37 protein-coding genes and 19 pseudogenes (2 of these 56 only partly in view) are annotated in these 57,671 nt (G+C 58.3%); 26 read left to right on the top strand and 30 right to left on the bottom strand.

Features of this window, described 5'->3' with window-relative positions:
- The 11 genes and pseudogenes from BPNPMPFG_RS39270 to BPNPMPFG_RS39220 form a co-directional block, all read right to left on the bottom strand.
- A protein-coding gene (locus BPNPMPFG_RS39270; protein ID WP_258598344.1) for an ABC transporter ATP-binding protein crosses the window boundary here: on the bottom strand, positions 1-216 show its start. 870 nt of this gene lie to the left of the window's left edge; only the first 216 of its 1,086 coding nucleotides appear in the window; it begins with the start codon at positions 214-216; the stop codon falls past the left edge of the window.
- 95 nt (positions 217-311) lie between these two features.
- Positions 312-1,124: an ABC transporter permease gene (locus BPNPMPFG_RS39265; RefSeq protein ID WP_258598342.1), complete on the bottom strand. Its 813-nt coding sequence runs from the start codon at positions 1,122-1,124 to the stop codon at positions 312-314.
- 2 nt (positions 1,125-1,126) lie between these two features.
- Positions 1,127-2,026, bottom strand: coding sequence for an ABC transporter permease (locus BPNPMPFG_RS39260; protein WP_258598341.1), 900 nt, complete (start codon positions 2,024-2,026; stop codon positions 1,127-1,129).
- Positions 2,027-2,059: 33 nt separating this feature from the next.
- Positions 2,060-3,148 (bottom strand): ABC transporter substrate-binding protein, encoded by a 1,089-nt coding sequence (locus BPNPMPFG_RS39255; protein WP_258598340.1) that lies wholly within the window; start codon positions 3,146-3,148, stop codon positions 2,060-2,062.
- A 1,350-nt stretch (positions 3,149-4,498) separates the two neighbouring features.
- Positions 4,499-5,666: pseudogene (locus tag BPNPMPFG_RS39250) on the bottom strand (IS3 family transposase).
- A gap of 87 nt (positions 5,667-5,753) precedes the next feature.
- Positions 5,754-6,551 (bottom strand): IclR family transcriptional regulator, encoded by a 798-nt coding sequence (locus tag BPNPMPFG_RS39245; protein WP_258598339.1) that lies wholly within the window; start codon positions 6,549-6,551, stop codon positions 5,754-5,756.
- Between the two features lie 243 nt (positions 6,552-6,794).
- Entirely contained in the window at positions 6,795-8,141 is a 1,347-nt protein-coding gene (locus tag BPNPMPFG_RS39240; protein ID WP_258598338.1) for an aspartate aminotransferase family protein, read from the bottom strand.
- A 54-nt stretch (positions 8,142-8,195) separates the two neighbouring features.
- Complete coding sequence (locus tag BPNPMPFG_RS39235; RefSeq protein WP_258598336.1) at positions 8,196-9,203, bottom strand: Gfo/Idh/MocA family protein; 1,008 nt, start codon at positions 9,201-9,203, stop codon at positions 8,196-8,198.
- A gap of 410 nt (positions 9,204-9,613) precedes the next feature.
- A complete protein-coding gene (locus tag BPNPMPFG_RS39230; protein WP_258598335.1) occupies positions 9,614-10,189 on the bottom strand; it encodes a hypothetical protein in 576 nt (191 codons plus the stop codon).
- Between the two features lie 79 nt (positions 10,190-10,268).
- On the bottom strand, positions 10,269-11,153 hold the full coding sequence (locus BPNPMPFG_RS39225; RefSeq protein WP_258598333.1) for a ribokinase: 885 nt from the start codon (positions 11,151-11,153) through the stop codon (positions 10,269-10,271).
- 120 nt (positions 11,154-11,273) lie between these two features.
- Positions 11,274-12,206: a dihydrodipicolinate synthase family protein gene (locus tag BPNPMPFG_RS39220; protein WP_258598331.1), complete on the bottom strand. Its 933-nt coding sequence runs from the start codon at positions 12,204-12,206 to the stop codon at positions 11,274-11,276.
- Between the two features lie 82 nt (positions 12,207-12,288).
- Between BPNPMPFG_RS39220 and BPNPMPFG_RS39215 the strand changes: the two genes are divergently transcribed.
- Together BPNPMPFG_RS39215 and BPNPMPFG_RS39210 are read left to right on the top strand one after the other, a co-directional pair.
- Complete coding sequence (locus BPNPMPFG_RS39215; RefSeq protein ID WP_258598330.1) at positions 12,289-14,262, top strand: FG-GAP repeat domain-containing protein; 1,974 nt, start codon at positions 12,289-12,291, stop codon at positions 14,260-14,262.
- On the top strand, positions 14,256-15,065 hold the full coding sequence (locus BPNPMPFG_RS39210; RefSeq protein ID WP_258598328.1) for a shikimate dehydrogenase family protein: 810 nt from the start codon (positions 14,256-14,258) through the stop codon (positions 15,063-15,065). Before BPNPMPFG_RS39215 ends, BPNPMPFG_RS39210 begins: the two co-directional genes overlap by 7 nt.
- A gap of 261 nt (positions 15,066-15,326) precedes the next feature.
- On the opposite strand, the gene BPNPMPFG_RS39205 is transcribed toward BPNPMPFG_RS39210, so the two are convergent.
- The 3 genes from BPNPMPFG_RS39205 to BPNPMPFG_RS39195 all read right to left on the bottom strand — a co-directional run bounded on the left by BPNPMPFG_RS39205 (position 15,327) and on the right by BPNPMPFG_RS39195 (position 18,142).
- The gene (locus BPNPMPFG_RS39205) at positions 15,327-16,178 is read right to left on the bottom strand and encodes a sugar phosphate isomerase/epimerase family protein (RefSeq protein WP_258598326.1); all 852 of its coding nucleotides are present in this window, start codon (positions 16,176-16,178) and stop codon (positions 15,327-15,329) included.
- A gap of 67 nt (positions 16,179-16,245) precedes the next feature.
- Positions 16,246-17,091, bottom strand: coding sequence for an IclR family transcriptional regulator (locus tag BPNPMPFG_RS39200; RefSeq protein ID WP_258598325.1), 846 nt, complete (start codon positions 17,089-17,091; stop codon positions 16,246-16,248).
- Positions 17,092-17,374: 283 nt separating this feature from the next.
- Entirely contained in the window at positions 17,375-18,142 is a 768-nt protein-coding gene (locus tag BPNPMPFG_RS39195; RefSeq protein ID WP_258598324.1) for a 2-keto-4-pentenoate hydratase, read from the bottom strand.
- Positions 18,143-18,811: 669 nt separating this feature from the next.
- On the opposite strand from BPNPMPFG_RS39195, the gene BPNPMPFG_RS39190 reads away from it, so the two are divergent.
- The 6 genes and pseudogenes from BPNPMPFG_RS39190 to BPNPMPFG_RS39170 all read left to right on the top strand — a co-directional run.
- Positions 18,812-19,237 carry a hypothetical protein gene (locus tag BPNPMPFG_RS39190; RefSeq protein WP_258598322.1) on the top strand — a complete coding sequence of 142 codons (426 nt, stop codon included), beginning with the start codon at positions 18,812-18,814 and terminating at the stop codon, positions 19,235-19,237.
- A 53-nt stretch (positions 19,238-19,290) separates the two neighbouring features.
- A pseudogene (locus BPNPMPFG_RS43460) lies at positions 19,291-20,057 on the top strand (ABC transporter substrate-binding protein).
- Between the two features lie 241 nt (positions 20,058-20,298).
- A complete protein-coding gene (locus BPNPMPFG_RS39185; protein ID WP_258598320.1) occupies positions 20,299-20,472 on the top strand; it encodes a hypothetical protein in 174 nt (57 codons plus the stop codon).
- A 60-nt stretch (positions 20,473-20,532) separates the two neighbouring features.
- Positions 20,533-20,884: pseudogene (locus tag BPNPMPFG_RS39180) on the top strand (transposase); the annotation flags it as partial.
- Between the two features lie 112 nt (positions 20,885-20,996).
- Positions 20,997-22,004, top strand: a pseudogene (locus BPNPMPFG_RS39175) (IS110 family RNA-guided transposase); the annotation flags it as partial.
- A gap of 320 nt (positions 22,005-22,324) precedes the next feature.
- Positions 22,325-22,801 (top strand): annotated as a pseudogene (locus tag BPNPMPFG_RS39170) (IS5 family transposase); the annotation flags it as partial.
- A gap of 255 nt (positions 22,802-23,056) precedes the next feature.
- Here BPNPMPFG_RS39170 and BPNPMPFG_RS39165 read toward each other — a convergent pair.
- Positions 23,057-23,623 (bottom strand): annotated as a pseudogene (locus BPNPMPFG_RS39165) (IS630 family transposase); the annotation flags it as partial.
- On the opposite strand from BPNPMPFG_RS39165, the pseudogene istB reads away from it, so the two are divergent.
- A pseudogene (gene istB, locus BPNPMPFG_RS39160) lies at positions 23,563-24,260 on the top strand (IS21-like element helper ATPase IstB); the annotation flags it as partial. The pseudogenes BPNPMPFG_RS39165 and istB overlap by 61 nt on opposite strands.
- A 720-nt stretch (positions 24,261-24,980) precedes the next feature.
- Here the strand turns inward: istB and BPNPMPFG_RS39155 are convergent.
- The 3 genes from BPNPMPFG_RS39155 to BPNPMPFG_RS39145 form a co-directional block, all read right to left on the bottom strand.
- Positions 24,981-25,811 carry a sugar phosphate isomerase/epimerase family protein gene (locus BPNPMPFG_RS39155; protein WP_258598319.1) on the bottom strand — a complete coding sequence of 277 codons (831 nt, stop codon included), beginning with the start codon at positions 25,809-25,811 and terminating at the stop codon, positions 24,981-24,983.
- 17 nt (positions 25,812-25,828) lie between these two features.
- Positions 25,829-27,172, bottom strand: coding sequence for an aspartate aminotransferase family protein (locus BPNPMPFG_RS39150; RefSeq protein WP_258598318.1), 1,344 nt, complete (start codon positions 27,170-27,172; stop codon positions 25,829-25,831).
- Positions 27,173-27,333: 161 nt separating this feature from the next.
- Positions 27,334-28,026, bottom strand: a complete 693-nt coding sequence (locus BPNPMPFG_RS39145; RefSeq protein ID WP_258598316.1) for a methyltransferase — start codon at positions 28,024-28,026, stop codon at positions 27,334-27,336.
- Positions 28,027-28,151: 125 nt separating this feature from the next.
- On the opposite strand from BPNPMPFG_RS39145, the pseudogene BPNPMPFG_RS39140 reads away from it, so the two are divergent.
- Positions 28,152-28,482 (top strand): annotated as a pseudogene (locus tag BPNPMPFG_RS39140) (IS5/IS1182 family transposase); the annotation flags it as partial.
- A gap of 343 nt (positions 28,483-28,825) precedes the next feature.
- Positions 28,826-30,184: an IS1182 family transposase gene (locus BPNPMPFG_RS39135; RefSeq protein WP_258598283.1), complete on the top strand. Its 1,359-nt coding sequence runs from the start codon at positions 28,826-28,828 to the stop codon at positions 30,182-30,184.
- A gap of 169 nt (positions 30,185-30,353) precedes the next feature.
- Here the strand turns inward: BPNPMPFG_RS39135 and BPNPMPFG_RS39130 are convergent.
- Positions 30,354-30,779: pseudogene (locus tag BPNPMPFG_RS39130) on the bottom strand (IS630 family transposase); the annotation flags it as partial.
- A 59-nt stretch (positions 30,780-30,838) separates the two neighbouring features.
- On the opposite strand from BPNPMPFG_RS39130, the pseudogene BPNPMPFG_RS39125 reads away from it, so the two are divergent.
- The 5 genes and pseudogenes from BPNPMPFG_RS39125 to BPNPMPFG_RS39105 form a co-directional block, all read left to right on the top strand.
- Positions 30,839-31,501: pseudogene (locus BPNPMPFG_RS39125) on the top strand (IS110 family RNA-guided transposase); the annotation flags it as partial.
- Entirely contained in the window at positions 31,500-31,970 is a 471-nt protein-coding gene (locus BPNPMPFG_RS39120) for a DUF5372 family protein (protein WP_495885016.1), read from the top strand. The pseudogene BPNPMPFG_RS39125 and the gene BPNPMPFG_RS39120, both read left to right, overlap by 2 nt.
- A complete protein-coding gene (locus BPNPMPFG_RS39115) occupies positions 31,970-32,203 on the top strand; it encodes a hypothetical protein (RefSeq protein WP_258598312.1) in 234 nt (77 codons plus the stop codon). Before BPNPMPFG_RS39120 ends, BPNPMPFG_RS39115 begins: the two co-directional genes overlap by 1 nt.
- The gene (locus BPNPMPFG_RS39110; protein ID WP_258598310.1) at positions 32,200-33,474 is read left to right on the top strand and encodes an IS256 family transposase; all 1,275 of its coding nucleotides are present in this window, start codon (positions 32,200-32,202) and stop codon (positions 33,472-33,474) included. Before BPNPMPFG_RS39115 ends, BPNPMPFG_RS39110 begins: the two co-directional genes overlap by 4 nt.
- 46 nt (positions 33,475-33,520) lie before the next feature.
- Positions 33,521-33,766: pseudogene (locus BPNPMPFG_RS39105) on the top strand (recombinase family protein); the annotation flags it as partial.
- A 17-nt stretch (positions 33,767-33,783) separates the two neighbouring features.
- Here the strand turns inward: BPNPMPFG_RS39105 and BPNPMPFG_RS39100 are convergent.
- Positions 33,784-35,847 (bottom strand): recombinase family protein, encoded by a 2,064-nt coding sequence (locus BPNPMPFG_RS39100; protein WP_258593427.1) that lies wholly within the window; start codon positions 35,845-35,847, stop codon positions 33,784-33,786.
- A 433-nt stretch (positions 35,848-36,280) separates the two neighbouring features.
- Here BPNPMPFG_RS39100 and BPNPMPFG_RS39095 point away from each other — a divergent pair, with 433 nt between their 5' ends.
- Positions 36,281-37,945, top strand: a complete 1,665-nt coding sequence (locus BPNPMPFG_RS39095; RefSeq protein ID WP_258598309.1) for a recombinase family protein — start codon at positions 36,281-36,283, stop codon at positions 37,943-37,945.
- 26 nt (positions 37,946-37,971) lie between these two features.
- Positions 37,972-38,343: pseudogene (locus BPNPMPFG_RS39090) on the top strand (transposase); the annotation flags it as partial.
- Between the two features lie 273 nt (positions 38,344-38,616).
- On the opposite strand, the pseudogene BPNPMPFG_RS43455 reads toward BPNPMPFG_RS39090, so the two are convergent.
- Positions 38,617-39,014: pseudogene (locus BPNPMPFG_RS43455) on the bottom strand (transposase); the annotation flags it as partial.
- 8 nt (positions 39,015-39,022) lie between these two features.
- Between BPNPMPFG_RS43455 and BPNPMPFG_RS39080 the strand changes: the two are divergent.
- Both BPNPMPFG_RS39080 and BPNPMPFG_RS39075 read left to right on the top strand, forming a co-directional pair.
- Positions 39,023-39,535: pseudogene (locus BPNPMPFG_RS39080) on the top strand (tyrosine-type recombinase/integrase); the annotation flags it as partial.
- A complete protein-coding gene (locus BPNPMPFG_RS39075) occupies positions 39,532-40,536 on the top strand; it encodes a site-specific integrase (RefSeq protein ID WP_258598308.1) in 1,005 nt (334 codons plus the stop codon). The pseudogene BPNPMPFG_RS39080 and the gene BPNPMPFG_RS39075, both read left to right, overlap by 4 nt.
- 111 nt (positions 40,537-40,647) lie before the next feature.
- Here BPNPMPFG_RS39075 and BPNPMPFG_RS39070 read toward each other — a convergent pair.
- Both BPNPMPFG_RS39070 and BPNPMPFG_RS39065 read right to left on the bottom strand, forming a co-directional pair.
- Positions 40,648-40,899 (bottom strand): annotated as a pseudogene (locus BPNPMPFG_RS39070) (IS110 family transposase); the annotation flags it as partial.
- Between the two features lie 372 nt (positions 40,900-41,271).
- Positions 41,272-42,300 (bottom strand): IS110 family RNA-guided transposase, encoded by a 1,029-nt coding sequence (locus tag BPNPMPFG_RS39065; RefSeq protein WP_258598306.1) that lies wholly within the window; start codon positions 42,298-42,300, stop codon positions 41,272-41,274.
- 217 nt (positions 42,301-42,517) lie between these two features.
- Between BPNPMPFG_RS39065 and BPNPMPFG_RS39060 the strand changes: the two are divergent.
- Positions 42,518-42,772: pseudogene (locus tag BPNPMPFG_RS39060) on the top strand (IS110 family RNA-guided transposase); the annotation flags it as partial.
- Positions 42,773-43,143: 371 nt separating this feature from the next.
- On the opposite strand, the gene BPNPMPFG_RS39055 reads toward BPNPMPFG_RS39060, so the two are convergent.
- Positions 43,144-43,875, bottom strand: coding sequence for an SDR family NAD(P)-dependent oxidoreductase (locus BPNPMPFG_RS39055; RefSeq protein ID WP_258598304.1), 732 nt, complete (start codon positions 43,873-43,875; stop codon positions 43,144-43,146).
- 552 nt (positions 43,876-44,427) lie between these two features.
- Positions 44,428-45,238 (bottom strand): annotated as a pseudogene (kdsA, locus tag BPNPMPFG_RS39050) (3-deoxy-8-phosphooctulonate synthase).
- A gap of 436 nt (positions 45,239-45,674) precedes the next feature.
- Between kdsA and BPNPMPFG_RS39045 the strand changes: the two are divergent.
- Entirely contained in the window at positions 45,675-46,328 is a 654-nt protein-coding gene (locus tag BPNPMPFG_RS39045; protein ID WP_258598302.1) for a histidine phosphatase family protein, read from the top strand.
- Between the two features lie 494 nt (positions 46,329-46,822).
- Here BPNPMPFG_RS39045 and BPNPMPFG_RS39040 read toward each other — a convergent pair whose 3' ends face one another.
- Positions 46,823-47,812, bottom strand: coding sequence for a KpsF/GutQ family sugar-phosphate isomerase (locus tag BPNPMPFG_RS39040; protein WP_258598300.1), 990 nt, complete (start codon positions 47,810-47,812; stop codon positions 46,823-46,825).
- 310 nt (positions 47,813-48,122) lie between these two features.
- Between BPNPMPFG_RS39040 and BPNPMPFG_RS39035 the strand changes: the two genes are divergently transcribed.
- Both BPNPMPFG_RS39035 and BPNPMPFG_RS39030 read left to right on the top strand, forming a co-directional pair.
- Positions 48,123-48,932: an IS5 family transposase gene (locus tag BPNPMPFG_RS39035; protein ID WP_258599109.1), complete on the top strand. Its 810-nt coding sequence runs from the start codon at positions 48,123-48,125 to the stop codon at positions 48,930-48,932.
- Between the two features lie 908 nt (positions 48,933-49,840).
- Entirely contained in the window at positions 49,841-50,641 is an 801-nt protein-coding gene (locus tag BPNPMPFG_RS39030; RefSeq protein ID WP_258599107.1) for an IclR family transcriptional regulator, read from the top strand.
- A gap of 251 nt (positions 50,642-50,892) precedes the next feature.
- On the opposite strand, the pseudogene BPNPMPFG_RS39025 reads toward BPNPMPFG_RS39030, so the two are convergent.
- A pseudogene (locus BPNPMPFG_RS39025) lies at positions 50,893-51,372 on the bottom strand (nitrilase-related carbon-nitrogen hydrolase); the annotation flags it as partial.
- 208 nt (positions 51,373-51,580) lie between these two features.
- Positions 51,581-52,087 (bottom strand): annotated as a pseudogene (locus BPNPMPFG_RS39020) (transposase family protein); the annotation flags it as partial.
- Positions 52,088-52,440: 353 nt separating this feature from the next.
- Here BPNPMPFG_RS39020 and BPNPMPFG_RS39015 point away from each other — a divergent pair.
- Positions 52,441-54,261 carry a CocE/NonD family hydrolase gene (locus BPNPMPFG_RS39015; RefSeq protein ID WP_258598299.1) on the top strand — a complete coding sequence of 607 codons (1,821 nt, stop codon included), beginning with the start codon at positions 52,441-52,443 and terminating at the stop codon, positions 54,259-54,261.
- Here BPNPMPFG_RS39015 and BPNPMPFG_RS39010 read toward each other — a convergent pair.
- Both BPNPMPFG_RS39010 and BPNPMPFG_RS39005 read right to left on the bottom strand, forming a co-directional pair.
- Positions 54,248-54,652: a hypothetical protein gene (locus tag BPNPMPFG_RS39010; protein WP_258598298.1), complete on the bottom strand. Its 405-nt coding sequence runs from the start codon at positions 54,650-54,652 to the stop codon at positions 54,248-54,250. The genes BPNPMPFG_RS39015 and BPNPMPFG_RS39010 overlap by 14 nt on opposite strands.
- 440 nt (positions 54,653-55,092) lie before the next feature.
- The gene (locus tag BPNPMPFG_RS39005) at positions 55,093-56,529 is read right to left on the bottom strand and encodes a transposase family protein (protein WP_258598297.1); all 1,437 of its coding nucleotides are present in this window, start codon (positions 56,527-56,529) and stop codon (positions 55,093-55,095) included.
- A 99-nt stretch (positions 56,530-56,628) separates the two neighbouring features.
- Between BPNPMPFG_RS39005 and istA the strand changes: the two genes are divergently transcribed.
- On the top strand, positions 56,629-57,671 hold the 5' portion of the coding sequence (gene istA / locus BPNPMPFG_RS39000; RefSeq protein WP_258598295.1) for an IS21 family transposase. 244 nt of this gene lie beyond the right edge of the window; 1,043 of the gene's 1,287 nt are visible here — the first part of the coding sequence; the start codon lies at positions 56,629-56,631; its stop codon lies beyond the right edge, outside the window.

Raw genomic sequence — 57,671 nt, 5'->3', positions numbered from 1 at the left:
GCCGATATGAATTGTACCTGATGTCGCCCTCTCGAAACCGGCTAGCATCATCAGTGCCGTTGTTTTGCCTGACCCAGACGGACCTAGCAGCGAAAGAAATTCGCCTGGCTCGATATCGATACTAACGTTATCGACGGCTCTAACCGTTCCATACTCCTTGGTGAGATTTTTCATCTGCACCCGAGACCCGGTTACCGAACCAATATTTGCTGACACCGGAACTCCTCCTAAGCGATCGTGCGACTGCGAAAGTGTTGAATGTATGCCCACGAAACCTTCCTTCTGAGGTGGATCCAACGGACCGCGATTTACTAGAGAGCCGGGGTGACCTCTGACCATCGTCGTTGCCAACGCTGCAGTTGACCAAGTAGCGACATCAGTATCAGCGCAATGATGATTTGCGCCGTAGAGACCGCCGCAACGACCGGTGAAACAGCAAGTGAAAGGCTGGAGAACACCCGAACAGGCAGCGTTGGTGTCATCGAGCCAGACAAGAAGACCGTTACCACCACTTCGTCAAAGGAAATCAAAAATGCGAACAACGCCCCTGTTATGATCGCCGGTAGATTGGCTGGAACGGTGACGTCTCGGATGGTGCGCCAACGGTTTGCGCCCAAGCTTAGCGCCGCGAGCTCGATACTCGGATCGTTGCGTGTTAGAGCCGACGACACAATGAGATAGACATACGGCACGCCCAACACAGTGTGCATGATGGCGAGCCCAATGTTCGATCCAATCATGTTTAAATTCGAGTACAAAGAATAGCCGCCGGTCGCTAGAATGATCGGTGGAACAACTAATGGGGCGATGGCAAAGATCTCAACGATCTGTTTTCCAGGCAATCTGGTGCGCGCTATTCCAAATGCAGCCACACTGCCAATGAGCGTTGCGAACAGAGTAGCGAGTGAGCCCACCAAGAGCGAGCGCAAGACAGCGTCGTTCCAACGCTCATCAAACAGGAACTCCTCGTACCAGCGCCAGGAGAACAGGTGAGGCGGAAATCTAAGAACCTCATCCTTGCTAAAAGATAACCAGATCACAACGAGTGTCGGCCCTATGAGGTAGAGAGCCACGAGCGCAATAAGCGCAAACCGAATTCGTTTGACGATTACGGTTTCACCCATACTCATGACTTCCTGTAGTGTGCAGCAACGCTGCCGATCATGCTGGCAATGAAAAGCAAGCACAGCGTGACAACTAGAAGAAGAACGGACATCACCGCGCCTCCTTTCAGATCATAAAACGTGGTGACTTCGGTGCTTATCATGTTCGCAATCATGGCGCTCCTAGGCCCACCAAGAATTGCAGGAGTGATGAAGAAGCCGAGCGAGATAACGAAAACCAGAACACTTGCCACACCTGCTCCCTGTTTGGTCAGAGGCAGAACGACCTTCAGAAATGTTTGCCGGCCTCGGGCTCCGCAGATTGCCGAGGCGCGCAACAAATCTAAATCAAGACCAAGTAGTATCGTGTATATTGGCAATATCGCAAATGGCAGCATGGCTTGAACCATGCCGACTAGAACGACTGGTTCGGTATAGAGCATGGTCAAGGGTTTATCGATTAGCCCCGCCTCAAGCAGGGCCGTGTTAATCATTCCGTTGCGGCTAAACAACGCTGTCCAGGCATAAGTCCTCACAACAATGCTCGTGAACAGTGGGAACATAATGAGCGCCAGAGCAATAGACCGCATGCTCGACGAGCTCCTCCACATCGCGTAGGCCATCGCATACCCAACCACCACGCTGATAACCGTGACGATCAGTGAAATGCGAATTGTTCTGAGCGCGACCGTTTGGAAAACCTCATCAGTGAGGACTTGCGTGAAAAGCCTGCCGGCTTCCTTAAGGCCGCCATCAAGTATGGCCAGCGTAAGGGCAACGATTGGCCCGAAGAAGAATATGCCGAGCAAGATCAAGAGCGGGGAAACGCTGGCAAAGCCAACCGGTTGAGAGAGGACGACCCCCCTGTCAACTTCCGCGACGGCGCTTCCCCGCCCTGCTTTCGTATTATTATTCAATTGCATGTCACTCGATCATTTGGTGGATGGTTTGGCTGCTTACTTGCTGACGTAGGCCTGCCAAGCCTTTCCCAGCTCCACCTGCTGCCTCGACATTGTCTCAAGAAGCGCGTTAGGCAAGCTGGTCAATACGGCTTGCGCCTCTGGCGTAACGCTGACAAACGGCTTCAAGTTGTCTGGGAGATAGGCCACAGAGTCAGGGTTAGGTGCACTGTAGCCGACCAGCTTGGTGAATTCCGCTTGCCGCTTCGGATCCAGCATATACTCGGCGAATGCATTGAGTACGTCAGAGTTTTTCGTGCCCTTCGTGTAGGCGAGGTATGACGGAAATTGGATGCCACCGTTATACTGGATTTTCCATTGTGGATTCGCCTGCGCCGCCTGAATGATACGGCCATCCCAACACAGGCAGTAGTCAACATTGTTGTCAATCATCAGCTGTGCCATCTGGCTGCCGTTTGACCAGTACGCTGTCACTTGATCCTTGATCCGGTCAACGATCTTTAGGCATCGCGCAGTATCGAGGCCCTTGCTCAACTGATCGACACTGACGCCATCGCTCAAGAGCGCCAAAGTGCAGACCATCTGCGCCTCTCCAGCATTGGAACTCATGGCGCGAGGCCCTTTGATGCTCGGATCGAAGAAATCCTTAACGCTTTTGAGGGGCACAACCTTATCGGCATCACGATAAGAAACGGTGACGACCGAGTTGAGGATAGGCACACCGTAGTCATTTGCCATAGCCTTCGGGAGCTTTTCGAGGCCTGGAATGTTGGAAGCATCGATCCTTTCGAGGACGCCGTCCATAGCTAGCTTCGGCATATAGGGAGCATCGATGGACGATAGCCCATCCCACTGGATATTCCCAGCCTTTACCTGCGCCGAAGCGGCGGCGACCGCTTGGTCGATGTCGGCCTCAACCAAAGTAATCTTCGACCCAGTTTCTGCCTCGAATGATTTGACGTACGCCTGTTCAAGTGCAGTTGTGTATTTGCCGCCTGGACTCCAGATAACTGCTTCCTTCCCTTTTAGATCGGCAGCGTGAGCTGTCGAGAAAAGCATAACTACTGTCGTGGTCATGCCGAAAAGGCGCGTGTAGTGTGACAATGTTTTAGGTGACGGTTTCATTGGTCTCTCCTTCGTCGTTTGCGCTGGGTGATGGGCGTGCAGCCACCGTCTCTCGGCCTTCAGGTCCTCAGGAACAGCTCGCTGGAGTTGACGGAACAAGTTGGATTGGCCGCGAAACCGCAAAGCTAATGCGTTCGCTCCGGTATTTCATAAACACCAAGCGCGCACTTGATGTTTCGAATACCGAATGAGAGCAGATTACCAGGGCCGCCTTTCGTGCGCGGTTGACTATCCAGCCGATAGACTCCTGGAAATCGAAGACTCGTGTTCCGTTAGCCGATTTTGCCTTCCGCATTGCGGTATGTTCCCCGTTGGCTTTTTGCCAACCTTTTCGTTATGGAATTCATTTCCAATTTAGAACCCAAGCTCAAATAATGTCAAGTACGAAATCTGTTGATAGTCGAGTAGCTGAGCCGCCCGGCATTCGCCCTCACAGCAGGCCGCACAACTGTCCAGCGTGCGATTCTGATACGGCCGGGCTTTTTTCCGTTACGCAACGTTGCAGCTGGGGAGGCCTCTGCCAACTCGCCCGAGCGGCTGCGACGTAGGCCGGCTCAAGTGCTGGGCTCCGCGATGACCTCGTCTGCCCAAGCTCCCTCGGCGGTTTTCAATTGAGTAGTCGAAGGTCGCCGCTTTCTCAATCTCGCCGGGCTGAGCCATCGGGCACGTTCCAGGTATTCCTACCGCGAATATCGTCGCGCGAAATCATAGCACCGCAGCTCTGGCCGGATCGGCCGAGCAACAATGAATGGGCAGTGCAGCGGGCGACTTGAAAACGATGTACCCGTCCGCCGAGGACCGCCGAGGTTCGCCGAGGGCCGTCTTCCGGCCGAGGCCGTGATCTGACGTGCCGCCGGTGCAAACGCGGGGTGTTTGCACCGGTGCAAAGACGGCGCGATGCCGGAAAGCGAGGCTCTAACGGGTCCCGAGCGGTTTCGGCGCTGGAGCACTGAGGAGAAGCGCGCGGTTGTTGCCGCGGCCTTCTCCGTGTCGGCGGCTCTCGCGCGACGGCTGCGGCGAGCATCCGCGCCGCCGCCTCAAGGCCTGGGATCATGCAGGCCGACGCCTATGCCGGATCCAGCCGCCTGACAGCCCCGGTTGCCAGCGGCGCCTGTTTCAAACCGGCCAGAAAAAGAGCATCCGCCGGCCATGGGCGCATCAGGCAGCTTCCATTATCGGCGCGGGTTTCGGCGACCCCGGTAGAGCTCGCATCGATACGATCTTCTGCACGAACACGACATCAAGTTGGCCGAACTCCTGCCTTGGAACAGAAAGCCAAGGCCACCCAAATGTCTCGTGGCGCGCTGATCAGCCCGGCCCAGCGGGAGAGCGCGGTGGCCTGCTGCCGGTTCAGTGGACAGGCACATAAGCTAACATCGCTATTTCCTCGAACTCAACTGGGCTGAGATAACCCAGCGTCGAGTGGCACCGCTTGGGATTGTAGAAGCGCTCGATGTAGTCGAACACGTCCGCCCTAGCTGCGTCCCTCGTCCTGTAGACCTTGCGGGCCGTCCTCTCGGTTTTGAGCGACGAGAAGAAGCTCTCCATCGCTGCATTGTCCCAGACGTTGCCGGACCTGCTCATCGAGCAGGTGATGCCCATGGTCGACCATCAGCCGCTGGAACTGCTCGCTCGTATATTGACTGCTCTGATCGGAATGATGCAGCAGACTGTCGGGCTTGCCTCTCCTCCAGATCGCCATGATGAGGGCGTCGGTGACGAGTTGGGCCGTCATCTCGACCTTCATCGACCAGCCGACGACGCGGCGCGAGAACAGGTCGACTACTGCGGCGACGTAGAGCCAACCTTCCGCGGTCCAGATATAGGTGAAGTCGGCCACCCACTTCTGGTTCGGCGCCGATGCCTCGAAGGCACGGTCGAGGATGCGGCGATACTGACGCGACCAGCCGGTCCCCGGCATCCTTCGGCAGGCCACGCCGACGTGGCCGGGCTCTCAGGCCGTTCTCCCGCATCAGCCGTTCGATGCGATGCAGGCCGCAAGAGAGCCCCTCCGCCAGGACATCGTGCCAGACCCCGCGTGTGCCGTAAGTGCGGTCGCTGCTCTTGAAGCTTCGGTCTATCTCGACAAGATGAGCCCCATCATACTGGGACCGGGCGCTGGGGCTTCGGTTGCGCCAGGCATGGAAGCCGGAACGGGACACATCCAGTGCACTGCACAGCCATGCCACCGGCCAGATGCTCCGGTGTTTCGCGATGAAAGCGAACCGCATGTCACTTCCCTCGCCAAGTAGGCTGCGGCCTTTTTTAGGATGTCGCGCTCCGCCTTCAGCTTGGCCACTTCGCGACGCAGCTTGTCGATCTTGAGCTGCTCCGGCTTCATTTGGCCGTGGCCGGGAAACGCATGCTGCGGATCGGCCGATAGATCACGTATCCATTTGCGAAGCACATTCTCGTGCAGGTCCAGATCCCGAGCCGCCTGCGCGACCGCAACACCTCGTTCCTTCACCAGTCTCACAGCCTCAAGCTTGAACTCGCGGCTGAACTTTCTTCTGTCCATGGGAAAACTCCGGTTCCATCTTCAACACCTTAACTCGGTGTCCATGGAACCGGCAGCAGGCCACGGCGACGAATGCCATCAGCTATATCAGGCTCCAGACGGTCGCCAGCTTCTATGCGGTATAGGCCAGGTCTCACTCAGTTCCCTTGCCGCAGCGAGTAGATCCGGTGCGACTGCCTCCAAGCGAGATGAAGGCATCCGCACTGACGGCCCGGCGACACTAACACAGCCCAGCGCGGGTCCATCCTCCCGATCAGGAATAGGTGCTGCAAGCGCCGCAATGCCGATCACACTCTCATCCGCAGAGATCGCGTAGCCACATTCTCGAACCCGCTTCAGCTCGTCCGAAAGTTCTTTCTCATTGGCAACCAGGGAACGCGCATAGTGGCGCGGGAGGATAAATCCCCGCCGACGTACGTGCGCCAAGGCATCTACATCATCCAAAGTAGACAACCAGGCGCGACCATTAGCTGTTGCATGGAGCGCCGGTCCCGCTTCCATCGTGGGGTCGTAACGGAGGCCCTCTGAGCTTCCCTGAGCACTGGCGATCCATACAAGCTCACCGTTTTCCGCCGCGCAAACACGAACGAACTCGCCTGTGCGCTGCGCCAATCTGTTGAGGATCGGCTGGCAAATCTCGTTGAGGCCGATGTTGCCGAAAAAACGAAGTCCCAAAGCAGCTGTCCGGATTGCCAAGCGATAATGTTGCGTGACGGCCTCTTGAATGGCGAAGTTCCGGCCTACAAGAATTGAGAGGAGCCTGTGGGCGATGCTTTTTGGAAGTTTGAGCCGTCGCGCTATATCGCTAATCGCAAGACCTTCTGGATGGTCTGCGAGCAGTTCGATGATATCAAGAGTACGCTCTGTCGGTGAAACGTTTGCCACGATTACCTCTCAGAGATGGCCAATCTCGATGCCTGTTGCAACTTTAATAGCAGAAGGATGGGCCGGGCAACCTGCGTCCGGAATTCGTAGATGCTAAGCGCAACATTGGGAAGTCGGCCTCAGCTGTCCGATTGTTGTAAGTGACACCAAGCGAGCCAGCACCTCTGCCCCGATCTCGATGTTGTGCGCGTCGCGTGTCATCACGCGACGCTTAGTGGTGGAGGCGGTTGTACCTAATTGATCCTACGCCGCGTTTGCGTGCACCTCCACAAGGGCCGCGTCGATGGCCTCGCCCAGCAATCCCACGATTGTTTCGATATGCTCACCACTAGCGATCAAGGGGGGGCAAATGACAACGTGGTCCCCGACATAGCCGTCAATCGTGCCACTCAGCGCGTGTGTAATCAGACCTCTAGCTTGGGCATTTTGGTAGATCCTTGAACTTAAGCCGTGCGAGGCTGCGAAAGGAGCTTTTGTGCTCCTATCTTCGACAAGTTCTACAGTCATCAACATACCTCGACCGCGTATGTCGCCAACATGCGGATGTTGAGCGAACCTGTCTTGCAGCCGCTGCGCGAGCACACTCCCCATTGCCTTTACTTGGTCGAGAAAGCCAGGGGCCCGCAGGAACTTCTGCACTGCAATTGCTGCCGCACATGCGGTCGCGTGACCCGAGTACGTGTATCCGCCTTTGAAGGTTCCTGAACCGGAGACGATGGCATCGTAGACTCTCTGGTTAACCATCGTCGCGCCAATCGGTTGGTATCCAGCCGCAATGCCTTTCGCAAATGTCAGGAAGTCAGGAGCCACGCCATCTTGCTCGCAGGCATGCAGAGTGCCGGTTCGGCCTAAGCCACAGAAAACCTCGTCCAAAACGAGCAGAACACCGTACTTGTCACAGATCTCGCGTATCCGCTTGAAATAGCCCGGAACTGGTGGAGTAGCACCGTTGGTTGTGCCGGTAACCGTTTCCGCGACAAAGGCCATTACCGTGTCGGGACCAAGTCCCAGGATTGCCTGTTCCAATTCATTGGCTGCACGCAATCCGTATTGCTCCGGCGTTTCGCTTTCCAATCGCCCCCTGTATTCGTAGCAGGGCGAAATATGAAATACGCTCGGAAGGATCTCTTCGAAGGGTATGCGGCGGGCTACCTGGTAGCCAATGCCAAGTCCCGTAAGGCCGGCACCGTGATAGCTAGCCCGGCGGCCGATAACTTTCTTTCGCCGCGGCTGACCAATCTCCACGAAATATTGTCGAGCCATCATGACGGCTGTTTCAACCGCCTCGGACCCGCTGTTGGTAAAAAATGCGCGGGTTAGGCCTTCCGGAGCATCGGTCGTCAGAATGGACGCAAGTTCCTCCATTGGCTCCGACGTGAACATAGCGGAATGGAAGAAGGCCATTTTCCGGATTTGATCCCGAACGGCCTCAATAACCGACTCCTGGCTGTGACCAAGGCACGAGACGCAGGCGCCCCCGGCGTAGCCGTCGATGTATCGCTTGCCGTCTTTGTCAAATATGAACATGCCGTCGCCTTTGACAGCGACAGGAAGATGGCGTTTCGGAATTCGATGGAACACGCTACTCATAAAGCTCTCCTTGACTTGTTGTGATTGGGAAAACGCACTCCGCATTTCGCGATCTTAGTGCGACAGGTGGATTGTCCGGCCCGCTTCAGATGCCGACCTGTAAGCCGCTTCGACCAGCTCCAGTACGGCTGCTGCGTCCCGGAAATCTGCAACGGCTACGCTGTCGTCCTGCTGTGCCTTGAGCACGTGTTGGACAAAATCGGAGTAGTACAAGTCGGCTTCGAACTCAGCAGGCACAAATTCGTGCTCAATTCCATTCGCTCCGTCCCTGATAACTTCGATCCCCTTGTCAACGGAGCGCAAGAAGCGATTGCCGGCACGAACAGAGAACGTAAACTCACGTTGCTGGCCAGGAGTGCTGGGGAACGTGTACCCACACTCGATTGTCCCGATCGCCCCGGATGCACATTGAAGCGTGACGGTAATGAAATCTTCGATCGATAATTTGTTGATGTGCGATGTGGCAAAAGCCGACACGGCCACGATTTTGCTGCCACTTAAAGTTCGGAACATGTCGACCATGTGTACACCAACGTTGATCAATGGTCCGCCGCCTGCGATGTCGCGCTCCAGCATCCAAGGATTGCCTGCCCGCTGATAGCGGCTTGGCGGTCCGGCAACGAACCTGAAGCTGGCGTGGTCGAGCCTGACTGGAGCCTCGCCACCTTGGATGACCTTCATCGTGTCACTCAGGCGGAAGATAAAAGGTATCGCTACGAATGCTTGCTTATGGGCTGCCTTCTCAGCCAACTGTTGAACATCTGCAGCCCTAATTCCGCAGGGCTTTTCCATTGCGAATGGGATGCCGCGGTCGAGCAGCAGATTGGCTGTTCTCGGCATGTCGATGTGCCTGCCGAAGACGAACGCCAATTCAGGACGCTCGTGCGCAAGAAGCTCTTCGCAGCTTGCAAAGCATGTCGTTTTAAATTTTCGAGCGAGAGCGGGCCCGGTGGTTTCCGTCGGATCGGAGACGCCTACTATTTCGACGCCAGATTTCTCCAACGCATCGAGGTAGAGCGGGACATGCCAATGGGCTGTGTCGACCAATGCAACTTTTTTCACGGGTACTCCTCCTGTCCGAATAGTCGCTTGGCTTGAGGTCTTCACCTCCAAACAGCACGATAATCGAGCGGTCCCTCAAGGGGGCCTGAGCCTGCCTACGTTTTAATAAACGAACATTGTTCTATTTATGCGGTGTCGGCCGTGTTGTCAACGAAGCAGTTCAAGATGGCAGCCGACAAGCCCATTTTGAGGCCCGAGACAAACCGGGCGTGCCGCGAACATTCCCCTTCAGCGAGCTTTTGGTGCCGGTTCTTCCAAGGGCTGGAGAGTCGTCCTCTGGACATTAACCGAACATTGTTCGGGTAAGTACACACGTAGTGTCGATACCGGTGCCAAAAGTGGAGAGCGGGCATTTTGACGGTGTCCCTGCACAGGAAGCCGAAGTTCAGGGTCAAACCGGCCACTGTCGCTCAGGTCCTAAGCAAAGAGGCAAGAAGCGTAAACGAGACCACAGCCAGCCATATGGAAGCAATGCGTTGCGCAATACGCAGGCGAGTTCCTCCCGCTTCGCCTATCTGCGTCAGCGCTCCGGCCAAACCCCATGTGAGGGCTATGGCGGTTGCGGAAAGACCTAATAGTCCTAGTTTCGGGAGGAACTGCGAGTCCACTGGAACGGGCAAGAGGACAAGACCGAAGATCAAGGCCTTGGGATTAAGGACGGTGGTCATATAGACCCGCAGTGCCGTCACCTCGGTCTTTCCCCTTCCCCTAAGTCGCACCTCCCAGAGTTTCACAGCGAGATACATCACCCAGATTGCAGCCGCTACTTTTAACGTGACCCCGGCAGCAGGCCAGCGATCAAACAGCCAACCGCCTAGCGACGCGAGCGGCAAGATCGTCGTAAGGTATCCAAGCAACTCTGAAGGCAGGAGACGCAGCACAGGGCGGAGCCCTTTCTGGGCAGCCGCAAGCGCCATCAATGTGTTCGTCGGACCAGGCGCCAGCAGAAGCGCCAGTACTGCCGAAAGGAACGAAGCATAACTCATGCCGGTCTCCACGTTGCACGCGAGACGTGATTTCCGGGATAACAAATACGGCGCAGGATACCTTTTTGCGACCTTCGCACTAGGCTTGCAGAAGCCATTGATCTGTCTCCGCCGCAAAAGGGATACTCGACTGGCTGCCCCTGCGCGAACATGAGATGCCCGCTGCGGTTACAGCTCGACCGACGGCAGCCTTAAGTGAGAAGCCGCGATCTAATGCTGAGGCAAGGACACCTACGAAGCAGTCGCCGGCCGCTGTGGTGTCGTTGACTTCGACCGGTACTGCAGCAACAGAAATTTTTTCCCCGTCGGCAAAAGCTTCCGCTCCATCGCCACCAAGTGTCCGAAGCACGCCAGTATTCAAGCACCTGGACAAATCTTGAGCCGATGGCTCGCACGCCATCCAACCTGCCAGCGCTTCTGCCTCGTCCTCATTGACGACTATCAAATCGCAGCTCGACAGAGACTTACGATCCAACGGAAATGCGGGTGCGAGGTTGAGAATTGACCTGCCTCCCAGATGTTTAACGCGTCGGATGAGCCGCTCAATCTGCGCCGTGTCATTCTCCATCTGCATGAGGACGGCGGTTGCTTTACAAATGAGGCCATCATCCACCATGTCGGAGCACGCAACAAGATTGGCGCCAGCAGCAACTGCGATCATGTTACGGCCTTGGCCGTCGATTAGGATCGATGCACAACCCGTCGGCTCGGTCACATGAGCTATTCGGCTCACGTCAACTGAGTGGGTCAAGTTCTGCATTGCGATGTCGGCCAACGCATCCTTGGCGACCGCCCCTACCATGACTACCGTGGCGCCGTCGCGCGAAGCAGCGATGGCCTGATTGGCTCCCTTGCCACCTGCTTCGGTCCGAAACTGCTTTGCGAGAAGCGTCTGGCCCGGTTGCGGCATATCCTCTACTGCGAATATGAGATCGGCATTGATAGAACCGAACGTGACGATCATAAGTCCTCTCCTTCAAGGTCTCAAAGGATCGGCGAAGACCGCGGGTTTGCAGAGCATGCCCTCCGGTCCGGCATCGGCTTGCCCAGAACGTCGCCAAAGCACAGCCTGATGCGCCTCCCACTACGAGCGTTCAGCTATCTTTTGTCGGAAGCGTTCTGTCCCTGCATGGATGTGATCAAGCAGACTCATTACTGCCCAGTGGCGCTCAGCTATGTTGTAATCGGTGACCCGCGAATGGGCGCTCGAGAAAGTCCCGAGGCGGGTATGATAAATCTTTGCAAGGCCCGGATAGCCCATTGGCTCGGCCATTGCCGACAGCGCCAGAAATATTTCCAACTCGCGGCGCAAATCGGTCCCGTCACCAGCGTGGCGATACAGCCAGGCATAGAGATCGGGATGGATGTTCGTAAAGACGCCAGCGAAACCCTTGGAGCCCTCGCGCATCGCGGCCGCTGCAATCGCCGCATTGGCATTGACTACGGCAAATCCCGAGTCACCTGACAGCGCAACACGGCGCCGGATCGTTTCAAGGTCGCAAGAGACATCCTTAAGAGTGACGAAACGCCCCGTATCGCGGCATTCTTTGAATTCCTCGTCAGTCAGCAGCCTGCGATAGGGTGCAGGGCATTCGTAAAGTCCTAATGCCAGATCACTTGGCACCCAACTCAAAACCGCATCGAGACCGTGGCGGAAGGCCTCTGTTCCATTATTGCCGGTGTCTAGTCGATTGGTGACAAGCACCAACGCGTCGATACCGGTGTCCGCCATTGCCATCAGTTCGGTGCGCTGGTCGTCGGGGCGATCGCTGATGTGTCCGGACGCTATCACCGGCACGCGTCCGTCGGCCAGCGAGACCACTCTCTTCGATAGCGCAATTCGCTCATCAAGCGTCAGTTTTTGCATTTCGCTTGACTGGCAGACGGCGAAGAGAGCGTCGGCACCATTCTGAATGTACCATTCCACCAGTCGCTCCAGCCCTTCCCAGTCAACGCAATTGTCGGCGGCAAAGGGCGTGAGCATGACCGGTACGATTCCATGGGCTTTTTTTGTCATTGAGGCTCTTTTTCACTAGAGTTGAAATCATATTTCGTTTTAGAATAGCATTCCATTCCTGATCCGGACAAGGAGAAAAAGCGTGAGCGTCAAAAGATGGGAGGACGATGCGATCGTGTGGCACGGCCCAGACTATGGTTCTGAGGCGCTGAGGTATCATCCCCAAGTGACGTCAGCGCCAGTTGCCGGGCGCATCATCAGCTGTGTCGAAGTTGTAGACTGGAGTGGGACAGGCACGCGCGACCTGCTTCTTTCCGTTTGGGACGCTTGTTACGATGGACGCGTATTTCTTCGGCGCCAAATCGGAACGAACCCGGATGGCACGCCAATTCTCGGCGAGGAAGAGCTTATTGAACGCGTCCGAGGATACGTAACTGCCGTGAAGGATGGCGACATTTTTCATCTTGTATCTGCCTCGCGTATGCGTAAGCAGATCTTTGTTTTCCCGAATATCGGCGAGAAAGGGGCGCCGGCATTCGGTGAGCCTCTGCGCCTCGATCTTGAGGCGGAGTGGGTCAAGGGCAACGAATATTTCCACATGGCCCGCTTCCACGATATCGACGGGGACGGCGTCCCTGAGCTGATCGTCGGCAGCGACAATTGGGATGACTACTGGCCAAACGGGCTGGAATGGAATGACGAAGGTTACCGCGGCTATGACGACGCCGAACGTTGGCTCGGCGGACCGCTGCGCGGCTTCCTCTACGTCTTCAAGAACAAGGGCACGTTGAACGACCCGATGCTGGAACGTGGCCGTCCCCTCATCGCGGGTGAAACTCCGTTGGAAGTCTATGGCCAGCTTGCGCCGGCCTTTGGCCGCTTTGGCGGATCGCGCCCCAGCCTGATCGCCGGCGAGTTCTGGAACATCCTGCATATTGCGCGCCAGCGCGAAGACGGAGAATTTGAGCCGACCAGCCTGCTTCGCACTCCCGACGATACGGTCCTTGAGCTCGATCAATGCATCCATCTGCCTTGTGTGATCGACTGGGACGGCGATGGCCGCGAAGACATTCTCGTCGGCGCCGAGGATGGTTACGTCACCTATCTCAAGAACTGTGGCGATGGGGAAGATGGCGTTCCGCGGTTCGAGAAGCGTGGACGCGTGGAAACAACCAAGCCGCTGATCCACGCTGGCGTATTGCCGAGCCCGGCAGCGTATGACTTCAGTGGCGACGGCCATTTCGACCTCGTCGTCGGCAACAGCACCGGCGAGCTTCTGTTCTACCAGAGCCGGGAGGAGAACGGGACGATTTACCTGGATAAGGAGATTATGCTGACGGCTGATGGAAGGCCAATCCGGCTTGCCGCCGGACTTACCGGCTCCATTCAGGGGCCATCGGAAAAGATGTTCGGCTATTCCTGCCCGACGATCGCGGATTGGACGGGCTCCGGACACATGGACCTTCTTGTCAGTGACGTGACCGGCCGTCATCGGCTTTTCCGCAATACGGGCGAGAAGGCGTTGCCGCCGCGCTTTGCCGGGGAAGAATTTCTGACCTACAAGGGCAAGCCTCTGAAGACCGTCTGGCGCGTGCGTCCGGCAGTCGTGGATTGGCTCAAGGACGGCGAGCTTCATTATCTTGCTTTGGATGACGAAGGCGTTTTAAGCGACTGGAAGCGCGTTTCCGATACCGAACTCGTGGACAAGCGCGATGTTCGTTGGGCAAACGGCGACCCGATGCGATTCACCGTCGATGTCGGCGGTGGCCGCGGCCGCGTGAAGCTCTGCTTCTGCGACTGGGAAGGCACCGGACGCACGGACCTGATTTTCGGCACTCATGCTCGTGCCTGTGTTCCCCCGGATCCGAAGACCGGCGCGCCGCGCAACACCACGAAGCAGGCCGGTCTGTTCTATTCACGCAATGTCGGGACGCCTGAAGAGCCGCGCTTTGCCCTGCCGAACCCGTTCAAGTTCCGAGATGAAACCATAGCCATGGCCATGCACGTCGCATCCCCAGAAGCAGTGGACTGGGCCGGTCGTGGTGCCCTCGATCTCATCGTCGGCATCGAAGACGGCAGCATCGTTTGGCTCAAGCGTGAGGAACTCTCATGGTGAACTGCTGCCAGATCAAAGGCACCACGCGATTGATGGGCATAATCGGAGATCCGATCGCGCAGGCGAAAACCCCTGCCACGATCAATGCGATCTTCAGCTCACGTGGCGCCGATATTGCGTGTGTACCACTCCAGGTCCCAGTACCGGAGCTTGGCACGATTTGGGCCGGGTTAAAAGGCATGCCGAACCTCGTAGGATTCGGCATAACTTTGCCCCATAAGCAGACCGCCCTCGAGCTCTGCGATAGCCTCGATCCCCTGGTAAAACGCGTGGGGGCGGTCAATGTCGTGCGGCGTGAGCGGGACGGCAGCTTTCGTGGCTACCAGTTTGACGGGAAAGGTTTCGTTCGCGGACTTCAGGCCAATAGCATCGCGATGGAGAATCGTGATGTTCTGATCCTAGGGGCGGGAGGAGCCGCCGTGGCGATTGCGTTCGCACTGGTGGAAGCGGGGGCGAACAGCATCACAGTCTCCAACCGCACTCTCGAGAAAGCAGAGGCATTGGCGGAGACAGTGAATGCTGAATTCGGGCACACTGTTGCCAGAGCGGGTCCCGCGAAACCCATAGCTGGGCAGCTCGTCATCAACGCTACTTCACTTGGCCTCAAGGAAACCGATGCGTTGCCGCTGGACCCCGACCTCCTGCAACCAGGTATGACGATGGCGGAGGTCATTGCACAGCCAGAGACGACGCGGCTGTTGGCGGAAGCCGAGGCCCGGGGTGTTGCGATCCATTCGGGCATCCACATGATCAGAGGGCAGGTAGGGCTGATCGCCGAACACATCTGCGAGATCTGGGGTTAAATCGGGTCCTGCGTTCAACCGCCGCGCATCTCCTTCGACGCGCGGCAGATACCCATTATTGCAAAGCGCCCAACGCTTCGAGGGTAGCACCACATCCGCATTCACCTGGTTCGAAGCGATGGACCTGCCCGTTCGGCTGTCGGCGGCAAGGTTGATGTACACCCAAGCGCCTATCAGGCGTGGCTTGACTTCTCCGCAAACTTGATTCGACTCTTCAAAGAGCGCATCGGATGAGAGGACCGTTAGGAGTGACCATCAGTCCTAAGGCGACTGGAGCACGACTTGGCGCTGATTAGAGCTTGCTTCCACCACTTTTTCGCCAAAAATACGCCGGCAACGCGCGATGGCGATGTCCATTACTTCTGCCGGATCACGGGCCCACCAATCCGTTGAAAAAATCTCAATCTCTATCGCACCGCGGAACCCTGCTCGCCGCATCATGCCTTCTATCGCTGGCAGGTCAACGATGCCATCTCCCATCATTCCGCGATCGGTCAAGAGATGGCGGGTTGGCAGCAGCCAGTCATTGACGTGAAAGCCAAGAAGCCGCCCAGCTTGGCCAGCGCGCATAATCTCTGCTTCCAGTCGCTCGTCCCACCAAAGATGGTAGACATCCACGACCACGCCGATTCCAGGCCCAAAAGCCTCGCACAGGTCGTTGGCAGACGTTAGACTTGTGATTACGGTGCGGTCGCCGGCAAGCATTGGATGCAAGGCCTCTATAGCGAGCTTGACCCCTATGCGCCTGGCCATTTCCAGTAGCCGGCCGATCTGGTCTTCCGCCCGCCGCCGTGCTGCCGCTAGCCCGCGCTCCCCTTCTGCGAGCCCCCCGGTGAACAGGAATGCATGGTCGGCGCCAAACCGCGCGGCCCTTTCCAGTTCCGCTTCGGCGCGGCCCAAGTACTCCGGCACAAAGGGGCCAATACGATTGTAACCCGAAACTTTCATACCATGATCGCGCAATGCTGCCAGAGCATTTGCTTCCCCAACCTTCGTTATCTCCTCTCCCCAGATGGAAACGGTATCGATGCCTCGCTCAGCGCTCAGCCGCAGAAAGCTCAGCATGTCGGCGCGTTCGCGGACCGTGGCATGATTGAACATGATAGCCGTCATCTGGCAATCTTCAGTTTCTGTGGTCGCCGAACGGTGGAAATGGGCTCGAGCGATGCTGGTTATGCTGTCACGCAGACTGCGTTCTCTTGGCTACTCCCGCTCCTGCTGTGATAGTTAGCGGTGTCATCGCCCGCTGACGGCTTCGAAGCGGCCAGATTTGGCTGAGTTCTGTCGCCGCTCGATTTAGCGCGTCCGCTAATTCTGGCCAGCGATCGGGTGTAATGCGGATAAGAGGGCCCGCGACCGATATCGTGCCAGCAACTGGCGCATGCGGATCAGAACTGGCGCGGAATGGTACGGCGACCGCGGCCGTCCCGGTTTCAGCTTCTTCCAAGGAGGTGGCAAAGCCCCGTTGTCGCGTTTCCTCGAGCCGAACCCGTAACTCGTCGACCGAACGAGCCGAGTTCGGCCCGAGTTTGCGCCTTACTCCAAATCCGCGGGAGTAGACGAGTTCCAGGGCCTCTTCCTCCGGTAATGTGGAAAGCCAAGCCTTTCCGTTAGCAGTTGCATGCAGCACTATTTCCTGCCCCATATCGGGATCGTACCGTAAACCGGTGACGGCACCCTGTGCCCTGGCGACCCAGACCAAGTCACGACCTTCCAAAATAGCAAGACGGCAATATTCCCGTGTTTCCGCAGCCAACCTGGTCAAGACCGATTGGACCACGTCCGGTACGTTGCGGGCATCCAGATTCCGGAAGGCCAGGGTGCTCATTCGCAGCGACAGCGCATATTTCTGGCTGGCGTCGTCTTGGATAACCCACCCGTGGTTCACCAGCGTCGCAATGAGCCTGTGGATCGCGCTGGCAGGCATGTCGAGCCGATCCGCAATATCCGATAATTCCACAGGCTCACGTTCGCCCGCGAGCAGCTCCAACAGCGTCAGACATCTGGATACAGCAGCGACAGTCACTTGGCCTCTCCGTTTTAATCAACATAAATGAGTTGTTTCCAAAATGGAATACGTTTCCATCACAACCCCCCCCGGTCCCGCCGGACGAGTTCGCCTAACAACATCGGCCGGCGGCACAAACTAAACGTGCAGCGACAAGAGACATGCCATTGGCTTAGTGTAATTTAGACTCTGACGTGTCAATCTTAGAGAGGGGGACTATCAAGTAACTAAGCTGCCCCAGATACTGACAACATCTGACACAGCTGCAATTTGACCCAGACATCGTCACGCCCCGCTCTTTTCAGTAATCGTTTTGCGCAGGGGCAACATGGAGAACAGAACTTCCGAAGCCAGCGAAAGTCGCCGCTAAGTTTTGCCCGGCTTCGACTTTGTGTACCCCGGTATAGGAACCGGTCATGATAAATTGACCTGGTTCCAAGATTTTTCCGCGATGAGCGAGATGATTGGCGAGTGCCACAACGACATCAATCGGATCCCCTGCTGGATGTCCAGCGCGCCTTGAGAGGACGGTTACATTATCCACGGTCAACTCGACAGCGATTTCGAGAAGATCATGCTCCTGCCACGAAGGGTTTGCCATCCCTAACACGACACCGCCATTGCCAAGGTTGTCTGCCAACAGGTGCGGCATCGGCGACTGAAACAATTCCACTAACCGGCTGTCTAGCAATTCGAATGCAGCCATGACGCCACCAATGCAGGGTATAACATCTGGTCTCGTATAGCCACTTACCGGTAGCGGCCCGAGCGCAGTGTCGATCACGAAAGCCAGCTCGCACTCCACGCCGTCTTTCATTCGTTGGATTGGCAGTGTCTCGCCCGAGAAAAAAAGATCGCAATCAAAAATAGGGGCGGATAGTACGGAGGAATCGGCTGACAGACTCGCCTTCCAGCCCACCACATTTGCACACAGCAAAGACAGAGTACATGCCTGGATATCATACGCTTCTTTGGTTGAATTCAGGCCGCATAGATTTACCGGATCCGCACTGGAATCGCGCTTTTTGACGATTAGGCGGTTGGCGGCATCGGATAGTCGCTCATTCATGATGGTCTCCTGTATTAAGCTAAGTGGCAAGACTATTCAGCCTCGAAACGAGGGATATTAGTAATCGTCCACTCGTTACGCGAAGAATCTTCGGAGTGTGTGTGCAAGATTAAAACATTGGTTTAGTGTTCGCCCATCCGAGCTTGACAATGATGGTTCGACATTCGCAGCGCCCATCTTTATCACTTCATAAGCGCGCAACGTTGCCGATCGGACGGATGAGCAGGCAACAGCCGCCGCATTTGCCCTGGCGGCCTCAGGCAGGTAACCACGCCCGGTCGAGCGCTGGGATGGTACCGCTACCACCTTCAAATCGCCTGAGATTCTGCCGAACCCCGGGTAGTGCGTGGGACAACCAATCAGCGGCTTGCCCACGCATCCCGAATGGCGTGGATCGCCGCCAGCGCCTCGGACTCGATGCCATCGATATCTGTGAGACGCTCCGGAAGCGGCATGACAGGTCCTCCGCCACGCCAGATTGAGGCGGTTGGTGTCCACTCGCGGACATGCCGAAACGTCCAGCGGTTGAACGGCGATATATCCCACCCCGTCCGCGGAATCATTGGCGCGCCGGGCTTCATCGGATCCGGCTGCCTCATTTACACAAATATGATGTGTAGTCTGGGACGAGACTAAAGAGCGCGGGCTCATCGCAGGCGCCGCACCCCGTTGAATTTGCTGCGCCTGCTGAACCTCAAAGCTATGCTTGTCTCCTTGGTCGCAGTGCATTTGTCCTCGCATTCTTGGAATGATATTCCATTTGTTAACGACCTTCCAAAATTTCGTCAACTGGACGAGGAGGCTGCAGGCCCTTCTTCTCCGCCGCGGGGAGCGCAACAAAGGGACAACTGGGAGGTGAAGTATGTCGATGAAACAGAAAGCTGGTGTATTGCTCATGGCGGTCGGCGCGCTGTTGACAGCGGCGGCGCACCGTCAGGCAATAAAGATGGTACGCTGAAGATCGGGATCGATCATTTCCCGACAAATCTGGACCCGGGCCAGAACCCTTGGCGACAGCAGCAGGCCATCATGCATCTCGTCGCGGGAACGCTGACTAACCAACAGCCAGATGGCAAAAACATTACCATGGGTTAGCCGCTTCGGCCGAAGCTGGTGAGAAGCGATTTGTTGTCAAGCTCAAGCCGAACCTGAAGTTCTCCGACGGGAGCGCGCTTAGCGCGACTGACGTTGTCGCGTCCTTCAAGCACTACATGAGCGATAACAGAAACGGCTATGGCTACACCTTCGCTCCGATCGAGAAGGTGACAGCCACCGACGACCTCACGGTGAAGTTCGAGCTCAAGCGGCCCTACCCCTCGCTACCATTCATCCTCGCACTGCCGTCTTCGGAGATCATTCCTTCGGAGCGCATCGAAGCTAGGGGTTCGAAGGATCTCTACGCGGGTGATCCAACACCGACGGCAGGTCCCTTCCAGGTGCAGTCGTTTGGCCAGGAGCAGATTACGCTGCAGAGGAACCCCAATATGCAGGGGCACAGCCGTCGACGAAGACGGTCATCTTCGAGAAGATCATCGACCCCACCGCACGCCTCGCCCAGGTGCAGGGCGGTGAGATCGACTGGGCTGATGACATTTCGCCAAAACTGATCGGGCAACTCGCCGCGCCAGTCGAGGCCCGTTCGGCCCTGGCTGTCAACGGCCTGGACTTTTTATCGTTGAATAACCGCAATAACAGCCTCCTGAGTGACGTGCGCATCCGGAAGGCAATCGCCGTGGCCACCGCAAGCAGCTCAACGAAGTCGTGTATGCAGGCCTTGAGTCAACCCGCGCTTAGCTTGTGGGCATCCGCCTCCCGATATAGCAAGCCGTTCCTGTCTCCAGATCCGACGTCGCGCGCGCGAAAGAACTGCTCGCTGGAACCAAGTGCGAGAACGGTTGCAGCAAGCTCAAGCTAATTACTAATAGCGCTGGCGTGGGTGACGTCGCGATCGTCGTGCAGCAGAGCCTGAAGGCGATCGGCATCGACGTCGAACGTAACCGCCGAGGGAGCAACGATCAACGACTGGTTGACCCAAAGGCAATTTCGACCTCTGGGCTGGTGGCTCCTTTGACGTCGCCGATTTTCCCGATGGGTATCTCGCATGGACAATCGGACAGGCCAATGAAGCTCTGTACTCAGATTATTCGAGTTCCGAGATGAACCGGCTGATCGAGCAGATCGACGTGACGACGGGATCGGAGCGGGATGCCGCGGTCGCCGCTCTTAACGCCTTGTTCGAGAAGGACCTTCCTTTGGTACCGACCACCAACTCAGTTGTCGTGTCCGCTAGTCGAGTCCCCTCAGTGTCTGTTCCAAAAAGAGGTGAGTGATTTCAGTTGATTCAGTCGGATTTCTGAGATTCGACGGAGATCACGATGGCCTAGACTGAAATCACCCGTCCGCACTATGAGCGGCGCTGCGCCCGTTACAAGCGATCTGACGGATGCGGAATGGGCGCTGATTGTGCCGCACATGCCTCGGCCGAACCGCGTCGGCCGGCCGCGCAAGACGGACCTGCGCGAAGTCGTGAACGCTCTTTTGTACCTGGCCTCCTCGGGCGGCGCGTGGCGGCTTTTGCCGAAGGACTTTCCACCGTTCTCGACGGTGCAGAAGTACTTCTGGCGCTGGCGTGACGAGGGCCTGCTGCGCACCATCAGCAACGAGCTTGTGATGGCGGCACGCGAACGGGAAGGCAGGCAAGCCAGCCCGACGGCCGGTGTCATCGACAGATGGGGTATTCGGCTTGAGCCTCATCGTTTGGCGGTGATGCCATCAAGGTGCGCTTCGAGCTGATGATAAAAACGTGGTCGGTTCCCTGGAACAGCCACAAGCCATCAGGAAGGAGAAGCGCAGCATGAAACATTATGCAGGATTGGACGTCTCGGTGAAAGAGACCGCAATTTGCATCGTCGACGAAACGGGCACGGTGTGCCGCGAGGTGAAGGTGCCGACCCATCCCGAGGATATTGCGCGGGTGCTCAAGGATCCCGCCTGGCGGTTGGAACGCGTCGGGCTTGAAGCCGGACCTTTGTCGCAATGGCTGTTCGAGGGGCTTGCCAAAGCCGGCTTGCCAGTGGTTTGCATTGAGACGCGTCACGTCAACGCATTCCTGAAGGCACAGCCGAACAAGATCGACCGCAATGATGCGCGCGGGATCGCGCAGATGATGCGGGTCAATCTGTTCCGCCCGGTGCATGTCAAGACCCTGACGAGCCAGAAGCGCCGGGCGCTGCTGACGGCGCGCAAGGCTCTTAAAGGACAAGGCGATTGCCATCGAGAACGACATCCGCGGGCTGTTGCGCAACTTCGGTCTCAAGGTTGGCAAGGTCGGTGCGGTCAAGTTTGAGGGGCGGATCCGCGAGCTCACCGAAGGCATGCCCGATCTGGCCGAGATCGTCGAACCGTTGCTCGACGCGCGCCGCAAGCTGCGCCAGAATTATGCCGCCCTGCACCGCAAGCTTCTGGCGATCGTCCGGGATGATGAGGTTTCCCGCCGGCTGATGTCGATCCCCGGTGTCGGCCCCGTCGTGTCGCTGGCCTACACCGCGACGATCGATATCCCCGCCCGCTTCCGCAACTCCAAGGCGGTCGGTCCGATTTTGGGCCTGGCGCCGGCGCTCCATGAATCGGGCGAAAGCCGCCGGGTGGGCGGGATCTCGTTATGCGGCGACGGCATGATGCGAACGTTGCTCTACGAGCCGCGCAGACCCTGCTGACGCGGGTGACGAAATGGTCCTGGCTGAAGGCCTGGGCGATGGACGTCGCCAAGCGGCGCGGCCAGCAGAAAGCCATCGTTGCGCTCGTCCGCCGGCTGGCGGTGATCAATCGCATCTGGAGCGACGGCACACAGTTCCGCTGGACCAGGACGGAAATCATGCCGGTCGCCGGCCGAACAATTGATAAACATCGCCCCCCGATAGACGGGGACGACACGAGCTCCGCCCACCGGTGGAAAAGCTGTCCTTCGCGGGACGAGGATGAGGTGAGTTCGTCGACTGGCTTGGCTCGATTGCCCATCATCGGCAATCAAGGCGCTCGACAGATTGTTCCACCCATTCTTCTGAATCCCCATAGAGGGCAGGGCCAGAGCGCCGATCCCGGAGAGAAGCAAGGCCCCGCGAAAGACGTCCAATGCCGGCAAAGCGAAAAAGAACTAGGAGGCGCTTGACTTCAAACCGCCGAATAGAGAAGCAGTCGGTGAAGACCACCGAAAGCGGCGGAATCCGGGGCTTTGATGCCGGCAAGAAGGTCATGGGCCGCAAGCGCCATATCGTCGTCGAGACGCTCGGCCTGCTGGTCGGGCTCGTCGTCCATGCCGCCGACATTCAGGACCGCGACGGCGCGCCGGCGGTCCTGAAGGCCATCCTCAAACGCTGGCCATGGCTGCATCATGTCTTCGCCGATGGCGGCTATGCCGGGCCGAAGCTGAGCGGCGCGCTGCAAAAGGTAGGAAAGTTCACGCTGGAAATCGTCAAGCGCGCGGACAAGGCCAAAGGCTTCGAGGTCCTACCGCGCCGGTGGGTGGTGGAGCGTACATTCGCCTGGCTCGGCAGGTGCCGAAGGCTGGCAAAGGACTTCGAGCGCACCATCGCCTCCGCCGAAGCTTGGGTCTTCATCGCAAACATCCGAATGCTCACCCGCAGGCTCGCAAGACATTGAAATATCCACGGTCATTTCGATTCAGACACTTAGAGGTCTTCAATATCAGCCCCACCATGTACTTCGATGTTCACTAGTCGTTTAGTTCCTCTTCCGGCTGTGGATTGATGGTCTCTGAGCAAAGGGAGTGGGATGATGTTGGTCGTCCGGGCCACGTTCGTGCGGGCTCTGCAGATCGTGATTGTTGGGCTCTTCGTGACCGTCGGCACCAATCTCCTGGTGCGTCTCGTCCCGGGCGATCCGGCGAGGGCGATGCTAGTGCATTGATTCCAACACTTGGTGCCCACGTCTGACGGCTGCGATGATGTTGTCAGGGTCTGCTTTCCAAATGAACGGCTTTGGCTCTTCGTTGTGCTCTTTGATAGAGCGGTTGATGGCTGCCTGAAGATCAACGACGGAATGAAAGACACCATTTTTCAGTCGTCGCCGTGTGAGCTTTGCGAAGAAGCCCTCGACGGCGTTCAACCAGGAACACGATGTCGGAACGAAGTGGAATGTCCAGCGTGGGTGCCGCGCCAACCAGGCCCGGACCTTCGGCTGTTTGTGCGTCGCATAGTTATCCAGGATGACGTGAACCGCCTTATCCTTCGGCAACTGAGCCTCGATTGCGTTGAGGAAGCGGATGAACTCCTGATGCCGGTGACGCTGCATGTTGCGGCCAATGACGGAGCCGTCGAGAACATTCAGGGCAGCGAAGAGTGTCGTGGTGCCATGGCGCTTGTAATCATGGGTCATCGTGCCGCCGCGGCCCTTCTTCAAAGGAAGTCCTGGCTGCGTCCGATCGAGCGCCTGGATCTGGCTCTTTAAGGACAAGAGAATGGCTTGCCATGCTGCTCGAACGCGAGGCCACCATGCGTCGCCAGAAGCGTTTCGAGGCCCGAGCCAGAGCTGCAAAGCTGCGTCACGATGCACAGATCGAGAATGCCGACTTCCGTGCCGCACGCGGTCTCGACCGCAATCTGTTCATGGCGCTCGCCGGCTGCGACTGGATCAGAAAGCATCACAGTCTTCTCATCACCGGGCCGGCGGGCGTGGGCAAGAGCTGGCTGGCCTGTGCGCTTGGCCACAAAGCTTGCCGAGAGGATTTCTCCGTCGCCTATCACCGCGTTCTCCGGCTGTTTGCAACACTTGCCCTCGCGAGAGGCGACGGACGTTATGGCCGTATCCTCAACAACTCGCCAAAACCGACCTTCTCATTCTTGATGACTGGGGACCGGAAAAACTCAATGATGACCAGCGGCGTGATGTGCTTGAGATCATTGAAGACCGCTACGAACGCCGATCGACAATCGTCACCAGTCAGCTGCCCCTGGATCACTGGTACGAGATCATTGCAAACCCAACTCTGGCCGATGCCATCCTGGACCGCCTCGTTCACAACGCCTATCGCATCGATCTCACCGTTGAAAGCATGCGAAAACAGCGCTCGCCAAGAGCGTCTGAAACAGCCCAAGCTTGACCTGAAACGAAACCCAATCCAAACATCAACGAGACCCAGGATCAGTCCGAAAAATGGCCGGCTTCAAATCGGAACACCGGCCGGAATGAAATCGGAATGACTGGCCGGCTTCGTCGGAATACGCATCCTGGGCATTTTCGGGTTCGCCGGCAGACACAGCCTCGGCGGATTGAGCTGCACAGGAGCGACCCGCCGCCCGGCAACATCGTCATGTGGCGCGGACTGACTCGACTGGCGGACATAGCCCTGGGAATAAGCATGGCCGCCGAACTTGTGGGTAATTGAAAGCCGGTGACGGCCGCCTTGCTGAGGTAGGCTGAAGGCTGCAAGTCCTAGTGCAAGCACTAGGCGGTTGATTTGGCCTCAACCGGGCTCGTGCTCCAGGGCTGCAAGTGGAAGGTTCGCTCCTCACCTCTCCCGCGCGAGTCGATGAGGACGGCGATCTATGACGGGCTGTGCTTCACGGCGATGTCATAGGAAATCAAGACAGCGATCACGCGCGGAACCCTCTTTGGCGGCTTTCACTGTGACCACACTCAGCTACCTGGTCCCTCTTGGCACCATATGGCGCCACGGATCATCGCCGCAAAGCGGCGGGCCAAGTCAGCCGCGATCGAAAGTTCCGGAGTATGGGTGAAAAGATCAATAACGTCGATTTTTATGCCCTCTGAGTGCCACTTCAACCGCTCGGCGCCGACCTTCCGCAACACTGATCTTGTTCTAAGCACCATCCGAAGACAAGTGCTCAACGAACGTTTCGAATGATCTGCGCGCGCGCAACGCTCTCTCTTGAGCCGATATTCCTTGAAGTCGTAACCGCTCGGCCGGGATCTCAAGGGCAAGCGGAACTGCGGGCGGACGCCTGCTCATGATCTCAGCTAACGGGAATTCTCCTTCTCCGATAAACATGCGGTCGAAGCGTGCTTCCTTTACAAGACATTCGGGGCTAGCATGCCTGGGGCCATCGCTGAGTTGGATTTGCGAAATCATTGCAGCTGGTACACGCTGCAGATCTCCAGGGCCACCACCTGATCGCAACAAGTGGAGGACGTCGACGACGATCTTGTCGTTAGGAGAACCTGCCTCGGTAAGGACTTGCACGGCATCTTGCAAGTCCTTGATTCCCGAAAAGACCATGAACTCAATTTCGAGACCGAGGCCAAGCCGACTTGCGCTGGCGCTCAGAGCACCAAAGTTATCTAGCATTCGTGAATGAACATTATCAAAGGCAACGACAAGAACGCACCGGGCACCAAGCTTAGCTGCAGCCCCTAGTATAGGCATGTAGGTGACAATATCCGTGTCGGGCGCAAGGACCAGGGCTTCGATACTTAACACGAGAACGCCGCTTTCCCTCGATACGAGCAGCGCTTTCTGGACTGCCTCATCAAGTTCCCGGGTCGATAAATTTTCTGCCCCGGGTCGCGGCGAATGCAACCGTATACTGGCGTATTGGAACCCTGTTTCAGCAGCTATAGCGATCGCGTCTTCCGGTGGCACCTCTTGCACCGTCAAATGCGCAAGAGTGAGGGGAACCTTGTCAGCGATCATCCGGCGACCAGCCCCCATCACCTGCCAACCGCCAATTCTGAGAGCGAAGCGTCAACTGATTCACCCAACAGTCCGACTATTGTGTCGAGGTCCTTGTCACCGGCAATGAGCGGGGGACAAACGACGATGTGATCGCCGTTAACCCCGTCGACAGTTCCTCCGAGCGCATGCGTGATCAGCCCCCTTGCCAGGGCCTCTCGATAGATCAGCGGACTTAGGCTACGCTCGGCCGGAAAGGGAGCTTTTGTCTCACGGTCCTGCACTAGTTCGAGCGTCATCAACAGCCCTCGGCCTCTAATATCGCCAACATTCGGATGTTGCTCGAAACGGTCTTTCAGGGCAGATGCAAGCAGCTTGCCCTTCACTTCCACATTCTCTAGGAATCCGTCCGCGCGCAGGACCTTTTGAACAGCAATTGCAGCGGCGCAGGCGGTGGCATGGCCAGAATAGGTGTACCCGCCTTTGAAGGTACCGGAACCCGACACAATGGCGTCATAGATTTTCTGATGCACTAAAGTCGCGCCAATCGGCTGATAGCCGGCAGCGATACCCTTGGCGACGGCCAGAAGGTCAGGTGCTATACCGTCCTGCTCGCAAGCATGCAGCGTGCCTGTCCGCCCCAATCCACAAAACACTTCGTCCAATACAAGAAGAACGCCATATTTGTCGCATATCTCTCGGATTCGCCGAAAGTATCCTGTTACCGGCGGAACCGCGCCAGCTGTCGTTCCCGTGACAGTCTCGGCGACGAAGGCCATGACGGTCTCCGGGCCAAGCCCGAGAATAGTCTGCTCCAGCTCGTCAGCTACGCGTAAACCATATTGTTCGGCTGTCTCCGACAACAACCGGCCGCGATACTCGTAGCAAGGCGCGATGTGGAATACGTTTGGAAGAATGTCTTGGAACGGCGCGCGACGCGCGATCTGATAGCCGACCCCCAGCGTTGTTATGCTTGCGCCGTGATAGCTGCTGCGCCGAGCGATTACCTTTCGCCGTTCGGGTTGATCGTTTTCAACGAAGTATTGACGGGCCATCAACAGTGCTGTTTCGACCGCCTCTGAGCCGCCGTTGACAAAAAAAACCTTGGTTAGGCCCTCAGGCGCGTTGGTCGCGAGGATAGCACCAAGCTCTTCAAGGGGTTCGGATGTGAACATGGCCGCATGAAAATACGCCAAACTGCTAATCTGGCTCTGCACGGCCTTGATCACCGCCGGATGACTATGGCCAAGGCACGAGACGCAGGCGCCGCCAGCATAGCCGTCGAGATACCGATTCCCATCCTTGTCAATTATGTACATCCCATCACCCGCCACTGCCACTGGCATAGTGCGCGCCGGGAGCCTATGGAATACGCTGGTCATAAGTTTTCCTCCGAGTTTGCGAGCGAAGCAAAACTGGAAACCCATTCCATTTTGCGGCGTCTACCGATCTCTCACATTCGCTTGGCGACGCTTCACCAGAACGACGTTTTATAATCTGCCTGAGGCCTCGAGGTAGAGAACCGGACATGATAGACTATCCGTTATCGTTCGCCGGGAAGCGGCCAAACCTCATATAAGTGGAGATTGATCATGCCATCAGATGTAATTTTTTTCTTAGCTATTAATTTATGCGGAAGATCTAAGCTTTCTAACTTATCCGTGATCGTGGATTCGCTTCGAGATACGTTGTACCCAAGTATCATCGTTCCATTGGGTGTCAGATAATTTTGCGACTCGCGGAGGAACCTGTTAAGTACAGAGCCACCCGGATCGAAGCTGCTGTGCTCGATCATACTGGAGAATGCAAAGTCGTCTGGGACGTGTGTTGCTGGCAAATGGAATATAACCTGGTCAAATTGTGACGTTGGATCAACGTTCTTATAGAGGTCGCTTTGGACGCCGGTTATATTCGTAATACCGTTCCGGTTTGCGTTAGCCAGTGTGTTGGCGATAGCGTGTGGATTAATATCAGTAGCAAGTACGTGCGAAGCGCCATTCTTCGCCAAGAACAAAGCAGTGAGGCCGCATCCGCACCCGATCTCAAGGACACTTTTTCCAACCGCCGGCGGTACATTTTCTGTTACCCAACGACCAGTAACGTTGTCGTTGTCGTCCCAAAATACGTCCTTGTGGACCTCCAAATCAAGTCCAAGGCAATGGGCATACTTAGGAAAAGTGGACAACTGACTTTCTTTCAGACGCTTCCTTACATATGATATCCTATCCGTATTCATACGAGATCCTCCTGTCCTCTATTTAGGAAGACTATAGTCGACGCGTGCGATGTGCAGTGTGAATTGTTCATGTAATTTTTTTGCAGCGATATGAAAAACACCGCCCGGCCTTGTCCAGTCTAGAAAGTGCAGTCCTGGCGCAGCCCAAGGTGAAGAAGCTCCTTTCCACGGATTATATCTCGATCGACGGAACACTGGTCGGGGCCTGGGCGTCGATGAAGAGCGTCAAGCCGAAGGACGGTTCGGGCGAAGATGGCTAATGCGAGTCGCCCGCTCAGGACGGCGGGCGTAACGCGGTAGCGGACTTCCACGGCCGATGCCAGGCTCATGGCCTGCTGGTAGATGCCTGCCTGACGCTGGCCGACGGGTATGCCGAGCGAGTGGCCGCACTGCATATGATCGAACCCTGCGCCGACCTGCCGCAGGCGATCACGCTCGGCGCCGACAAGGCCATAGCCGCTATGCCGGTCGTGCGCCCGTCGACCGCCGCACGGCGTCCGCTGGTGTTCTACGCCACATATGGCGTCACCCTCATCGAACGCAGCTCATTGATGATTTCCTCCGGATCATAGGCCGTCAGCCAACGCATCCGCAAGCGCATCGAGGAAGGCGTTCGGCTGACCGAAACGTGTTCCTGAAGCCAGGGCAGATAGCGCATCGTCCAGTTTTTCTCCCGTGGATAGGTGCGGCCGTGCTTCAGCATGACGGCAGTCCCTAGCAGCCTGTCGGACTTAGCGCACCGGAGGGATATCGACTAGAATCAAGCGATTGATTCTCCAGCCAGATGTCCGGTTGTGCGATGAGCAACTTTCGAATGGTCGATCGTACGAGCGGGTTTCTTCTGCCGCCCTCGGTGGATGAATGGCTTCCCGAGCGGCACCTTGCGCGTTTTGTCGTGGAGGTTGTCGAAGGGCTGGACCTGCGGGCGATGAGCGGCAGCTATCGCGGGTCGGGTTCGGCGTCGTATCACCCGAAGGTTCTGCTTGCTGTTGTGGTTTATGGCTATGCGACGGGAGTTTTTTCGAGCCGCAAGCTTGAACGGGCGACGTATGACTCGGTGGCCTTCCGGTTTATCGCGGCGAACGATCATCCTGACCACGATACGATAGCGGCGTTCCGGCGGCGTTTTCTCAAGGAGATCGAAGGTCTGTTTGTGCAGGTGCTGCTGCTGGCGCGCGAGATGGGCGTTCTGAAGATGGGCACGGTTGGGCTTGACGGGACGAAGCTGCACGCCAATGCCAGCCGGCACAGCGCGCTTTCGTATGAGCATGCGGGCAAGATCGAAGCACAGCTGAAGGCCGAGGTGGCCGAACTGATGGCGAAGGCCGAAGCTGCCGATCAGGCCGACCTTCCCGATGGCTTTTCGATCCCCGAAGAACTTGCGTTGCGGGAAGAGCGGTTAGGCAAGCTTGCCGAGGCGCGCGCCAAGATCGAGGCGCGGGCCAAAGAGCGCCACGCCCGTGAGCAGGCCGAGTATGAGGCAAAACTTGCGGCGCGGCAGGAAAAGGAAAAGCGCACGGGCAAGAAGCCCGGCGGCAAGCCGCCGTCCCCACCTGCATCGGGCCCTTCGCCCACCGACCAGATCAATCTGACTGACGAGGATTCGCGCATCATGCCGGTGGCCGGCGGCGGGTTCGAGCAATGCTACAATGCGCAGGCCGTCGTCGCTGAAGGCAGCCTGCTGGTGGTCGCGGCGGAGGTGGTGCAGGCGGCCAACGACAAACAGCAGCTTGCGCCGATGGTCTACAAGATCACGGCCTTGCCGGACGAGGTGGGACGGCCCGATACGCTGTTGGCCGACAGCGGCTACTTCAGCGCTGCCAATGTCGATGCCTGCGCGAACGCCGGCATCGAGCCGCTGATCGCCACGGGCCGGCAGGCGCATTACCCGCCGCTCAGCGAGCGGCTTGCCGAGCCACCGCCGCCGCCGGAAAATCCGACGCCTGTCGAGGCCATGGCCCACCGCCTGAAGACACCCGAAGGCAAAAGGCTCTATGCGTTGCGCAAGCAGACACCGGAGCCGGTGTTCGGCATCATCAAATCCGTTCTGGGCTTCCGGCAGTTCTCGATGCGCGGCCACAAAAAGGCTTGCGGCGAATGGAACCTCGTGACCATGACCTGGAACATCAAGCGCATGTTCGCCCTGATGCCAGCCTGATGGGGGCGTCATCAAAGCCTGAAGACCGCCAAAGCGTCCACCGGTCAAAAATCGCCGACCAAAGCCTCTCTCGGACCGGCTCCTGGCCATTCACAGGTCTCGACCAGCCAGAGCCACTCTGCCTTCGATTGAAGACATCAGTCCGACAGGCTGCTAGAGCAGATTCGACTTACTCCGGGTCATACCCGGCTGCCTCGAAGTAGTTTCGGCATTCGGCCGGTTTGAAGGCGTCGAGGCAGTCGGCGATGACGGACCAGAGTTGATCGATGGAGCGGGCGGCTGCTTTTCTGAGTAGGGCTTTGAGCTTCGAGACCGCCATCTCGATGGGATTGAAGTCGGGCGAATATGGCGGCAGCAACAGAAGCCGTGCGCCGGTCCTTTGGATGGCCTCGCGAACGCCGGTGATCTTGTGAGCCGGCAGGTTGTCCATGACGACGATGTCGCCGGGAGAAAGTTCAGGCGCGAGCACCTGTTCGGCATAGGCCAGGAAGGCGGCGCCGTTCATCGGCCCGTCGAGCAGCATCGGTGCGGTCAGGCCGTTCAGCCGCAGTCCAGCGGTGAAGGTCGTGGTCTTCCAATGATGGGATGGACGCCCCCCTGACGGCATCGATGTGCCAGAGTGGTGGCGTTGAGAACCACCGAAGGGAGACGTCCATGACACAAGTTAGCACCATTGGCCTGGATCTGGCCAAGAACATCTTCCAAGCCCATGGCGCAGATGCCGCCGGCACCGTTGTGTTCCGCAGGAAGCTGCGGCGCGAACAGGTGCTGGCCTTCTTCGCTGCGCAGCCGCCATGCCTTGTGGCGATGGAGGCATGCCCAGGCGCTCATTATTGGGGTCGTGAGATCGGCACGCTCGGCCATACCGTCAGGCTGATCGCACCGGCTTACGTGAAGCCTTTCGTCAAGCGTCAGAAGAACGATGCCGCCGATGCCGAAGCGATCTGCGAGGCCGCGCAACGGCCTACGATGCGCTTCGTGGCGGTGAAGAGCCAGGAGAAGCAGGCCTCGGCTGTGATCTTCCGAACCCGCGACGTGCTCGTCGGCCAGCGCACTCAGCTCATCAACGCGATCCGCGGGCATATGTCCGAGTTCGGCCTGATTGCGCCGCAAGGCCCCTCGCATGTCGAGCGGCTCATCACGCAGGTTGAGGATCCTACCTCGAGCGTGCCGGAGGCCGCTCGCTGTTGCCTTGCCATGCTCGTCGAAGCGCTACGCCGCTTGCAGGATCAGGTTAGGTCGCTGGACGCGGAGATTGCGAAGCGGGCCAAAGCTGACGAAACGGCCCATCGGCTAATGAGCGTGCCTGGCATTGGTGCAACAACTTCATAATGCCCGCTATCAGTCGGGTGAGGCGATTATCCGATATCGATTTCATCCCCGTTACGGGGAAGCGGTTATTGTTGCCGGGCGCAATCGCAATGGTGACGAGGTCGTTCTGATCATCCGCCAGCTTGACGGCACCCTGGTGCAGTTGCCGATCTGGATGACGGAGGATCGTGCGGAGGTGATGATGGTGACGGAGAGTCCCCGTCTGTCGCTGACGTATCTGCGCGAACTTCGTCTTGAGCTCGATGCCTGTCTAACCTTGCTTCGCGACGATTCCCGTTGCGAAGGAGGAGACAAGCATGAAGCATCGTCAATCCTGTCACCGCCAACTCGATCTCTTTGTGCCCAAGACCCCGCCGGCACCGATAGCACCGGCCGAGCGGACGAAGCTATTGCCACTGGTGAGCGCGCTGCTGTCGGAAGCACGCGGCGCAGCCGCAGCGACGGAGGCCGGTGATGAAGATCACGTCTGACCACCTGGCGCGCGGCGCCTACATCTACATCCGCCAATCGACCGTCGACCAGCTTGCCAACAATCATGAGAGCCGGCGACGTCAATATGGCCTTGCTGACCGTGCCCGTGCTCTTGGGGATGTCCCGGTCATTGTTGAAATTCTGAAGGGGCGGCGTTGCTCGCCTCGAGCCTGTAGGCTCGGGGTGTCGATTCCACTGAGGAGAGCAACGCCATGAAAAGGAATATCACATTGCCGACGGCTGCGGCGAGCGGAGCTTTGGAAGAAGCGTTCGCCGACGTTCAGGAGAGCTTCGAGAGGCTCTGCCTTGCGGCCGGAATGGAGGCGCTGGGCGCGATGATGGAGGCGGACGTCGAAGCAGCCTGCGGCCCGCGCCACGGCCGGGTTGAAGAGCGCGAGGCGCACCGCTGGGGCTCGACGCGCGGCCGGATCGGGTTTCACGGCGGCAAGGTCGCGGTCGAGCGTCCGCGGATCCGGACCGTCGATGGGCGGGAGATGGCACTGCCGAGCTGGGATCGCGCGATGTCGGAGGACTGGCTCGGCCGCTGGGCGATGAACCTGATGCTGATCAACGTCTCGACGCGGCGGTTCGGACGGGCGGTGCGACTTCCGGAAGGCGATGTGCCGGCGGGTCATGGCAGCGGCGTGTCGAAATCGGCTGCGTCGCGACGCTTCGTGGCCTTGTCGACGGAGAAGCTCGACGTCTTCATGAGCGCGGATCTGTCTGATCTCGACCTCCTGGTCATCCAGATCGACGGGCTGCATGTGAGCGACGATCTCGTGCTCGTCGCCGCGATCGGCATTGACGGCAAAGGCGGCAAGCATCCTCTCGCGCTGGTCGAGGGCGCGACCGAGAACGCCGCCACCGTTCAGGCGCTTCTGGACAATCTCGTAGAACGTGGGCTCGATCCGGCGGTAGCGCGGTTGTTCATCGTCGACGGCGCCAAGGCGCTGTCCAAGGCGATCCGCGCGACTTTCGGCAAGGACAGCCTGATCCAGCGCTGCCAGATTCACAAGGCGCGCAACATCATGGATAGGCTGCCCAAGCAGCTTCACGCCTCGACGCGCCGGGTGCTGCGCCAAGCCTGGGAGCTCGACGACGCCGGCAAGGCCGAGAAGCTCATCCGAAACCTCGCGCGTCGGCTCGACCAGGATCGGCCAGGCGTCGCGGCCAGCATCCTGGAAGGACTGGACGAGATCCTCACCGTCGTCCGGCTGAAGCTGCCCGTGCAGCTTCGCCGCTCGCTCGCCTGCACCAACATTGCCGAGAACATGATGGGCACGATCCGCCGCGTCACGCGCAACGTGAAGCGCTGGCGCAATAGCAAGATGGCCCTCAGATGGGTCGCAGCCGGCATGATCGAGGCCACCAAGGGCTTCCGCAAGCTCAAGGCTCACAAGCAGTTGCCGGTCCTGGGCGCTGCGCTGATCGCCCATCAGCAGCGCCTCGCCGCAAAGCCCGTTGCTCCGGCATCGAGGGCTGCCTAACATGATATCGCGCAACGTCGCTCAGTCGAAGTTCAACAAGCTTCGGGACATCCCCGGTGCTCTTGGCTGGACAGATGTGACAGTCATCGATGACGACCTTGGCCGCTCGGGTTCGGGTGTCAGTCGTCCGGGCTTCGAGAAGCTGCTGGCAGCGATCTGTGAAGGCCGCGTCGGCGCCGTGTTTGCAATCGAGGTGTCGCGTCTGGCGCGCAACGGGCGCGACTGGCACACGCTGATCGAATTTTGCGGCCTGGTTGGCACTGTGATCGTCGATGAGGATGGAACCTACGATCTATCATGTTGATACCCTTATTCGGTAGCAGGTGGGTTAAAGTCGAGGTGTTGCCGCACGCCGGATTTGAGCTCTTGTATTGCGGCGATTGTTGCAGCGGCATCTGGAAACAGAACGCGTTTGTGAAGGGCGTTTTGGCGGACACTGATCACGCCATTGCGGATTCGATGCCGGATCCAGGAGCGAGAAACGTCCGCTGCCATCGCTAGTTCAGACACCGTTAGCCACCCGGGAATGTGGTGAGAGCGGGCTGGTGTAGACTGCCTCAATACGCGATGGCGTTGTCGGACGATCTGGACTGTGCGCACAGGAACGTAGCTGCGGCGCGGTGAGCGGAAGCCTTCCTTAGTCAGTTTGGCCGCTATCGCCGCGTCGTCGTCCCCTTGATGAGCCAGTTCGAGCAGCCGGACCTCCATCTCGGCGCCGCGAGACAGGGCGCTCAAGGCATGCACCCTCGGCTCGACCTCGCGTTCGGTAACTTCACCGCCTCGCCAAACGATGCGGATCGTAATCCGATCTCGGACCACCCGTTGCAGGATCACTTTGTCGATCAGGCTGCGTAGTAAGGCTTTCTTGCGTCCCCACTCTATGTCAGGTCTCTGCCAAAATTCGGGAAGTTGCGAACCGGCAGCGATAAAATCATTCTGTTCTGTCGGCGTCAGATCATCAGATTGACTTTGCATTGCGCGACGGCGCTCAAGTGCATCCTCCGCTTGACGAAGCTCACGCAGAGCCCCCTCCCAACGGCGCTCCAACTCGGCCGCAATCAGGCGATTGTCAGGGTCAACCCGATTGTATTGCCGTTCTGCGAGCAGCGCTTGATAACGCAGCCGCTTGATCTGCTGCTCTTCAGCGCGCTCAAAAGCCTCGTCTGCCTGCTGACGAGCATCTTTGGCGTGCATCAACTCGGCCAACTCGGCCGGACTGGCCGCCGCGAAGAGGGCCTCAACGACGCGGGCGTCGATGGGATCGGCTGGCAAATGCTGGCATAAGGCTCCGCCCTGGCTGCGTGCCAGGAAGTTGCAGACGTAACGATTGCCGTTCTTGTATTCGACGCCCATTTTATGGCCGCATCGCCCGCACCAGACAATGCCTTGCAACACCGCCGCGCCATCACGCGGCGCACCGCGTGTCTGGTTTCGTCGGTATTCAGCGTGATTGTCGCTCAGCATGGTCTGGATCCGCTCGTAACGCTCCCAATCGCAATAAGCAGGATAACGGTCTTTAACTACGATTTTCCACTCTGCCATTGGCCGGCGTCGCGAGATGATTTTACCACTCGCATACCTGGCGTGACAGGACTGGGTGCGGCCATAGACGAAGGCGCCGGCATAGGCCGGGTTCTTCAACATCCCGGCAAGCATGTTGGCAGTTGGGACGCGCCAGACAACGTCGCCAAATCGATTTCGCCGCGGTATGGTGAGCGCACGATCCCGCAAGGAACGGATCACTTTTCCGACGGTGCCCAACTCCCAAAATGCAGAGAATATCAGGGCAATCCGGTCCTGCACTTCCTGGTTTGAATCCTTCATCACGACACCATTGGTATCCCGCTCCAACCCGGCTGGTAACAGCAAAGCCAACTCACCCCGTTCAGCCTTGCTGAGCAGACCAGCCGTCAGGCGGCCACGAAGCGTGTGCAATTCCACTTCCGAGATCGTACCCTTCAGGCCAAGCAACAGGCGCCCGTTGGCCGAGCCCGGGTCGTAAATTCCGTCGCGGTCGCCGATGAGGCATTGCCGATAGCCGCATAAATCGAGGAGTGGGTACCAATCGGAACAATTGCGGGCAAGCCGTGTCACTTCATACGAGAGAACGATGCCAACTTCACCCAATGTGACGCGTCCAAGGAGATCTTTGAAGCCGGCACGGTGAGCCGCCGCAGCTCCACTCTGGCCAAGGTCCGCGTCGATCACTTCGATATTGGTGTCGTCCCAGCCGAGATCCCCCGCACGCTGATGCAATGCATACTGCAGCCGCAGGCTTTCCTGGTTGTTGACCATCTGATGTGGTGTCGATTGCCGGATGTAAATCACGGCTTTTCGGCACAAATGCTGGGTTGTTATCAGATCCGACATCATGGCTCGCCCTCCAGAGAACCATGCGGTTCCGATCGGGGTGATTCGGTTTCTGACGTCAGGCTATCATGCTCAGCCATATCGCCGGAACTTCGCGGCGCCTGCGCCTTTGCGCAACTGACCAGGCGAATAAAATCGCGAACGCTCGCAGTCGAAAGCTTGGCTGACGGCGAATCTGGTGCCGATGGATACAGATTGGTGGCCGAGATCGGAATCTTCAGGAGAACATCATCGCGGTAAACGACAAGAAGCTGACGATAGGCGCCGGCGCCGCTCGGTCCTGCCGCTAAAATGAAATCGCGCCCATAAAGAGGGTGTGCCGGATCAGTAACTGTTATGCGCTGATCATCTCCAAATCTAATTGGGGCATTAAGATGTGTGCTCGTATGAACCACGCCATCCGAACGATCGATTATTGCTGGGCATGAAAGGGACGATGAGCGAGCTCGAACTGTCGCTCCTGCGGGCCCGTTCGATGGAAGCCTTGAAGCAGAAGGCACGACGGGGTGAGCTCTTCTTCACGGTCGCCGTCGGCTATGTGAAAGTGGGCCGCGACAAAATCGAAATGGATCCCGACCTGCGCGTGCGCGAGGCGATTGGGTTGGTCTTCACCCGCTTTGCCGAAATGCAAAGCATCCGCCAGGTGTTCTTATCGCTTCGCAGTGACCAGATAGCGCTGCCGTACATCAACCCCAGGATCTCCGGACAGCAGCATGTGCTGTGGAAACCTCCGGTCTACACGACGGTGAGCAACCTTCTCACCAATCCTGTTTATGCTGGTGCTTATGCCTTTGGCCGAACCGGAAGTCGGACGATAATCGAAAATGGCCGCAAGCGAATCGTGCGCGGCCGTCGCAAAGCTCGCTCAGATTGGGCAGTCTTGCTCGTTGATCATCACGAAGGCTATTTGTCCTGGGCAGACTTTGAAAGGAATCAACGGCTGATTACTGACAATGCCAACGGCAAGGGCATGATGGTGCGCGGGCCGGTGCGCAAGGGAGAGGCTTTGCTCGCCGGGCTATTGCGTTGCGGTCATTGCGGCCGCCGGCTGCTTGTTGGCTATAATGGCGCCAAGGGTGATGTCGGCCGCTATAAGTGTGACGCGACCCGGAGCAATCCCGACGGTGATTCCTGTATCTCGTTTGGCGCATTACGGGTCGATGAGGCGGTGGGAGCCGAGATCGTGCGGCTGCTGCAGCCGCTCGGCGTTGAAGCGGCCATCCAGGCGATCGCGCAGCGCGAGCATCAGTCTGGCGAAAAACAGCGCCAGATCGAGTTGGCGCTCGAACAGGCGCGATATGAGGCAATCAGAGCGCGCCGGCAGTATGACACGGTCGACCCTGAGAATCGTCTGGTTGCTCACGAACTCGAGCGACGGTGGAACGGCGCCCTCGCGGCCGTAAGCGCACTCGAGGAAGAACTGGAGGCCCTGGTCCGACAGCGGCCGGCCGCTTTGAGCGCCGAGGAGCGCCAGCGCCTATTGCAAATGGGGGCCGACCTGGAAGCCGCGTGGCATCATCCGGCGGCCACTGCCGTCACGCGTAAGCGCATCATCCGGGTCGTGTTGCGCGAGGTCGTGGCACACGTCGAGGGTGACCAGATTCATCTGTTGTTGCATTGGCAGGGCGGCGATCATACCCGCCTGACGGTGAGAAAGAACCGGCGGGGTCAAACGCGGTGGTCGGTCGAGCCGGAGACGGTGGAGCTGATCCGCGCCTGCGCGCGACTGATGCCCGACAAGGCCATTGCCGGACTACTCAACCGGGCAGGAAAGCGGACAGGTCGATCGAATGGATGGTCGCAGTCGCGTGTGCGGGGCTTCCGCAACACGCACGGCATCGCGGTCTACAGGGATGGCGAATGGGCCGAGCGCGGCGAAGTCACGTTGACCGAAGCCGCCAGGATGCTCAATCTGAGCCCCGCGACGGTCCTTCGTCAGATTCGCGCCGGCATCATCCCCGCCCAGCAATATTGCAAAGGCGCACCTTGGGTCATCAAACGACGGAATATCGAAGATTCGCATCTGATCGAACACGCTGGCCCACGTCTCAACGGGCCGTCATCATCAAATCCGGAGCAAAAGACCTTTGTCTTTCAGTAACGTAGCGAGATGGGCATTATGACGTGGGACCAGGGCCGCTGATCGCAACCGCGCTTGAGGCGATGGCTCCACCAGCAGAGACGTTCCGCTCTGGGCGCGATTTCGCAGCCTGGATCGGGCTGACGCCGATCCAGCGTTCGACCGGCGGCAAGGAGCGCCTCGGACGAACGTCGCGGATGGGAGAGCGAACGCTGCGACGCCTGCTCATCATCGCATCCAGCGCGGTAGTGCGCTGGGCCAAGCGCAAAGGCGTGCCATCCGGCTCGTGGCTCCATCGAATGCTGGCGCGCAAGCCGCCGATGCTGGTGATCGTGGCACTGGCCAACAAGACCGCGCGCATCGCATGGGCATTGATGACGAAAGGTGGAACCTACCGAGCTCCGACCGCCGCCGCATGAGTGCAGTGCAGTGAGCGAACGCGAGGCTGCCAGGAGGACGTGAGAAGGTCGAAGGACAGGTATGGCGCAACGTCGGCGAGGCGGGATCAGGAGAACCAGACGCATGGGGAGCGCTTCGAGCGCGTTCCAGTGATGTGGACCTGATCCTCGAACTCCCATACGGGCCCGCGGCCATGACGAAGCCGCAAAGAGAGGCCGAACACATGGCAGCACCCGATCACGCGCAGCAGCCTGAACCGAAGATTCTTCTTGCATCCGGCGGGGCGTCCACACATGACCATGAGGAACCGGCGCACGGCAGCGTTCGCCACATTTGGCCCGCCCGCGCAGCCGCGCCATCTTGGTGGAGGCCGCAGTCTCATCAATGAAGATCAGCTTCTCGGGGTCGAGATCGAGCTGGCCGTCGAACCAGGCGCAACGGCGCGCCTTGACGTCGGGGCGCTGTTGTTCGCTGGCATGCGCCGTCTTTTTTTAAACGTGACGCAGCGCCTGTCGAGAAACATCCAGATCGTCGAAGGAACCACGCGCACGCCATGCCCGGCCGCCAGCCTCTCGGCAATCTCCGCCAGAGTGATGTCGGGCGTCTCCTCGATCAGGCCGAGGATGAAGGCTTCGTGAGGATCAAGCTTCGAGCGCGACGGTTGGCCCTGCTTGCGTGCCGCCATCTCACCCGTCTCGCGATAGCGGCGATGTCAATCTTCACAGTGATACGATCACGGTTCGGCAAACCAAGTTCTTCAAAACCAGGATCTTGCCATTGCCCGACAGCGTGATGATCGAGCTTCGGGCCTATATCAATGCACGGCGCCGTGCCGGCGCATCGCAGGATCCGCGCTCCGGCCTGTTCTGGCACGAGCCGGGCCGCACCCGCCGTTACACACCAGAAGCGATCACTTGGCTGTTCCTTGCCGTCATACGTCGCGCCGGGTTGAAACCACAGCACGGGCGAACCGGGCCACGCTTACATGACCTGCGTCACTCGATGGTCGTGAACCGTATCCTGGAATGGTATCGGGTGGGCATCAACCCGCAGGGTCGTCTACCGTTCCTCGCGACCTACCTCGGCCATCGGGATATCAACTCGACCCTGGTCTACATCACTGTCACGCAGGATCTGCTGCATCTTGCCAACGAGCGGTTTAGGGCTGTGGGCGCACCATGCCTCAACCTGGCGCAGGAGGTGCGGTCATGAGCAAGGCCAACCCGTTCCCGAACCTGATGCGCGCGTTCTTCTATGAATGGCTTGTTGAGCAGCGTAACGCATCCGTCCACACGGTCCGATCCTACCGCGACACCTGGCGGCTGTTCCTGCGGTTCGTCGCACAGCGCGCGAAAAAGACGGTTGCGATGATCACGCTGGTCGATCTGACCGCCAGCGAAGTTGCTGCGTTCCTGAGGCACGCCGAACAAGAACGCGGCTGTACGATCGGCTCGCGGAACTGTCGGCTTGCCGCGATCCGCAGCTTCTTCAACTTCGTGGCGACCAGGGATCCTGCATCGATCGCCCAGTGCGTGGAAATCCTCCACATCCCCAGCAAGCGGGCGCCGGTATCGGAACCCTGTTATCTGGATCCGGCGGAAGTGACGGCGATCCTTGCCCAGCCAGGCCGCTCGACCCTTGAAGGCATGCGCGATCACGCGCTGCTGTCGTTCCTCTACAACAGCGGGGCACGAATACAGGAAGCGCTCGATCTGTGTCCCGAGGTCATCCGGTTCGACAGCCCGGGTTGCGTGCGGCTCCTTGGCAAGGGCCGTAAGGAGCGCATCTGCCCACTCTGGCCAGAAACCGCGCTGCTGCTGAAAAAGCTGTTGGAGCGGCAGCCGCGAGCGCCAAACGAGCGGATGTTCGTTAACCGCTACGGCGAGCCGCTCAGCGCCTCGGGCGTCCGGTTCAAACTTGTGGCTTATGTTAAAGCGGCAGCCGAAACCGTGCCATCACTGCGAGCCAAGCATGTGACGCCACACAGCTTCCGTCACGCCACCGCTGTGCACCTTGTCTCGGCGGGCGTCGACATCACGGTCATCCGCAGCTGGCTTGGCCACGTGAGCCTCGACACCACTAACCACTACGCGAAGGCCAATCTGGAAACGAAGCGAAGGGCCCTGGAACAGGTCGGCGTTCCGGCAACGGCAACTCATCCGCCATCATGGAAACGGGAAGCGAGCTTGCTCGCCTGGCTCGACAGCCTCTGAAATAATGCGAAGGAATGTGAGCGGAAAACGTTCCAAATAAGCCAATCTGCACGCGTTCCTTCACATTCCTGCGACCTCACGATTAGTTCGGATATGGTCAGGTGAGCATATTTTCACATAGGGTTTGACATATTGCGGCGGAATGAGCCGAACGTCGTGACCCAGAGTGACCAGCTCGCGAGCCCAGTGATGAGCGCTCGAGCATGCTTCCATCGCAATCAGGCAAGGCGGCAGCTTGGCGAAATACGCGAGCAACTCGCTTCGCCCAAGGCGACGGCGTAGAACGGTTTGACCGGCGTCATCAACGCCGTGAGCTTGGAAGACTGTCTTTGCGAGATCAAGACCAATGGTAACAACAGGCATGGAAAACACTCCTTCTTGGCTAAAAGACGTCCCCCATCTTCGCTGAGGGGAACGGAGCGGTCCATGCCATCAAATGGGCTGTCCAGCGCGCCAGATACATGACGCTTGTGTGGATGCCAGCCGTTTTGCAAGGAAGATTTTGAACCTTTGAACGCGTGATCGAGTGCGGTCTTGTGTCAGGCCTTGATTTGCGGCCATGACGTGCCGCGGGCCGGTATGGTGATACGCGGATCAGGTCCAAATCTAGAAAGCGAGCGCGAGGCTCGGTGCGTCATTCTGGTTTCCTGATCCCGATCGGATCGATCATTTGCCCATGCGGTTCAGGCCTTCCTCACATCCCCGACGGACCGGTTCAGGTGTGCTGCTGAATGCTCATGCAGGCACCGTTGCCGGATTCCGGTAATCCTCTTCCTTTGTCAGCATGGCCCAGATGCCACGCGCCATCTTGTTGGCCAGCGCAATGGCCACGAGCATGCGCGGCTTCTTCGGCATCATGCGCGCGAGCCAGGAGCCCTCGGGCGCGCCCTTCCGCGATGCCCATCGGACCACAGCCATGGCTCCAATGATGAGCAGGCGTCGAATATCGCATTGGCCCATCTTCGAGGTTTTTCCTAGTCGTTGCTTGCCGCCGGTCGATTTCTGCAACGGGACGAGCCCAAGCCAGGCGGCGAAGTCACGGCCGCATTTGAACGTCTCCATCGGGGGCGCGAAAGTTTCGATCGCCAGTGCGGCGATGGGGCCAACGCCGGGCATGGTTTGCAAGCGCCGAGATGCCTCAGCTTCCCTCGACAGAGCATCGATCTTCTTCTTCAGTGCGTCGATCCGGCCAGTTAGCTGGTAGATCCGGTCCAGCAGATCGCGGCAGATTTCGCGGGCCAGATCAGGCAAATTGGCTTTCTCGTCCTCAACGAAACATTCAAGTCGGTTCAGATAACGAATTCCCTGCGGCGCGATGTGGCCGAACTCATAAAGGTGCGCACGCAATGCGTTGACCAACTCAGTGCGCTGATTGACCAGCTGTTCTCGGGTGCGAAACATTATGGACCGAGACTGCTGCTCCTCGGTTTTCGGTTCGACGAAGCGCATCGTTGGCCGTTGCGCTGCCTCGACGATCGCCTCCGCATCCGCTGCGTCGTTCTTCTGCCGCTTGACGAACGCCTTGACATACCGAGGTGCAATCAGCTTCGGCTGATGGCCAAGCCGGACCATCTCGCGAGCCCAATAATGGGAACCGGCGCACGCCTCCATCGCCACTACACATGTTGGCTGACCCGCCATGAACTTGCAAAACTGCAGGCGCGACAGTTTTTTGCGGAACACGACTGATCCGTCAGCCGCCGCGCCATGCAGCTGAAACACGTTCTTTGCCAGATCGACCCCAATGATGGTAACCTTTTCCATGGATGCCTCCTTCCATTTTGTGGCGTTAAGCACCACAAACTTGGCACATTGCGATGCCGTCGGAGAAGGCTGGCATCCACCCCATCTGGAAACCATCAGTCAAATGAGCGATGATCCTCTCATCAGCCTGCCAGCCGTGGCACGCTGATCACCCGGCCCCATGCCGGAGAGCGCGGCGACCATGCCGTCAGCTACACCACGCAGCGGGACACGATCCAAGGAAAGGCTCGGCAAGGTATCGAAGGCAGGACAAGCCGATATTCGCCGATTGCTGATCATCGGTGCAATGGTCCGCGTGAATTGGGCGAGCAGAAAGCCTCCGGCGTAGGGTTCCTGGCTGGCGCGGATGATAACGAGGAAGCCACGGATGTTGGTCGCGATCGCACTGGCGAACAAGATGGCCCGCAGAATGTGGGCCATGCTGACGAAACAAGAAGATTATCGAGATCCGGTGTTAACCGCCATGGCCTGACCTGTTGGTCAGCATGGTGCGGGTAACTCGGTATTGGGGGTGTGAGAAGGCGATGACCTGAATGGGCGCATGATCGAACCGATCTGGATCGGGAAAACCAGCTGTTGCCTCGGTGCTTTCAAGCACGCACGTGAGATTTGGACCCGATCCGCAGATCACCATACCGGCCAGCGGCTTCGACAAGTGCCGCACTCAAGGCCTGACAGAAGACCGCACTCGATCACACGTTCAGAAAGTCAGAAACTCCTTGCACAACGGACGGCAACCACAGAAGGCAACACGCACCGTGGCGGGCCAATCACTGAGGACCAACCCGTGGGCCGACCTATCTCGTGGTCCTGAGGGATTGCGATCGGGTAAGGTCGCAAAACTCAATAGCTCGATCTTCCGCCCGAAAGATCGAAAACACCTCCTGTGGAAAATGAGCACTCGTCACTTGCGAGCCAAGCGACCATGGCCGCAACTTCGTCGACGGAGCAGAAACGGTTCATTGGAATGCGATCGAGAATATAAGCGCGGCGCTGGTCCTCAATCTCATCAATCATGCCGCCGTCAACTGCGGTTGGTGTGATACAGTTCACCAAGACCCCGCTTGTGGCGAGCTCCTTGCCAAGAGTCTTGGTCAGAGCGATGACCCCTGCCTTGGAGGCAGCATATGCTCCCGCAAGCTCCATTCCCTCCTTTCCTTGAACCGAGGCTATGTTAATGATTCGGCCATAGCCAGCTTGAACCATGTCGCTTGCGACAGCCTTACAGCAGACAAATGTGCCTGTCAGGTTCACGTCTGTTACGCGCCGCCATGTCTCGGTCGTGATTTCGAGTACACGCGCTACAGGGCCGAGAAGGCCGGCATTGTTCACCAAGATTTGAACTGGTCCGAGAGCTTCACGAACCGACGCCAGCGCCGTTTCGACGTTAGCTTGCACGGTGACGTCGCAATGAATCCGAAGCACTGAATCGCGACTCGCTTGTTCGTTCCCCGAAAGATCGAAGACTGCTACGTGCGCGCCGTCTCGAAGGAGTCGCGCTACGATTGCGCGGCCGATCCCGCCGTGCCCACCCGTTACAATCGCTACCCGTCCTGCCAGAGTCGCTTCGCTCATGTACGTTCTCCTGTTTTACCCAAAGTCTCACCTTAGAAAAGCGAGGACGGTCTCAACCAAATTCCGAAAAACTTGATAACCAGAAGTAGTGATATCAAGCGACATAAAGCTGATCGAAATTTGGCAAAGACAGTTCTCGAAAATATAGCACATGGGATCACAATCATTCGATGCTACTTGTAAGGGCAGTCGCGAACTCTCTTGGCGTTAAGAGTTGTCCGGATGTGGAGACGGCCGATCCCCTCACGTGGGGAGGGAGATCCCGCCGCGGAGCGCGGTTGTGAACCACGATTGTTGTCGATATGTGGCCTGCCAGAAGCGCTTCGCAGCCTGCAGTGCCGTTTCGTGCTTTCGCCACGATCTTCTTGCCCTCTCCCATCGACGAGGCGATCTCTGCTTGTCAATTCAGACCCCCCGAGGGCAAACGTCGCCTAACACGTCCTTCCCCTCAACCCTGTTCGTCCACTCCACCGCCACCGCCGCCTCCTTGTGCATAGCGACCGTCATGGGCCGTTGTCCGTCTCAATCTCAATGGCCTCAAGAACGCGTCCTTTACTGCTTGGCAATGGCGTCAAAAGAGACCAATCTCTCCAGCAACTGCGGCATATCATTAAGCGGCACCATGTCCGGTCCGTCAGAAGGTGCGTTATCAGGATCCTGATGCGTCTCAATGAAGACGCCCGCAACACCGACGGCGACGGCTGCTCGCGCAAAGGTCTCGACGAATTCCCACTCGCCGCCAGAAGAACTGTCCTGCCCACCCGGCTGCTGCACCGAATGGGTAGCGTCGAATACCACCGGCGCGCCGAGCGCCGCCATGATCGGCAAGGAGCGCATATCCGAGACGAGCGTGTTGTAACCGAAGGACGCGCCGCGCTCGCACAGAAGCACGTTCGGGTTACCGCTCATGGTGAGCTTGGCGCGCACGTTCTTCATGTCCCAGGGTGCGAGGAACTGCCCCTTTTTCACGTTGATCGTGCGTCGCGTCTTAGCAGCCGCCACGAGCAGGTCCGTCTGGCGCGACAGGAAGGCGGGAATCTGTAGAATATCGACTGTCGCAGCCACTACGGGACACTGCTCTTCTGTGTGGATGTCCGTCAGCACCGGAAAGGCGTATTCCTTTTTGAGACTGGCAAAAATCTCCATCGCCTTTCGAAGACCAACGCCGCGCTTGCCGGACAGCGAAGTAAACAAGGCCGAGGCCGAACGACCTGCAGAGCTCAGCAAGCTTGCCGGCCATCATAAACGCGTGTTCGCGGCTCTCCATCTGGCAAGGCCCGGCGATTAGCGTGAACCGATTCTTCTGCGAATATACCACCTTGCCGGCACCGTTGCCGACGACGACCACCGAATTGGTCTCCATCAAATATCCTCCAAATGGCGAACGGTCCCGAGAACTTCACATCCCTTCGCCAACGTTCTTTTGACACTCTCCGGCTTCGTAACGTCACATCTGATCGGCAGAAGGGAGCAGCCGCTCACTTTTCGGACGGGGCCAGATCTGACACCCCGATGTGCGCCCCGTCTGAGATTAAGCGTGTCACAATGTACTACCAAGGCTACCGTTTCCATCAGTAACAACTGTCACTATTCTCGCAAGAACTCCTGTTCGCATTTCGTCGTCCATGGATTTGAAACGTCCCTGTTCGAGAAGCATTAGCGGGGGCGCAGCGCTCCGGTATATAGGCATACATCTCCTTCTTCACAAGTTTAAAAAGAAATGTGAAAGAACATTTAACGTGCAATATGAGGAAAAGGTGATAACGATAACTAAGTCACTCAACGGAATTCTCTGAACTATGAAGATTATTTTGTCTAGACACGGAAATACGTTTTCAGCCGGCGCGAAAGCGATATGGATAGGTGGCCAGGCCGATCCTCCTCTCGTCTTGGAAGGGGAGCGTCAGGCACGGCAACTCGGGACCGTACTGCAGGGCGCAAGGCGTATACCATCCGCTGCTTTTTGCAGTCCTTTGCGACGAACAAGCGCTTATGCCGAGATCGCTTTGGCCACCTCTGGTGCAAAGCGGCCTCCCGTCGCCGACTCGAGACTTAGCGAGATAGACTATGGCGACTGGGAAGGCCTCTCCAATATTGAAGTGGTCCGCCGTTTTGGCGCCCGTGATTTCTTCGACTGGTATCGGCGCAGTATATGGCCTATATCGAACTGGAAGTCGGAACAGAATGCTTATTTTGACGCGATCGACAGCTTCCTTATGGGTCTCAAGGGCTCCTACAGACCAACCGAAACCATCCTCGTGGTCACTGCTCATGGGCCTCTCAAGTGTATAGGACGGCGCCTTATGGGAAAATTCGGAGATTTTCCGGTAGCGCAATTGGCCCGCGTTGATACTGGCAACATCTGCGAATTGGAAATGGGGGATGGCTTCCTCCGACCGGTTACTTGGAATGAGCCTCCGGGGGTTCTGCTTCCATCGGCTTGGCCAAAATGAGGTGCCAAGATTACCTCGCGAAATGAGAGCCGACCGGCAGTAGCTGCCTACTCTCGATGCATGATTTCGACAGCCGGGCAGGCGACATCCGAAGGGTAAGAACTGACGGCTTACTAGAATTGCATGTGGCGCGCCCCTCGATGGGTGAAAACGGCCGGTTCCTGCCCCGCATTCCAGCGCACAGTACGAATGAAGCACTATAGGAGCTCTCCAGAAGCGGCCCATCGGATCGTTGAACCCCTCAGAAGAAAAGGAGGAAAACGAATGCGCCCATTCGAGGGCGCGCGAAAACACCCCGATTTGAAGAGCGGCAATTGCCGGCCCGGGTGGACTCAGCCAAAGTCCGCGGCCTTACCAGCCCCCAGGAACGCAAATGAATGGCCCAGATTAGGACGACAAGGCTTTCAGGCTTTTTCATTTTGTCCTCCTGATAGAATCTCGGTTTCGGCTATGCGCTGGGTAGCGTTCAAACCGAATTTTCCCAACGGCTCTTCTCACACTTCCCCCACACACCCCCCGCAGCGCATTCCGCTATTCGTTTCCACATCTCTTCGGAATAGAAGGCCGATAAAGCGACCAACTGTATCCTCGACAGACAAGACATCGCCACCATTGCGGAGAAAGATCTGGAAGGCGTCACTCTGGCTGGCATTGTCCTGAATTGCGGCCGGGGGCCGCTGGATGTACGGATCCACACTCGCTTCCAACTCCAAATGCTGCGCTCCCATTAAATCGCCCGCGATTGTTCGCGGGTTGATCACACCAATGATTTTTTCGTCGCCACCTAGCACAACAGCCGCTTCTGCGCTCCGCACCGCCCCGCATATAGTCACGAGCACCTCGGCGAGCTGTGTACCGGGACGCACGACTGGAATAGTTCCTAGTGGCCACATGAGATCACTCACTCGCACGAGTTTTCTGCCGAGACTTCCGCCTGGATGGAAGCGTGCAAAATCGCGTTCAGTGAATCCGCGGCGCTCCTGTATGATAAGCGCTAGGGCATCGCCGAGCGCCATCATTGCAGTAGTGCTGGTTGTCGGTGTAAGTCCTAGGGCGCAGACCTCCTGCACCGGGCCGATATCGAGCACGCGATGCGCTACTTGCCCTAGCGAAGAGTTCGGGCGCCCGGTTATTAACGCGATGAGTACCGGTTGCTCCTTCAAAGCCCACACGACCTGCCTGAGTTCTTCGGTTTCGCCCGAGTTTGACAGTGCAAGAAATACGTCACCTGCACTAACTCGCCCGAGGCTGCCATGAAGGGCGTCAAGTGGATCAAGTGAAATCGAGCGCGTACCCGTCGAGGCGAGCGTTGCCGAGATTTTTTCGCCGACAAGACCTGATTTGCCGACCCCCGAAACGACGACGAGAGCGGGTGTTGAGAGTATGTGCTCCGCTAACTTACAAATCTGTTCATCGAGGCGAGCCGCCACTAATTCGAGCGCTTTCGCCTCACGGCGGATTACCTCGCGCGCTCTGCCAAGCATTTGCAGCCGATCTGCACAAGTTCTCTTTGAGTAGGGGGTATTCGTCTGATTTCGACCGCTCATCGTCCTGGGCCCCTGGAATATTTACGTCGATCACGAACACCTTAGTCACCTGTGGGTCAGCGATGTGTGTTATTGTTGTGAAATATTTGTTGCTTTTTCATTTTTGGCCGGCATGAGAGCCGGCGCCCGGGGCTGAGCTGGAAAGGGGCCGGCTTTGTCCGTCGTGATTCGCTGGTCTAGACTTGAGCGGGATCACGACACGGATTGGACGAGAGATTCGACGGAGATCACGATGGCCTAGACTGAAATCACCCGTCCGCACTATGAGCGGCGCTGCGCCCGTTACGCAAGCGATCTGACGGATGCGGAATGGGCGCTGATTGTGCCGCACATGCCTCGGCCGAACCGCGTCGGCCGGCCGCGCAAGACGGACCTGCGCGAAGTCGTGAACGCTCTTTTGTACCTGGCCTCCTCGGGCGGCGCGTGGCGGCTTTTGCCGAAGGACTTTCCACCGTTCTCGACGGTGCAGAAGTACTTCTGGCGCTGGCGTGACGAGGGCCTGCTGCGCACCATCAGCAACGAGCTTGTGATGGCGGCACGCGAACGGGAAGGCAGGCAAGCCAGCCCGACGGCCGGTGTCATCGACAGCCAGTCGGTGAAGACCACCGAAAGCGGCGGAATCCGGGGCTTTGATGCCGGCAAGAAGGTCATGGGCCGCAAGCGCCATATCGTCGTCGAGACGCTCGGCCTGCTGGTCGGGCTCGTCGTCCATGCCGCCGACATTCAGGACCGCGACGGCGCGCCGGCGGTCCTGAAGGCCATCCTCAAACGCTGGCCATGGCTGCATCATGTCTTCGCCGATGGCGGCTATGCCGGGCCGAAGCTGAGCGGCGCGCTGCAAAAGGTAGGAAAGTTCACGCTGGAAATCGTCAAGCGCGCGGACAAGGCCAAAGGCTTCGAGGTCCTACCGCGCCGGTGGGTGGTGGAGCGTACATTCGCCTGGCTCGGCAGGTGCCGAAGGCTGGCAAAGGACTTCGAGCGCACCATCGCCTCCGCCGAAGCTTGGGTCTTCATCGCAAACATCCGAATGCTCACCCGCAGGCTCGCAAGACATTGAAATATCCACGGTCATTTCGATTCAGACACTTAGAGAAATGTACGCGGTCGACAATTGCGCGAGCCACGAGCGAGAATCGGTGAAGCAGTACGCCGTCGCGTTTCACTGCCACGAGGGGATTTCATCGTCTCTGCAGAAGGATGAAAGCTATACCTCCGAGATTTTGTCGCGTTTGGTCGGGTCTCCGACAATGTGAAGCGACCTGGTTTGATGCTGACCATTCATATGCGCTTGACGACTCACAAGAAAATCTCTGCTGAGATCTTTTTGAAGTTTTGGCACGAAATTTGTAGATCCGTACTCGCCAGCCCTACGAAACGTTGCTGGGTATTCTAGTCCCGTGGCTCTCACGGTGAAACAGGGGAGAAACTGAGTTTTCAGCTCGGCGTCAGATTTGGGAAGGGGGGTTCGCAAGGCGTGAGCACATTCAGCGGGCCGAACTGTCTTTGGACGGTCTGTGGTGCCGGATACCTATTTTATCCTGAGATTGTAGTATCTGACTAAACGCAAAGCAAACATATGCTTATGCGTTTGTAAATGATTGAAACGGAATGCGGGTGGCTCAGAAAATGCGACATGAGAAGAAAGAACAGGAATGCTTACGCGCCCGCTATGACCAAACCTTCACATGAAGGAAGTATTGTTAGTCTGGTCTAGGTGAGCGATGGGCAGTGCTGAAGGAGATAGATGGTATCTACGAGCGCGGCGCCGCGCCCGAGACGGGCTAATAGGAGACCTTGGTTCAATGAAACGATTGAGGATACAGCAGAGCGCAGACTGCCGGAGCAGCAATCGCTTCGATCTCCATGCCCCTGGATGCTTGTAAAGGCCGCGAGCACTTTCGAATACAGCAGCCTCTGGAGTTGGGTCCCAGATCCAAAGCCGCTGGGAAAGGAGATAAATTGAGTGTGACTGTTGCTTCCGTGTCCCGTTGCCTTGCGCTATTAGAGTTGCTCGCGGGCGAGCGTGAGCTCGTCGAGTTGTCGGAACTTGCTAGCCGCCTCAACATGCCGGTCAGCGCGATTCATAGGCTCGTCACGGCGCTAGTCAATCGCGGGTGGCTCATTCAAGACATCGCAAGCAAGAAGTATGCGCTGTCGCTTAAAATGAGCACATTGGCATTCCGTAATCTCGACGCTCGTAACGTATCGGAGGTAGTCCAGTCGGTCCTGAACAGAGTGGCCACGGAAACGCATGAATGTTGTCGTCTCGCTGTGCTGGAAAATCGGGGGCTTGTTTGGATGGCGAGGGCACAGGGTGCCACCACTGGCTTGCGTTACGATCCTAATATGGGGCAGGAAATAGTGCTGCATGCAACTGCTAGTGGAAAGGCTTGGCTTGGCACCTTGCCTGAAGAAGAGGCGCTGGCAATTGTGTATTCTCGCGGGTTTGATGCACCTCACAAGCTCGGGCCGAACTCGGCTCACTGTATCGATGAGTTCAGGCTTCGGCTAGCCGAAACGCGGCAACGAGGTTTTGCCACTTCGGTGGAAGAAGGTGAAGCCGGTACCGCGGCTATCGCCGTACCATTCCGAGCGAGTTCTGTATACGATGCTCCGGTTGCCGGTACGGTTTCCGTCGCAGGCCCACTCATTCGGATTACACCGGATCGTTGGCCGGAACTTGCTGACGCCCTTAACGGAGCTGCGAAGGAACTTGCTCAGATCTGGCCGGCCAAGGCCAGGGCAAGACCACTCGGATCAACATGAGGGCACCTGCGGATCGCAGAACTATGCTTTTTTGGAATTCCATTCGTCGCCAAGGCGTTTAAATAGGATTAAACAGGTAAAATCGTTCGGCGGTTTCCTCCCATTCCGCCGTACGGTGTTCCCCTCTGAAGGTTTTAACCTTCTTTTGGCCGGGCCGCATTCGAGCCCGGCCATTTTTTGTTACGGGGGCTCCTTGTTCAGCGCTGCTGGAACGCGTTTTCCCTATGGAAACCGGGACCGGCATGCGTTCGCGATAGATCGACGCCCTTCCATTCGTCCGGTAGAGAAGGTTCTGTCCACGTTGCGGCGGACCAGAGCCAAAAGCCTATTAAGGCCACAGCAGCTGCCGGCCAGTATCGCGATATCATCATTGCGAGGCCCGGCGGCAGTGGCTGTGAAGCCCCACCATCCCCATCCAGGAAAAAGCACGCCTGCCGCCGTCAAAGGGTGCGCCCAGCCGGCGATGCTGAATGGCGGCAGCCCCATCAGCACCGGCGCCGCCAGATACCGCACCGCCCTTCCCTTCCAGATTGCGTGTCCATAGCACCGCATGCACGGTGACGAAGCAGGCCGAAGCGATCACCCACAGCAGGAGACCCGGCGACGGATCGGCGGCATAGAAGGTCGCGACACCCTGCCGCAGTCCGCGTGAGGCGGCGAGGAAATAACCTCCCGAGACGGCAGCCGCGACCAGGCGCGATGGCGACTTCGCCCAGCAGCGGGAAGATCATCGCGACCGGGAGGGTAAGCACAGTTCCGCTCCAGCCGACCGTGCCCCCCACAATCGACAAGACGATCAGGACCAGTCCGCGCCAGGGGTTACGGATCGAAGGTGAGGACTGGCCGGGCGAGGCCGAGAAGGCCGCTGTCCGGTATCGTCCGCCGCAGTGTGCTCCCGCCTGAACTCATCGCCCGACAAGACGGGCTTCGACTCGCTGCAGGTCGACCCTGAGTCCGGCATTGCCCTTTGCGACCCCGCTCGGGCGGTGGGCGTCAGGCGATCGTTTGAGGCGGCCGCCGAGGTAGAACTCATCGATCTCAACCGTGCCTGTGAGCGGCGCTTCAGGCGCCACCATCAACCGCAAAGCGTGTCCCATACGCCAGGCGGTCGGCTGGCTGACACCCAGTGCTTCAGCCAGCCGCACCGATGATGCCCTTGTCCGATTGCAACATGAGCCACAATGCTTTGAACTATGTGATCAGCGGCAACTTGAAAGCGACACTCGCCGCTGGAACATCGATAGAGGCCTGGTATTGCTCTGCGCCGCCCCATGTCGCGGCCCGCAATGGGAATAGTTTTCTTGTCGCCAAAGGCGGGGCATATCCGACCGTTGGCCAAACCAAAGCCTCGAGAAGGCGTCGACATTGCCGTTCGTCGCCGAATGCAGCAATCATTTCTTCAACGGTTTGAATCTTGGCCAGCATAGCCCGAACGGCTTCCGACATCACAAAATCCCTTGGCTAAATCATTCCTCAGAAACGCATTAATACATTGATTTTACAACATTTTGCTGTCTTTGATTGCTAAAGGCCGCGTATGATTTCGAACAGCTCTCGGTTCTGACCCCACATAGAGTCGGCTGCGTCCGCGAGTCGGAAGATTCAGTTTTCCATTCACGGACGGGGCCCTGATCCCATTCGGGTGCAAGCTCAAGAGGGCGATCGGCACTACCAACGGCTGGTCGTCATAACTCGATACATTTGAATTATTATCGTAATAATAAAACGTATGTTGCAAATCAAACCTCTTTGAGGTAATCACGGGCGCATTGTCCACATTGTCTGCCAGGAGGAACTGCATGACCGTATCTCGTCGCCCACCAATCGAGACCGGCGCGCTTTTGCCGCCGAAGATCGCCGAAGCGCAAGAGACACGAGGCTCGATCTTCGGCTTGGATCTCCGTGGCGAAGCTGCGCAGCCGCACAAGGTGGGCCTATTGGAATCGGTATATGTGCCTGCGCGCGACGGCGTGGGGTTAGCCTTGGACGTCGTCCGTCCAAGGGGTGATAGCGCCAATACCAAGCGCAACACCATTCTGGTGATGACGTGCTACTGGCGCGGGAAGAAGGGTAGCCCATCTAATGAATATGCCGACCTGTTTGCCCCACATGGTTACGCCGTGGTTGTTGGAGATGTTCGCGGCACCGGAGCCTCTTTCGGGGTATGGCCCGGCCACCGCACTCGCGACGAGATCATGGACTACAGCGACGTTTTGGACTGGATCGTTGCGCAGCCATGGTCCTCTGGAAAGGTGGTCGGCTATGGCAATTCCTACACCGGCAACTCCGCAGACTGGATGGCGTCGCTAGGTCATCCCGCGCTGAAGGGGATCGTGCCGCGGTTTGTCGATTACGATATTTATGAAGATATCAGCTTTCCGGGCGGCGTCGACAACCTCACCCAGCTCCAGTGGGACAGCAAGGTCAAAAACCTGAACCAAAATGTGTTTGCCAACAATAGTGGCGAAGGCCAGCCCTCGCAGGGCGTTCGTCCCGTTGGGAGGGAGGCGGAACTGGGCGCCGCCTTGCGCGAGCACGAGGGGGCCGCCTCCCCCCCGCCTCTGCAGCAGGTCACGGATAAGGACGAGTGGTTGGCCCTATTCTCGGGGTTTGACAGGTCACCACAGGCGGCGGCGGGCCGCATATCTCGCTCTGGCGTCCCAATTCAAAACTGGGGCAGCTGGTTCGATTCTGTGTCGGCGGAAGGGTCCATTCGCCGGTTCCTGCTGCAGTCAAATCCGATGACCGTGATCATCGGCCCGTGGAACCACGGCGCCAGCATAGCCAACGACCCGCTCTGTCCCGCCGGTGAAGAAATCGTTCCAACCGTCGCGACCCAGGTGGCAAATTGGATCCGCTTCGCCGACGCCTGCTTCAATGGCGAAGCGGCCGGCGAGCGAGGGAAGGTCCTGCACTACTATACGCTCGGGGAGGGCGCTTGGAAATCGACCCGCTCCTGGCCGGTCCCGGCCACACGCCAACGGTGGTACATGGCAAGTGGCTCCCGCCTGAGCTCATCGCCCGACAAGACGGGCTTCGACTCGCTGCAGGTCGACCCTGAGCTGGGGGACGTCATCTCAAACCGGTGGGAAACCAATGGTGGCGCTTTGGGCAAGATGGATAAGGTGGATTATGGAGATCGGCGAGAGTTCGGCGCTGCGCGCCTCACCTACACGAGCGAGCCGCTGACGCGGGACCTCGATATCACCGGACATCCCGTTGTCCAGTTGGACATCACCTCGACCCGCGAGGACGGCGCCTTTTTCGTCTATCTCGAAGCCGTAAAGCCGGACGGGGTGTCCTGCTATCTCACGGAGGGTCACCTGCGCGCCCTGCATCGAAAGGTGTGGACCGGCTCACCCTTCAGTGTGCTGGGACCGCAGCACAGCTATTTGAAGCGGGACGCTGAACCGCTCACCCCTGGAAAGCCCGCGATCCTGATCTTCACCTTGCAGCCGATATCGGCTCTCGTCCCAGCGGGTTACCGCCTTAGGGTGGTTCTCGCCGGCAGCGTCAAGGATACATTCGCCAATGTTCCCGCGGACGGGCCGCCGCCGTTCCTCAAATTTCATCGCGGCCCCGCCGGGTGCTACATCGACTTACCGATTATTGGGCGATAAGCGGCCAATTGCAGCTTTTTGGCGGCCGCCCTTGCGGCGGCCAAAGACAATAGCCGCCGTTTTCGCACCACGACTCCATAGCTGAAGCTCCGGCGTCCACATCCAATGTGGTGCTGGTGCAGGCATAGCTTGCAAGGTCGCAACTCCGCCGGACCTGCTCAATCAGGAAGTCGAGCCTGCGACCATGGTCGGTCAGTTCGAAACGGTCGAAGGGAAGATCGTCGGCCTGATAGCTCTTATGGCTCGCCTTATTTAGCGCCGCCGCTAGGCGGGCCTGATCGAAGGCGAGCTGCTTCACACCCGTGGCAGCATCGACCAGTATGAACTGGTGCTCGCCGCGGGTAGTCCGGCGGTAGACGAACGCGTTGGCCGCAGTCAGCCAGAACGGCACTTCGGGGACATTGACAGTGAGCCCGCTAGCGATCGTTGATCGTGAGAGCCCGCTCGAAATCGGCCGGCGCTACCGGCGGATGCGCAACATTCGAACCGTTCGCCAGCGCCTGAGCAGTTGCCGATTCCGATCCTCCCTGAACCGAATAGTGTGAGCATTAAAGCGCCGATCTTGTACATGGCTGTTTGCCTCGTTTGGCTATCGAGTGCCGCACCCTGGGTTTGCCTTCTCAATGACGGTGTGCAGCAGCGTTGAGCGTCTCCTCTGTAGGAGCCTCCAAGCGAGTCAGCCGAGACCCCAGTCACCATGACCGTGCGCCCAACGCGGAGATCCAGTTACTAGCCGGGTGGACCGATTGCAGAGTTGGCATCCGCGCCAACCGGGAATTTTCGATGCCCACAATCAGGGAATATTCAACGCCCGATGACACTCGTGTTGCCTCACCTAATTTTGTTACCTAGTGCCTCATCAGGAATGTTACCCGCAGCCAGACGTGCGGAATCTGAAGCGAGGTATGGCGCTGGGCCGCTGACCTCGCCGATGAGCCGCTGCACGGCTTGTTGTCGCCACGCCCTTACTCGCTTCTGCAGCGTGTGAAGCTGGCGCAAGCTGTATCGTCCGGGGTGACGGGCCTGGAACTCGACGAGAAGTTCAAGTGCGGTCTGATCCGGACGCTCTTCAAGGCATCGTGCCATCTCTTCCCAATGGTCCTTAAAGATGTCGGGACGTCGGCCACGCGGTTTGTCGTTGAGCCGACGATACGTCTTCGGCCCAACGACAACACCGCGTGCGCGAGCTGCTTGGCGCCACAGATAGACCCGTCGGACGAGTGTTTTGTACTGCTTGCGGGTAAATCGACCTGGAAACTGGATACACAGCTCTTCGAAGAGTTGCGTGGCATTGATGTTGGGGAATTCTTCCAATCGGCGGCAAACGATCGGCCACACCATGCGGAGCGCCTGGACGCGGGCTTGGCCAGGCTCGGCGTAGACCGGCTTCAGCTTCTCCTGCATCTTCGCGGCTTTCGCGGCAGGAGTGGGTGAGATCACCGGCTTGAGCGCGGCGGTGGGAGCCGCAATAAGGACTTGCGTCGAGACCTTTTGTAGACTTCGTAGGTAACGCGGTTTGGCTTCGGTGGAGAACGTCGGACGGATTTCACCCGCATGCCAGGCACTCGACAGGCTTGCTACGAACGCGGCCAGGTCGGGTGGTTCGGATGTCGTCGGCGGCGGTGTTTCGCCGTCAGCCAGGGCTGCGAGATAAGCCTGCACAGCTCGCATTTCCTCCAGAAGCTTCAGCGGATCGAGGTCGGCGGCGATCTCGCGCAGCTTGCTCTTGGCAGCCATCGGGATGCCCTCCGCCTGCAGGAGACGCTCACAGGGAGTCTGCGGTGGATGATAGCGCTTGGCCACCTTCGCTCCGTCGCGCTGCTTGGCAGCCAGCTTGAACGAGGGCTGGAAGAAGTTCACAAACAGCCGGGATGCCCCGTAAAGGCGCGTGATCGCTCTGGCCGCCGCCAAGCCTTCAAAGCGCCGATAACCCAGGAGCTTCCGTACAACGGCGCCATTTTTCTGCTCTATCCACGCTTGGTCGTTCTTACGGTAAGGCCGCGAGCGAGTGAGTTCGATGCCGTGACCAAGGCAATATTCGATCAGCCTGTTGTTGACGAACTCGCTGCCATTATCCACATCCAGCGCTCTCAGGGCAAAGGGCAAGCCCATGCGGATGCGCTCGAGTGTCTCGACCACGAGGGTGCCTTCTCGGACCACGATGGGCGCGGCCTCCGTCCATCCGCTCGCGATATCGGTCAGAACCAGGCTGTGAACGTAGCTACCGCGGTTGGCCTCTCCGCAATGAGCAACCAGGTCCATTTCCATGCTGCCGGGAAGCGGCTCGTTCCAGTTGTCGGGCGAAATGAGAAATTGACCCCCGAACGAAACGAAGAACTGACCCCTCTCTTTTGAGAGGAAGAATCGATGACGAGAGAGTTTTCATCGCAACTTGCATTGTCTGGAACGATGCGGGTTGAGGAAATGCGATCGGGGGAAGAAGTTTTGGCTATGGTAGGCCTTCACGAACGAGGCTGGGGAGCGAAACGAATTGCGCAGGAGTTTGGATGCGCGCGCAACACGGTTCGCCGATATCTTCGTGAAGGTGGCGTTGTTGCGTATCGCCAGCCCGTGCGTCGGACAGCATTTGATGGTCTGGACGATTGGCTTCGGGAGCGTTTCTTTCGCCACGACGGGAACGCGGACGTCATTCGCCAGGAGTTGGAGAGCGAGCATGGCATCGTCATCGGGTTGCGCTCGGTAGAACTTCGGGTTCGACAATGGCGGCGCGAGTTGAAAGCGCAGAAGCGGGCGACGGTGCGCTTCGAGACGGCGCCTGGTCATCAGATGCAGATCGACTTCGGCGACACGCGGGTATGGATCGGCGGCGAGCGGGTGCGGATCCATGTGTTTGTCGGGACGCTTGGCTATTCGCGCCGGATGCACATCCGGGCCTCGCCGAGGCAGCGCCAGACCGACTGGTTCGAAGGGATGGAAGGCGCTTTCCTGCGGTTTGGGGGCGTGCCGGCGGAAGTTCTGATCGATAATGCAAAGGCGCTGGTTGAGCATCACGACGCAGTGACGCGCGAGGTGAGGTTCAACGCCCGGCTGCACGCTTTTGCCCGATATTGGGGCTTCACACCGCGGGCCTGTGCCCCTTATCGGGCCAGGACGAAGGGGAAAGACGAACGCGGAGTCGGCTACGTCAAGAAGAACGCGATCGCCGGCCGCCGGTTCGAGAGCTGGGCGGCGTTCGAGGCGCATCTGGATCGGTGGACGCGCGAGGTTGCCGACCGGCGTGAACACGGCACCACCGGCGTTGCGCCCGTGGAACGTTTTGCCGCTGAAGCTCAAGCGCTCCGCCCGCTTTCCGGCAGGGCGCCGTTCGGGCAACTGCGGGACCTGATCCGCAAGGTCCAGGCCGACTGTGCGATCGATCTGGATACGAACAGCTACTCGGTGCCCTGGCG

Source organism: Mesorhizobium sp. AR07 (assembly GCF_024746815.1).
In the GTDB taxonomy this organism is placed as follows: Bacteria; Pseudomonadota; Alphaproteobacteria; order Rhizobiales; family Rhizobiaceae; genus Mesorhizobium.
This window is presented reverse-complemented; position numbering and strand designations above follow the sequence as displayed.

Bases quoted from the DNA above. Each gene is read 5' to 3' on its own strand.
- BPNPMPFG_RS39075 (WP_258598308.1), top strand. From the start codon at position 39,532: ATGAGCAAGGCCAACCCGTTCCCGAACCTGATGCGCGCGTTCTTCTAT.
- BPNPMPFG_RS39150 (WP_258598318.1), bottom strand. From the start codon at position 27,172: ATGACCAGCGTATTCCATAGGCTCCCGGCGCGCACTATGCCAGTGGCA.
- BPNPMPFG_RS39055 (WP_258598304.1), bottom strand. From the start codon at position 43,875: ATGAGCGAAGCGACTCTGGCAGGACGGGTAGCGATTGTAACGGGTGGG.
- BPNPMPFG_RS39255 (WP_258598340.1), bottom strand. From the start codon at position 3,148: ATGAAACCGTCACCTAAAACATTGTCACACTACACGCGCCTTTTCGGC.
- BPNPMPFG_RS39100 (WP_258593427.1), bottom strand. From the start codon at position 35,847: ATGATGTCGGATCTGATAACAACCCAGCATTTGTGCCGAAAAGCCGTG.
- BPNPMPFG_RS39195 (WP_258598324.1), bottom strand. From the start codon at position 18,142: ATGAATGAGCGACTATCCGATGCCGCCAACCGCCTAATCGTCAAAAAG.
- BPNPMPFG_RS39210 (WP_258598328.1), top strand. From the start codon at position 14,256: ATGGTGAACTGCTGCCAGATCAAAGGCACCACGCGATTGATGGGCATA.
- BPNPMPFG_RS39110 (WP_258598310.1), top strand. From the start codon at position 32,200: ATGAAAAGGAATATCACATTGCCGACGGCTGCGGCGAGCGGAGCTTTG.
- BPNPMPFG_RS39015 (WP_258598299.1), top strand. From the start codon at position 52,441: ATGACCGTATCTCGTCGCCCACCAATCGAGACCGGCGCGCTTTTGCCG.
- BPNPMPFG_RS39040 (WP_258598300.1), bottom strand. From the start codon at position 47,812: ATGCTTGGCAGAGCGCGCGAGGTAATCCGCCGTGAGGCGAAAGCGCTC.
- BPNPMPFG_RS39155 (WP_258598319.1), bottom strand. From the start codon at position 25,811: ATGATCGCTGACAAGGTTCCCCTCACTCTTGCGCATTTGACGGTGCAA.
- BPNPMPFG_RS39005 (WP_258598297.1), bottom strand. From the start codon at position 56,529: ATGGAAATGGACCTGGTTGCTCATTGCGGAGAGGCCAACCGCGGTAGC.
- BPNPMPFG_RS39205 (WP_258598326.1), bottom strand. From the start codon at position 16,178: ATGACGGCTATCATGTTCAATCATGCCACGGTCCGCGAACGCGCCGAC.
- BPNPMPFG_RS39260 (WP_258598341.1), bottom strand. From the start codon at position 2,026: ATGCAATTGAATAATAATACGAAAGCAGGGCGGGGAAGCGCCGTCGCG.
- BPNPMPFG_RS39065 (WP_258598306.1), bottom strand. From the start codon at position 42,300: ATGGAAAAGGTTACCATCATTGGGGTCGATCTGGCAAAGAACGTGTTT.
- BPNPMPFG_RS39145 (WP_258598316.1), bottom strand. From the start codon at position 28,026: ATGAATACGGATAGGATATCATATGTAAGGAAGCGTCTGAAAGAAAGT.
- BPNPMPFG_RS39240 (WP_258598338.1), bottom strand. From the start codon at position 8,141: ATGAGTAGCGTGTTCCATCGAATTCCGAAACGCCATCTTCCTGTCGCT.
- BPNPMPFG_RS39230 (WP_258598335.1), bottom strand. From the start codon at position 10,189: ATGAGTTATGCTTCGTTCCTTTCGGCAGTACTGGCGCTTCTGCTGGCG.
- BPNPMPFG_RS39265 (WP_258598342.1), bottom strand. From the start codon at position 1,124: ATGGGTGAAACCGTAATCGTCAAACGAATTCGGTTTGCGCTTATTGCG.
- BPNPMPFG_RS39095 (WP_258598309.1), top strand. From the start codon at position 36,281: ATGAGCGAGCTCGAACTGTCGCTCCTGCGGGCCCGTTCGATGGAAGCC.
- BPNPMPFG_RS39220 (WP_258598331.1), bottom strand. From the start codon at position 12,206: ATGACAAAAAAAGCCCATGGAATCGTACCGGTCATGCTCACGCCCTTT.
- BPNPMPFG_RS39115 (WP_258598312.1), top strand. From the start codon at position 31,970: ATGAAGATCACGTCTGACCACCTGGCGCGCGGCGCCTACATCTACATC.
- BPNPMPFG_RS39225 (WP_258598333.1), bottom strand. From the start codon at position 11,153: ATGATCGTCACGTTCGGTTCTATCAATGCCGATCTCATATTCGCAGTA.
- BPNPMPFG_RS39045 (WP_258598302.1), top strand. From the start codon at position 45,675: ATGAAGATTATTTTGTCTAGACACGGAAATACGTTTTCAGCCGGCGCG.
- BPNPMPFG_RS39185 (WP_258598320.1), top strand. From the start codon at position 20,299: ATGAACCGGCTGATCGAGCAGATCGACGTGACGACGGGATCGGAGCGG.
- BPNPMPFG_RS39135 (WP_258598283.1), top strand. From the start codon at position 28,826: ATGAGCAACTTTCGAATGGTCGATCGTACGAGCGGGTTTCTTCTGCCG.